The following is a 56,410-nucleotide window of genomic DNA, read 5'->3' as shown; positions in this document are numbered from 1 at the left end:
AAGTCGGTGATCTGAAAGCCGCGCGCGTAGTACGCCGGGCGCTGCGTGTCCCACATGGTCACGAACACCCCGGTGACCTTGCGCAGCACGGCGTCGACGCTGGTCAGTCCCTGCTGCTCGATCTGCTCGCGCGACACCGACGACATCGACTGCGGCGTCTCGCGCGGGGTCAGTGGCAGGCGGGTGCTGGCGCTTTCGCGTGCGCTGGTGATCGTCATGCCCGCCAGGGCCGGCGCGTTGCCGTCGCTGGCTTCTGCAGCCGGTGCGGCGGCGGCGTCGGCGGCCTGTGCCAGCGCCACGGCAGGCAGGAACAGCGCCGTGGCGGCGGCCAGGGCGAGGGGATGAATGGCATAGGCCATCCGGCTGCCAGAAACAGGCATGCAACAACTCCGCGAGATCCCGCAAGGGACAAGGTCAACGACAGGCTGGCTGGCAGCGCGACTCTCGCGGAGGGCACGGCGTGGCTAGGAAAAGAGCCGACGAGTATAAATGTGAATCACTCTCATTATACATACGAACGACAGGATGGCCAGTCGCTGGTCCGGACGGGCTGGGGCGTGCACCCGGGCGGCCACTCAGGCTGCCACCGATGTACGTGCGCCCCCGCTACAGCAACTCGACTCCCTTGAGCGTCACGAAACTCGTCTCCCGCGTCACGGCCACGAAGTCCTGCAGCCACGGCCGCGCCGACACCTGCGGCAGACACGCCGCATGCAGCTCGCCGCGCAGCCCCTGCGGCCCGATGGGGCGCGCCGCCACGTAGCCCCGGTCCAGGTAGCCCTGCACCGCCCACAACGGCAGCGCCGCCACGCCGCGGCCGCTGGCCACCAGCTGCAGCATGGCCACCGTCAGCTCGGTGGTGCGCCGCGCAGGGCGCACGCCGGCGGGCTCCAGCACCTGGCGCACCAGGTCCAGCATGTCGTCGGGCACCGGGTAGGTGATGAGCGTCTGGTCGGCGAAGTCCCCGGCCGCCAGCCACGCCTTGGCCAAGAGCGCGTGGCCGTGCGCCAGCAGCGCGCGGATCTCGAAGGCGAACAGCGGGTGGTGGTCCACGGCGGCGGCGTCGCCGGCGTCCACCTCGGAGACGATGGCCACGTCCGCCCGCCCCTGGTGCAGCAGGCCCACCGGGTCGGCGTGGAAGCCGCTGACGATGTCCAGTTCCACCTCGGGCCAGCGCGCGCGGAAGGCGTCCATGGCCGGCATCAGCCAGTCGAAGCAGGTGTGGCACTCCACGGCGATGCGCAGCTGCCCGCCCTGGCCCTGCAGCAGGCGCGCCACGTCGCGCTCGGCCGCCTCGACCTGGGGCAGCACGGCGTCGGCCAGTTGCAGCAGGCGGCTGCCCACGGCGCTGAACTGCGGCGGCACCGATTTGCGCTCGAACAGCGGCGCGCCGTAGCGCTCCTCCAGCAGCTTGACCTGGTGCGACAGGGCCGACTGCGTCAGGTTCAGCAGCTGCGCCGCACGCACCAAGCTGCCGCTGTCGCGCAGGGCCTGCAACGTACGCAGGTGGCGGATTTCCAAAACCGAGGCGCTCAACATCGAAATCATTCAAGTTGAAGTGTGAAAATTTTCGTTTGAATAATAAACCCAGGCCGGCGAGCATCGGCGCATCCGTTTTTTCGTTCGTGTTTTCAAGGACTGCGCCATGACCCCGACCGCCGCTGCGGCCCCCCGCCCCACTCTGACCCACACCCTGGGATTTCCGCGCATGGGCGCGGCGCGCGAGCTGAAGTTCGCCCTGGAGCGCCACTGGCGCGGCGAGATCGACGCTGCCGCGCTGGACGCCGTCGGCGCCACGCTGCGCGCGCGTCACTGGCAGGCGCAACAGGACGCGGGCCTGGCCTTCGTCACCGTGGGCGACTTCGCCTGCTACGACCATGTGGCCCACCACATCCAGTTGCTGGGCTGCGAGCCGGCGCGCTTCGGCTTCGGCGCCGATGCGCCCGAGCTGGCGCGCTATTTCGCCATGGCGCGCGGCGCGCAGGGCGGCGGGCACCACGTCTGCGACGCCGGCTGCACGCACGGCGCGGCCGCCGCCCCCACCGGCCACGCCGCGCTGGAAATGACCAAGTGGTTCGACACCAACTACCACTACCTGGTGCCCGAACTGCACGCCGATACGCAGTTCCACCTGGGCAGCCAGCGCCTGTTCGACGAGGTGGCCGAGGCGCAGGCGCTGGGCCACGCGGTGAAGGCGCAGCTGATCGGCCCGCTCACCTTCCTGTGGCTGTCCAAGGACAAAGGCGCCACGCTGTTCGACCGCTTGGCGCTGCTCGGGCGCCTGCTGCCCGTGTACGCCGAGATCCTGGCGCGCCTGAAAGCCCTGGGCGTGCAGTGGGTGCAGATCGACGAGCCCATCCTGGGCCTGGAGCTGCCGCCCGCGTGGACGCAGGCCTTCGAGCCCGCCTACTGGCAGCTTGGCAAGGCGGGGCCGCAGGTGCTGCTGGCGACCTACTTCTCGCCGCTGCAGGAGCACCTGCGCCTGGCCTGCCAGTTGCCCGTGGCCGGGCTGCACGTGGACGCCGTGCGCGCGCCCGAAGAGCTGACCGGCGTGGCCGACTGGCTGCCCGGCTACAAGGTGCTGTCGGTGGGCATCGTGGACGGGCGCAACGTCTGGCGCACCGACCCGGACGCGGCGCTGCAGCTGCTCGCGCCCATCGCCGCCAAGCACCCCGGCCCGCTGTGGCTGGCGCCGTCGTGCTCGCTGTTGCACGTGCCGGTGTCGCTGCAGGGCGAGGAGGCGCTGGACCCGCAAGTGCGCTCCTGGCTCGCCTTCGCCACGGAAAAGCTGGATGAATTGACGCTGCTGGCCGGCCTGCTGGACGGCCGCGTGGCGCCTGATGACGCGCGCCTCGCCGCCGCCCGCGCCGCCGTCGCCAGCCGCCGCGCCAGCGCACGCGTGCACCGCCCGGATGTGGCCCGCCGGCTGGCCGAAGCCCCGCCTGGCGCCGACCGGCGCGCCGCGCCGTTCGCCGCGCGCCAAGTGGTGCAGCGCACGCGCCTGGGCCTGCCGCTGCTGCCCACCACGACCATCGGCTCGTTCCCGCAGACGCCCGAGATCCGCGCTGCGCGCGCCGCGCACCGCCGGGGCGCGCTGGCGACGCAGGAATACGAAGCGCAGATGCGCGCCGAGATCGAACGCGTCGTGCGTCGCCAGGAGGCGCTGGGCCTGGACGTGCTGGTGCACGGCGAGGCCGAACGGAACGACATGGTGGAATATTTCGGCGAGCAGCTTGCGGGCTTTGCCTTCACCGCCAACGGCTGGGTGCAGAGCTACGGCTCGCGCTGCGTCAAGCCGCCCATCCTGTACGGCGACGTGGCGCGCGAGCAGCCCATGACGGTGGCCTGGACGCAGTACGCGCAGAGCCTCACGAACCGCCCCATGAAGGGCATGCTGACCGGGCCGGTGACCATCCTGCAGTGGTCCTTCGTGCGCGACGACCAGCCGCGCGCACTGACCTGCGAGCAGATCGCCTGGGCCATCCGCGACGAGGTGACAGACCTGGAGGCCGCCGGCATCGCCATCGTGCAGATCGACGAGCCGGCCCTGCGCGAGGGCCTGCCGCTGCGCCGCGGCCAGTGGCAGGCCTACCTGGACGGCGCCACGCGGGCTTTTCGCATCGCCGCCAGCGGCGTGGGCAACGCCACGCAGATCCACACCCACATGTGTTACAGCGAGTTCGGCGACATCCTGCCGGCGATCGCCGCCCTGGACGCGGACGTGATCACCATCGAGACCAGCCGCTCGCAGATGGAACTGCTGGAGGACTTCGGACGCTTCGCCTATCCGAACGAGATCGGGCCGGGGGTGTATGACATTCACTCGCCGCGCGTGCCGGGTGAGGGGGAGATGGTGGCGCTGCTGCGGCGGGCGGCGCGGGTGGTGCCGGTGCGGAACCTATGGGTGAACCCGGATTGCGGGTTGAAGACGCGGGGGTGGGGGGAGACGGAGGCAGCGTTGGCGGCGATGGTGCGGGCGGCGCGGGTGGTGCGGGGGGAGGTAGAGGGGGGTGATTTGCGGGAGGGAACGGTGGCGGAGGTTGTATGACTTGGCGCTGTATTTTTGATAGCTGATGACCCTTTGTTTGTATGGACGGTGGGCTGTTTTGGATGTTGTTTTTGATTTGACTGCGGGGGCCGGGACTCGCCCCGGCGGGCGACCTACTTTCTTGTCACACGACAAGAAAGTAGGCAAAGAAACGTGCCCCGCAGGCTGCGTCCCCCACGCGCTGACGCGCGTGGGGGCAACCTGTCTCGGGGCACTGGCGGGGTGGGCCGCATAACTCACTGCGCTGCTGCGCAGCTTCGTTCGGACAGATGCGGCCAGTCAGTTCACGAAGCATGGGCGCACCTGCGCCCATGCCACCCCGCCAGCGCCCCGAGACAGGCGCAGCCTTTGAAGGGGGGTGGGGAGAAGGAACAGCCAAACAGCCAATAGCCGGAGAGCATGTCTGGCCAACCCCGCCGCGTCGCATGGTCTTTACTCCCTCTCCCGCAGGGCGGGAGAGGGCGGGGGTGAGGGTGGGAGGGCTGGTACAGGCGCTGCGCCCGAACCATTGCCCCTTCACCCCTGCCCTCTCCCCCTGGCGGGGGCGAGGGAGCAAGAAGGGCCGCGCGCAGCGCCGGCCCCTCCCCGTCTTCGCCCCTTGAGGCTGCGCCTGGGGCGGGGCGCTGGCGGGGGGGCATGGGCGTCGCAGCGCCCATGCTTCGTCATCTGACTGGCCGCAGTTGTTTGAACGGAGCTGCGCAGCAGCGCAGTGAGTTCTGCGGCCCACCCCGCAAGCGTCCCGCCCCAGGTCTGCCCCTTCGCGCCAGCGAAGGGGTCGCAGCCGTGGGGCCGTGTTCTTTGCTTCCTTTCTTGCACGAGCAAGAAAGGAAGTCGCCCGCCGGGGCGAGTCCCGGCCCCCGCAATCAAAGCAAAACCAACAATCAAAACAGCCCCAATCCCACACAAACAAAAGGCCTCAAGCTATCAAAACCAAAGCACCCTTATCCTCCCACAGCCCCGCCCGCACGCCCCCCGCATGCTCCTGCACCTCTCCCCCCTCCTGCTGGTCCTGCTCCTCCTGCTCGCCCTGCGCCGCCCGCCCCTGCAGGCTGCGCAGTCCGGCTGCGCCCTGGCATTGACTCTGTGGGCACTCGGCCTGGCCGGACCCGTGCAGTCCGCCACCCTGCACGCCGCCGCCCTCGACACCGCCCTGCTCTTCGCCATCGCCGCCAGCGTCATCCTGCCTGGCCTGGCCTTCGTCATCGCCATCGAGCGCCTGGGCGTGAACCAGGCGCTGGGCAGCGCCGTGCAGTCGCTGCGGCTGCCGCGCGCGCAGCAGGTGCTGCTGCTGGTGCTGGGCCTGGGGCCGATGCTGGAGTCGCTCACCGGCTTCGGCGTGTCACTGGTGGCCACCGTGCCGCTGCTGCTGGCGCTGCTGCCCCGGCCCGTCGGCCTGCGGCTGGCGTTGGTGGGTATGGCCGTCATGCCGTGGGGCACGCTGGGGGTGGCCACCGCGGTGGGCGCGTCGCTGGCCGGGCTGGATACGCGTGCGCTGTCGGCGGCCAGTGCGGTGGCCAGCGCGCCGGTGTTCCTGCTGGGGGCGGCGCTGTCGCTGCGCTGGGCCGGCGCTAGCGGGCCTGCGGCCTGGCGCGCGCTGGCGGGGCTGGGTGCGCTGTTCCTGGCGGTGCTGTATGGGCTGGGCCGCGCCACGGGGCCGGAGCTGGCCGGCGTCGGCGCCGGCCTGGCGGTGGTACTGGCGGTGCTGGTGCCGGCCGGGCGTAGCGCCGGCATCGCGTGGCCGCGCGCGGCCTGGCCGTATGCGGCGCTGGTGGCCTGCGTGCTGGCACTCAAGGCCCTGGCGCTGCTGACACAGTGGGACGGCCACGGCGCGCTGCGCGGGCAGGCGGTGGTGTTCAAGCCGCTGGCCTCGCCCGGCATCGCCCTGCTGGCGGCGCTGGCCTGGGTGGCGTGGCGCGAGCACCGGGCGCTGGCCGCCGGGGGGCATCCACCCCTGCTGCCGGCCCTGCGGGCACGGGCGCAGCGGCCGCTGTGGACCATTCTGGCGTTCCTGGCGCTGTCGCAGATCCTGGTCAAGGGCGGGTTTCTGCAGGGGTTGGTGCAGTCGCTGGCCGGCCTGCCGCCGCCGGCCGCGGCGCCGCTGGTGGCGCTGCTGGGCGCGCTGTCGGGCTACCTGACGGGCTCGACGCTGGGCGGCAACGCGCTGTTCATGCCGGCCGTCGCGCTGCTGCCCGAAGGGCTGCGCCTGGCGCTGGCGGCGCTACATAACAGCGCCGCCGGGCACGCGGCGATGGGCTCGATTCCGATCGCCATGGTCGCGCTGGGCCTGGCGCGCGCCACGCGGGACGAGGAAGGCACGCTGGTGCGCTTCGGCTTCGCGCTGGCATGCCTGAACGCGGCGCTGCTGGCGCTGGCCGGGGCCGCCTGGGTGGCGTGGCTGCGCTGACCAGCCCTGCCGGCGCTGGGGCGGGCAGGCCATGCGCCCCGGCGAACACACCGGCACGGCCGCAGTAGGCACAAGCGCCGGGGGCCCAATGGCGGCTGGGCACAATGCGCGCCACCTTGGTCCTGATGCCCCGCGCTGCCCTCCCATGCTCTTCAACGCCCTGAAACTGCTGCACGTCCTGTCCATCATCGTCTGGGTCGGCGGCATGGCCTTCGCCCACTTCTTCCTGCGCCCCGCCGTGCAGCAGCTGGCACCGCCCGAGCGCGTGCGGCTGATGCACGCGGTGCTGCAGCGCTTCCTGGCCGCCGTGGGCGTCGCGGTGGTGGTGGCGCTGACCAGCGGGCTGGCGATGATCGGCATGGTCAGCATCGGCGGCGGCTTCTCCATGCCGCGCGACTGGCTGTTCATGTCTGCCGTGGGGCTGGTGATGATGGCGCTGTACGCCTACCTGTACCTGTCGCAGCTCTCGCGCCTGGATGCGGCTGTGGCCGCGGGCGACTGGCCCGCCGGCGGGCAGGCGCTGGCGCGCATCCGCGCGATAGTGGGCGTCAACCTGCTGCTGGGCACGGCCATCGTCGTGGTAGTGCTGCTGTGGTGAGCCCGGCAAGGCTGGGCGCAGTGGCGACGCCCGTCCGCGTCACCCTCCTCCCGGCCAGGCTGTGAAGACCCTGCTGATCGTCTGGCACAGCCAGACCGGCGGCACGCGCCAGATGGCCGAGGCGGCCGCCGCCGGCGCCGCCGCCGAGGACGGCTGCACGGTGCGCCTGCTGCACGCGGCGGACGCCACCCCGGCCGACGTGCTGGCCGCCGACGGCTATCTGTTCGCCACGCCCGAGAACCTGGCCGCCATGAGCGGGCTGCTCAAGGACTTCTTCGACCGGAGCTACTACGCCGCGCTGGAACGCATCGAGGGCCGGCCCTACGCCAGCCTGGTCTGCGCCGGCAGCGACGGCGCGGGGGCGGCGCGGCAGATCGCGCGCATCTGCACCGGCTGGCGTCTGAAAAGCGTGGCCGAGCCGCTGATCGTCTGCACCCATGCACAGACGCCCGAGGCCATCGCCGCGCCCAAGACCATCGGCGCGCCCGACCTGGAGCGCTGCCGCGCGCTGGGCGAGGCGCTGGCGGCCGGGCTGGTCCTGGGCATTTACTGAAGCGCTCCTCTTTCCATAGCTGCAAGCCCTTGCAGAATAAGGATTGGAGCCGTTTTTTGCATTATTTCCGGGTATAGATGCGGTCAAAGCTGGCGCCCTCGGCGAAGTGCGCCCGGTGCGCCTCGCTCCAGCCGCCGAAGGCTTCGTCCACCGTGGCCAGCGCCAGCGGGGCGAACTGCGCCCGGTAGCGGTCCGCCACCTGCGCGCTGCGCGGGCGGTAGAAGTGGCGCGCGGCGTTCTCCTGGCCTTCGCCCGCGTACAGGTGCTGCAGATACGCCTCGGCCACGGCGCGCGTGCCTTTCTTGTCCACCACCTTGTCGACCACCGCCACACTGGGCTCGGCCAGGATGGACAGGGCCGGCGTGACCAGCTCGAACTTCTCGCGCCCGGACTCGCGCAGCGCCAGGTGCGCCTCGTTCTCCCAGGCCAGCAGCACGTCGCCCAGGCCGCGCTGGGTGAAAGTGATGGTGGCGCCGCGCGCGCCGGTGTCCAGCACCGGCACATTGCGGTACAGCTGCGCGACGAACGCCTGCGCGCCCGCATCGCCGCCGTGGCGCCGGCGCGCGTGTTCCCACGCCGCCAGGTAATTCCAGCGCGCGCCGCCGCTGGTCTTGGGGTTGGGCGTGATGACCTGCACGCCCGGGCGCACCAAGTCGTCCCAGTCGCGGATCTGCTTCGGGTTGCCCCGGCGCACCAGGAACACGATGGTCGAGGTGTAGGGCGCCGCGTTGTGCGGCAGGCGCCGCTGCCAGTCGCCGGCCACCAGGCCGCGCCGGGCCAGCGCATCGATGTCGCCGGCCAGCGCCAGCGTGGCCACGTCGGCGTCCAGCCCGTCCAGGATCGAGCGCGCCTGCTTGCCCGAGCCGCCGTGCGACTGGCGCACACGCACCTCCTGCCCGCCGCGCGCCTTCCAGTGGCGCGCGAAGGCGACGTTGAACTCGGCATACAGCTCGCGCGTCGGGTCGTAGGAGACGTTGAGCAGCTCCACCTCCTGCGCCGCCCCGGCGGCCAGGGGCGCGGCGCCGATGCCCCCACTGGCGGCGGCTGCAACGGCCAGCTTGATAAAGTCGCGGCGATTCGTCATGAGAGGCGGTCTTTCTGCGTGGTTCTGCGGTGCGAAATGGCACTGCGGCGCATTCTGGAAGGCCGTCTTCAAAACCCGAACCAATAAGATTTCAGTTTCTTATTCCCGTTTCACGCGGGAATTTGCTTTTCCCCGGAAGGATATTCACGATGGCACGCACCGTTCACTGCATCAAGCTCGGCCAGGACGCCCCCGGCCTGGACTTTCCGCCCTACCCCGGTGAGCTGGGCAAGCGCATCTACGAGAACGTCAGCAAGCAGGCCTGGGGCGACTGGCTCAAGCACCAGACCATGCTGGTGAACGAGAACCGCCTGAACCTGGCCGACGCCCGCGCCCGCCAATACCTCGCCCGGCAGATGGAAAATCATTTCTTCGGCAGCGGCGCAGACGCTGCGGCGGGATATGTCCCGCCCAGTGCATGACCACCCCCTGACGCGCCGCCGCACGGCGCCCTGATTCGATTGCAGCCGCCCCCGCCGCCCCTCGCGTGGCCGGGGCGGCTTTCTCCATCCTCACGCCCCGGTTCCCATGCTGCCTTCGGTCTCGCTGCTGGACTCGTTCCAGCTCTCGCAGTTCAGCGCCTTGCTGGTGGTCTACCTGGTGGCGATCACGGCGGAGGCCATGTCCGGCGCGCTGGCGGCCGGGCGGCGCAACATGGACATCTTCGGCGTGGCGGTGATCGCCTTCGTCACCGCCTTGGGCGGCGGCACGCTGCGCGACATGGTGCTGGGGCACTACCCGATCGGCTGGACGCAGCACCCGGAGTACGTCTATCTGGTCATCGGCGCCGGCTTGCTGACCACGCTGGTGGCGCGCTACCTGCACCGGCTCAAGCAGGTCTTCCTGCTGCTGGACGCCATGGGCCTGATCGCGTTTTCGGTGATCGGCTGCAACGTGGCGCTGGAGCTGGGCTACCCGACGGTGGTGGTGGTGATGGCCGGCATGCTCACCGGCATCAGCGGCGGCATCCTGCGCGATGTGCTGTGCAACCAGGTGCCGGTGGTGTTCCGGCGCGAGCTGTATGCCAGCGTGTCGCTGGTGGTGTGCCTGCTGTTTTTGTCGCTGCGCGCCTGGGGGGTCGACCTGAACGTCGCCACCGGCGTGTGCTTCGGCATGGGGCTGGCGCTGCGGCTGCTGGCCATCCGCCTGGGCTGGCGGCTGCCGGTGTTTTCTTACCAGCAACGCTGGGAATGAAGCATGAGCGGCGGCATGCAACGGCCCGGTGACGCCCTGCCGAGCGGCTGGGCCGGCCTGGCGCAATGGCGCGTGCTGGATGTCGGCAGCGACTCCGGAGAGCGTTTCCTGGCGGCCTGGGCCGCTTGGCGGGCCGATCCACGGCGCCCGCGCCTGCTGCACTGGCTGGCCTGCCGCGAGGCGCCCCAGGACCCGGCCCGGCTGCTGCGCGCCATGCCGCAGGACTCGCCCCTGCAACCGCTGGCGCAGGCCCTGGCGGCCGGGATGCGCGGCCTGCTGCCCGGCGTGCATCGCTTCAGCTTCGACGACGGGCGGGTGCTGCTGACGCTGTACCTGGGCGCGCTGCAGCCGCTGCTGCGCCAGCAGCAGCCGGTGGCCGACGCCATCCATCTGCACGCCGGCGATGCCGGGTCGGCGCAGCAGCTGGCCGATCCACGGCTGTGCAAGGCCCTGGCACGCTGCGCCCGGCGCGGCACGCGACTGCTGGCCGAGGGACTGCCGGCGCAGGCGGCCGCGGCATTGCAGGGCAGCGGCTTTGCCCTAGCGCAGGCCGGGGCGGATGGCGCATGCGGCGTACCCGCGCTGCAGGCGGTGTTCGACCCGCCCTGGCAGCCGCGCGCCGGCCAGCCACCACTGCCCGACGTGGCCTTGCCGCCGGGCCGCGCGCCGGGCGAGTGCCTGGTTATCGGCGCCGGGCTGGCCGGCGCCGCCGTGGCCACCAGCCTGGCGCGGCGCGGCTGGCGCGTCACGGTGCTGGACGCGGCCGAGGCGCCGGCCGCTGGCGCCTCGGGCCTGCCGGCGGGGGTCTTCGCCTCGCACGTTTCGCCCGACGACAGCCTGCTGTCGCGCCTGTCGCGCGCCGGCGTGCGCTGCACGCTGCAGGCGCTGGCGCAGCTGCTGCCCGACGGGCGCGGCACGCTGTGGGACGACGGCGGCGTGCTGGAGCACGACCCCGATGCCCCGCCGCGCCTGGCGTGGACGCAAGGCCCCGGACTGGACTGGAGCCGACCGGCCAGCGCCGACGCGCTGCGCGCCAACGGCCTGGCGCCGGATGCGCCCGCCTGCTGGCACCCGCTGGGCGGCTGGGTGCGCCCAGCGCAGCTGGTGCGCCGGTTGCTGGCCGAGCCCGGCATCCGCTGGCAAGGCGGCGCGCGCGTGGAGCGGCTGCAGCGCGCCCGCAACGGCGCTTGGCAGGCGCTGGACACCGCTGGCGCCCTGCTGGCGCAGGGCGAACTGGCGGTGGTCTGCGCCGGCCCGGCCAGCGCCGGTGTGGCCGGCACGCCGCTGTCGCTGCAGCTGCTGCGCGGGCAGATCGCCTGGGGCCTGCATGGGCCGGCTCCGGCGCACCCGGTGGCGGCACTGCCCATCGAAGTGACCGCCAGCCGGCAGCACGCCGCAGCCCTACCCTGCCCACTTTTCCCGCCCCAGCCGGTCAACGGCCACGGCAACCTGGTGCCGCGCGTGCCGCTGGACCTGGCGCAAGGCGCGCCGGGCTGGGTGCTGGGCTCGACCTTCGAGCGCGACCAGGGTGTGCTGCCGGTCAGTGCCGCCGACCGGCAAGCGGGCCTGGCGCACAACCTGGACCAGCTGCGCATGCTGCTGCCGCCCCTGGCGCGGGCACTGGCGCCGGGTTTCGCGCAGGCGGGCACCGATGCCGGCGTCGACGCCCCGGCCGACCCTGCTGCGCCTTGCACCAGCCACACACAGCGCAGCGCCAGCGCCCCGGTACATACCTGGGCCGCGGTGCGCTGCACCGCGCCCGACCGCCTGCCCCTGGTGGGGCCGGTGGACGCGCAGGCACAACCCGGGCTATGGCTCAGCACCGCCATGGGCGCGCGCGGCCTGACCCTGGCACTGCTGTGCGGTGAACTGCTGGCGGCGCGGCTGCACGGTGAGCCGCTGCCACTGGAGGCGCGGCTGGCGCGCGCGCTGGGCAGCGAGCGCTTGGCTGAAATTCCTGCCAAGCAGCCCCGGGGCCCTGACAGAATATAGGCCAGCAGCTATGTTTTTTGCAGCAGCAGCCAGGCCGGCGATTTTTGCAGGAACTTCGCGCCTGCACCGGCCATCCACCCCTGCTGTCACATTTTTTCCATGTCCTTGACAGACCGTCAGAAAGGAGACCCGCCCCGTGTCGTTTGCCCTGCCCCGCTTCGCCACCACCCTGTCCACTGCCGCTGCCGCATTGGCCCTGGCCGCCCCGCTGTTTGCGGCCAGCGCCGCGCAGGCGCGCGACTTCGTCAGCATCAAGGGCAACGTGGTGAACGTGCGCGAGAAGCCCACCACCCGCTCCGACACGCTGTGGGAGCTGGCCGGCGGCTATCCGCTGCAGGTGCAGTCGAAAAACGGCAAGTGGCTCAAGGTGCGCGACCATGAGGGCCCGTTGGGCTGGGTATTCGCACCGCTGACCACCAAGACGCCGCACCGCGTGGTCACCTCCAGCAGCGCCAACCTGCGCGAAAAGCCCGGCACCAACCACCGCATCGTTGGCAAGCTGGAGCAGCACGAGATCGTCCGCACCCTGTCCAGCCAGGGCAGCTGGGCGCGTGTGCGCCGCGAGGGCGGCCAGACTGGCTGGGTCGCCAAGCGCCTGACCTGGGGCTGGTGAGCCGCCCGGCGTCCGCACCCGCGGCCGTTCGTGCGCGCAGGGGCCATGCCAATGGCCTTGGCCCCGCGCCCATGGCTTTTCAGTCGGTGATGGCGCGCTGCGCCAGCGGCGCATGGCCATGGTTCAGCGGCCCGTGGCCGTGGCCGGTACGCACGTTGGCGCCAGCGGCGATCGCGCCCAGGATGTAGCGCCGCGCCAGGCGCACCGCCTCGGGCAGCGGCTGGCCCAGCGCCAGCTGCGCGGCAATCGCCGAGGACAGCGTGCAGCCCGTGCCGTGCCCGTTGTGCGTGGCGATGCGCGCCGAGCCCAGGCGCTCGTGCACGCCGCCCGGCAGCGCCAGCAGGTCCACCACCTCGTCGCCCGGCAGGTGCCCGCCCTTGAGCAGCACCGCGCGCGCGCCTAGCGCCAGCAGCGCGTCAGCGGCGTCCGCCAGCTGGTCGATGCCGTCGATGTCGCGCCCCAGCAGCCAGCCACCCTCGTCCAGGTTGGGCGTGACCACGGCGGCCAGCGGAAACAGCTCCTGCACCAGCGCCGCCACGGTCTCCTGCGCGATCAGCCGGTCGCCGCTGGTGGCCACCATGACCGGATCCAGCACCACGTTGGCCAGGCCATGGCGCGCGATGGCGTCGGCCACCACGCGCACCACCTCGGGCGAGTGCAGCATGCCGATCTTCACCGCGTCGGTGCCGATGTCCTCGACCACGGCGTCGATCTGCGCGCGCAGGATGTCCGGCGGCACGCCGTGGATGGCGCGCACGCCCAGGGTGTTCTGCGCGGTGATGGCGGTGATCGCCGTCATTCCGTAGCAGCCCAGGGCGGCGAAGGTCTTCAGGTCGGCCTGAATGCCGGCGCCTCCGCCCGAATCCGAGCCGGCGATGGACAGCACGCGCGCGTAGCGCCCGGGTGCGGCCGACGCCCCCGAGGGCGTGCGAAGAGACTGGGAGTCGTGGTTCATAGCAAAAATTATCGGCCAGCGCGCAGTGGGCACCGCGCACCGCCCCGGCTCCACGTCAGGCCCAAGGCCAATGGCGCTGTGCTGTAATCGCGCCTTCGAACGAAACAGGGGTGCCACCGCTTCGGCGCGATGGCTGAGAAACACCCTCCAACCCGATCCAGGTCATGCTGGCGTGGGGAGCTTTCACGAAGGTGCGCCCTGCGCCTGTTTTGTTCCCGACGGCCCCGGCCAGACCACAAGACCGCGATGCACACCCTGCCCCATCTGCTTCCCTCCCTCGACACCCCGCGCTCCATCGCCATCCTCGGCGCCGGCCTGATGGGCCGGCTGCTGGCCGTGCAGCTGGCGCGGCGCGGCCACCGCGTCGCGGTGCACGGCATCGGCGGCCCTGACGCCGAAGGCAGCGCCGCGCGCGTGGCCGCCGCCATGCTGGCGCCGCTGGCCGAATCCGCCATCACCGAGCCGGGCGTGGTGCGCATGGGCCAGCATGGCCTGGCACGCTGGCCCGAACTGCTGGCCGAGCTACCCGAGCCGGTGTTCTTCCAGCAAAACGGCACGCTGATCCTGTGGCACCGCCAGGACGCCGCCGATGCCGCGCGCCTGCGCCAGACGCTGGCGCGCACGCAAGACAGCGTGGCCGGCCTGCCCGCCTTGCAGGTGCTGGACGGTGCCGGCGTGGCCGAACTGGAGCCCGGCGTCGCCGGCCGCTTCCACCAGGGCCTGTACCTGCCCGGCGAGGGCCAGCTGGACAACCGCCAATTGCTCACCGCGCTGGCCGCCGCCATGCAGCAGCTGAACGTGCAGCTGCACTGGCACCGCGCGCGCAACCTGCAGGACTTCGCCCCCGGCGAGCCGGGCCAGCCTGAGCTGCTGCTGGACTGCCGCGGCCTGGGCGCGCGCGCGCAGTGGCGCGAGCTGCGCGGCGTGCGCGGCGAGGTCATCCGGCTGCATGCGCCCGACGTGACGCTGGCGCGGCCGACGCGCCTGGTGCACCCGCGCTACCCGATCTACATCGCGCCCAAGCAGGACGGCGTGTTCGTCATCGGTGCCACCGAGATCGAGTCCGACGACCAGTCGCCGGCCAGCGTGCGCTCGACGCTGGAGCTGCTCTCGGCCGCCTACGCCGTGCACCCCGGCTTCGCCGAGGCGCGCATCCTGGAGCTGGCCACGCAGTGCCGCCCCACCCTGCCCGACAACCTGCCCGCCGTGCGCGTGCTGGCCCCGCGCGTGCTGGAGGTCAACGGCCTGTACCGCCATGGTTTCATGATCGCGCCGGCCATGCTGGACGCGGTGCTGGAGCTGCTGCACACCGGACAATCGCCGCTGGCGCAGCGCTTCGGGCTGCTCGTGCAGCTGTCCGGGCTGCCCCAGGAAATGACAGAGACATGAACGTATTGATCAACCAGACCCCTGCCGAACTGCCCGAGGGCGCGACCGTGGCCGACGCCGTCGCGCAGCTGGCGCCCAAGCCGCCATTCGCCGTCGCCGTGAACATGCAGTTCATCCCCAATACCCGCTACGCCGCCCAGCCCCTGGCCGAGGGCGACCAGGTGGAAATCATCGCCCCGGTGACCGGCGGCTGACGCTTCTTTCTTGCACGCTCCCATGACCGATTCCCACGACATCGCCACCCTGTCGGCCGAGGCCGACGCCCTGGTCCTGTACGGCCAGGCCTTCGAAAGCCGCCTGCTGCTGGGCACGGCGCGCTACCCGTCGCCCGCGGTGCTGGAGGCGGCCGTGCGCCGCGCCCGCCCGGCCATGCTCACCGCCTCGCTGCGCCGCCAAGGCGTGCAGCCCGGCAAGACGGGCGATGGTTTTTGGGACCTGCTCAAGCGCCTGGGCGTGCCAGTGCTGCCCAACACCGCCGGCTGCTACAGCGCCGAGGAGGCCATCACCACCGCGCACATGGCGCGCGAAGTGTTCGGTACGCCGTGGATCAAGCTGGAGGTCATCGGCGATGACTACACCCTGCAGCCCGACATCTTCGGCCTGGTGCAGGCCGCCGAGGAGCTGATCCGCGAGGGCTTTTACGTGCTGCCCTACGCCACCGACGACCTGCTGTTGTGCCAGCGCCTGGTGGACGTAGGCTGCCAGGCCGTCATGCCCTGGGCCGCGCCCATCGGCACCGGGCGCGGCCCGGTGAACCCCTACGCGCTGCAGCTGCTGCGCGAGCGCCTGGACGTGCCGCTGCTGGTCGACGCCGGGCTGGGCCTGCCCTCGCACGCCTGCCAGGTGCTGGAATGGGGCTTCGACGGCGTGCTGCTGAACACCGCCGTGGCCCAGGCCAGCGATCCGGTGGCCATGGCCGGCGCCTTTGCCGACGCGGTCGCCGCCGGCCGCGCCGCGCGCCTGGCCGGCGCCATGCAGCCGCAGGCCAGCGCCCAGGCCAGCACGCCGGTGCTGGGCACGCCTTTCTGGCACCACGCCTCGTGACGGCCGGCGCCATGGACACCTGCAGCACCGACATGCCCGAGGCACCCGAGGCCCTGGCGCGCGCCATCGTCGCCGCGCACGGCGCTGGCTTCACCGGCTTCGCGCCCGAGCCCGTGCCGGCGTCCACTGGGGACGAGCCGGCCTACCGCGCCGCGCTGATCGCCGCCAGCCAGCTGGGCTTCATCGCGCATGACGCCGAATGCATCGCCCGCGCCTGGGCCGCGCAGACCGCGCGCAACCGGCGCTTCGACGCCGCGCAGTGGCCCACCGAGCCGCAGGACTTCGGCCTGACGCCGCGCAGCGGCGGCGAAGCGTTCGCCGCCTGCCCGCAAGCGCTGGGCCTGTACGCCGTGCTGCCCGACGCGCAGTGGGTCGGCCGCATGGCACGCGCCGGCGTGCCCACCGTGCAGCTGCGCTTCAAGGAGGGCGACCGCGCCGCCGTGCAGCGCGAGGTGCGCGCCGCCGTTGCGGCCGTGCAGGACACGGGCGCGCTGCTGTTCATCAACGACCACTGGCGCGATGCGCTGGACGCCGGCGCCTATGGCGTGCACCTGGGCCAGGAAGACCTGGACGCGCTGCCCGCGCACGACCTGGACACGCTGCGCGCCAGCGGCGCGCGCCTAGGGGTGAGCACGCACGGCTACGCCGAGATGGTGCGCGCGTCGCGCGTGCGCCCCAGCTACATCGCCATGGGCGCCGTGTTCCCGACGACGCTCAAGAAAATGGCCACCGCCCCGCAGGGACTGGCGCGCCTGGCGGCCTATGCGCGCCTGACGCGCGACTACCCGCAGGTGGCCATCGGCGGCATCGCGTTGGAGCACTTCCCGCAGGTGCTGGCCACCGGCGTGGGCTCGATCGCCGTAGTGCGCGCGCTGGTCGCGGCCGCCGACCCGGAAGGCGCAGCGGCGCGGCTGATACAAGCGATGGAAAACGCCCCGGCCAGCTCCTGAAGCAGCGCTGGCCCCGCCCTGCCCTGCGCACAGACAGCTATGAAAACCATAGCTGCCTGCGATTATTCTCCGCAGGCTCACGCGGTATTTGACCCTGAAACCCGGGTCAGGATCCGGCGACTTTCATCCGGTTGACCAGCACCGACCCCACCGTCTTCGCACCATAGGTGTAGGCGTCCGCGCCCACGGCCTCGATGCCCAACAACATGTCGCGCAGATTGCCGGCGATGGTGATCTCGTGCACGGGATAAGCGATCTGGCCGTTCTCCACCCAGAAGCCGCTGGCACCGCGCGAATAGTCGCCGGTGACGTAGTTCACGCCCTGGCCCATCAGCTCGATGACGAACAGGCCCGTACCCAGTTTCTTCAGCATCGCATCCAGGTCGTCGCCGGCGCGCGTCAGGCGCGACGACAGCGTCAGGTTGTGCGAGCCGCCGGCATTGCCGGTGGTCTTCATGCCCAGCTTGCGCGCCGAGTAGGTGGACAGGAAATAGCCCTGCACCACGCCCTCGTGCACCACCTTGCGCGGGGCCACGCGCACGCCCTCGTCGTCGAACGGCGAACTGCCCTTGCCGCCGATGATGAACGGGTCCTCGTTGACCTCGATGTGCTGCGGGAAGACCGCCTTGCCCAGCGAATCGGCCAGGAAGGTGCTCTTGCGATACAGCGCCCCGCCGCTCACCGCCTGCACGAAGCCGCCCAGCAGCCCCGCGGCCAGGGGCGACTCGAACAGCACCGGGCATTCGCGCGTGCTGATCTTGCGGCTGCCCAGGCGCGACAGCGCGCGCTCGGCGGCGTAGCGGCCCACCGCCTCGGGCGAGGCCAGTTCGCGCGCATCGCGCATCGAGCTGTACCAGGCGTCGCGCTGCATTTCGCCGTGGCGGCCCGGCAGGCTGGCGATCGGCGCCACCGAGATCGTGTGGCGCGAACTGGCGTAGCCACCGCGAAAGCCATGCGTGTGCGCGCTGAAGAAATGCGACTGCTGCGCCGACACGCCCGCGCCCTCGCTGTTGGTGATGCGCCGGTGCGTGCCGAAGGCCGCGGCCTCGCACTCCAGCGCCAGGCGCGCGGCCTCGTCGCTGTCGATGGCCCAGGGGTGGAACAGCTGCAGGTCGCGATGGCTATCCTCGGGGGCGATGTCGGCCTCGTCGGGCAGGCCGGCCACCGGGTCCTCGGCGGTGAAGCGGGCGATGTCGTAGGCCGCCTGCACCGTGCGCTCGACGGCGGCGGGCGAGAAGTCCGAGGTGCTGGCGTTGCCGCGCTTCTTGCCCACGTACACGGTCACGCCCAGCGACTTGTCGCGGTTGCGCTCCACGGTCTCCAGCTCGCCCTTGCGCACATTCACCGACAGGCCGCAGCCTTCCGAGGCATCGGCGCCGGCATCGGTGGCGCCCAGCTTCCTGGCATGCGCCAGCGCATGGTCGACCAGCCCCTCGAAGAACTCGCGGGTGTAGGCAAAGCCGCTGGCGGGCGCGGCGGCAGGGGTGGCGGAGGCGGATGCGGCAGCGCGGGGCGCGCGGGGACGGGCAGTGGTCATAGCGGCGGCTATGATACTTGTCGCCCTGCGCCGGCGCTGGCAGGCGCCTCGGGTGTCCCGCCGCGCCGCCGGCGCTTTTCCCTCCGTTCCCGCTCCCGCCCGCACCCATGCCACGCAAACCCAAAAAAGGCTACTTCGTCCGGGGCCAGTTCGTCGCCGAGGGCAGCGAGATGGACCTGCAGCTCAAGGCCGAGCTCAAGGGCACGACCGGCTCGACCAAGACCGACCTGAAACGCGAAAGCGATGCCCTGCAGACGCTTGGCAGCGAGATGCTTACCCTGCGCGCCGATCTGCTGGAGCGCCTGCAGCTGCCCGACAAGCTGGTGGAGGCCCTGGCCGAGGCCAATCGCATCAGCAACTTCGAGGGCAAGCGCCGGCAGATGCAGTACGTGGGCAAGCTGATGCGCCAGCTGGATGAGAGCGCTGTGTCCGCCATCCAGGCCGCGCTGGCCGAGCAGCACACCGGCAGCGCCGCCGAGAAGGTGCTGCTGCACCAGGCCGAGCACTGGCGCGACCAGCTGATCGCCAGCGACGACGCGCTGGCCGACTGGCTGGCGCAGTTCCCGCGCACCGACAGCCAGCAGATCCGCGCGCTGGTGCGCCAGGCGCGCAAGGACGCGCCGACCGAGGGCCGCGCCGAGCAGTCGCAGGGCCTGGCACCGCGCAAGGGCCGCGCCTACCGCGACCTGTTCCAGCTGGTGCGCACGCACCTGGGCGAGGCCGCCGAGTACGCCGCCGAGGAGCAGCGCTCGCGCGACGCCTGACGCCTTGCACCTGCACGCCTGTCTTTCCAGTCCAGATGACCACCACGACCGACGCTTCTTCCCCTTCCGCTTGCCCGTTGCCCGCCCCCGAGCCGGTGCACATCGGCATCGTCTCCGTCAGCGATCGCGCCAGCCGCGGCGCCTACGAGGACAAGGGCCTGCCCGCGCTGCAGGACTGGCTGACGCGCGCGCTGCACAACCCCATCACGTTCGAGCCGCGCCTGATCCCCGACGAGCCCGAGGAGATCGCGCGCACGCTGATCGAGCTGGTCGATGCGCAGCGCTGCAGCCTGGTGCTGACCACCGGCGGCACCGGCCCGGCCCCGCGCGACGTGACGCCCGAGGCCACGCTGGCCGTGGGCGAGCGCGAGATGCCCGGCTTTGGCGAGCAGATGCGCCAGATCAGCCTGCGCTTCGTGCCCACCGCCATTCTGTCGCGCCAGACGGCGGTGATCCGCGGCCAGGCCCTGATCATCAACCTGCCCGGCCAGCCCAAGTCCATCGCCGAGACGCTGGAGGGCCTCAAAGGTGCGGACGGCGCACCGCTGGTGCCCGGCGTCTTCGCCGCCGTGCCGTACTGCATCGACCTGATCGGCGGGCCGTACCTGGAGACACGCGAGAGCGTATGTGCGGCGTTCCGGCCGAAAACGGCGGTGCGGCACGTGCGGCCTTGAGCGCGGGCGCGGCAGGCCCGTGCCGCGCTCCTGAACTACAGGCTGATGCTTGATCTCCTCGTCTTTCCTGGCGCACGGCGCTAACACCACCATGCAAAGAAGAACCTTTTTTCATTTGTCCGCACTGGCCCTCCTGGCTGGCTGCGGTGGGGGCGGCAGTTCCGCCGGCGATCCCCCGGTACCGGCCACACGGCTAATAGGCGAGGTATTCGGGACCCCCGAGCAGGTGGTCCAGGCCGAGCTGGTGACCAACGCCGGCTATGCCGGTAACGTGGGCGCACTGGAGACCTCGCGCGCCATTGCGCAGTCCGGCCGGACCAACATGCTGGACTTCCTGTTTCTGCTTCCCGTCCAGCCCGGCCTGGGCCCGCGCCTGGTCAGCGACGCGGCGCAGCAGCTGGACCGCTACATCGCACAGCACCGCGACCTGCTGCAGCCCGGCGCCTATGTCTATCTGATCGACGAGATGTTCCTGGTGGCCGTCCAGGCGGGTGCCGGCCAGACCGCGTGGCAGGCGGAGCTGGACGCCCTGCGAGCCGGCGTCGCCCTGGTGCGCGAGCGCCTGCCGCAGGCGCGGATCGGCATTTCGCTTAGCGCCTACGCCAGCTTCGACAATGACGCCGTGCTGCCGTACATGCGCCAGGCCATCGCGCTGGTGGATTGGGTGGCGACCACCGCCTATTGGCTGGGCGACGCCACCCGCATTCCGGCGCTGCACGCTTGGACGCAGGGCTTTCCCGCACTGACCAAGTCCGCCAATGCCCGGGTGCAGACCTGGTACATCGCCCAGGCCTTCCGCGACCCGGGATGGGACCGGCAGGTCTTTCGCGACTACATGGCCACCGAGCTGCGCCTGTCCGATCTGTACGATGCAGTGCTGTTCTTCGGCTGGGCCCACACCTCGGAGCTGCCGGAGCAGTGGGCGGGCCGGTTCTTCGAGCCAGAAACCCGCGCGTTGTATGCGCGGTTCCTGCCACAGCGGCCTGCCTGAGGCGCGGGGGGCACGCGCCCCTGGCACTGACCAAGGCCCACGCACTCGCATCCCGCCATGCCCATCTACCGCTGCAACCAGTGCGGCTTCGTCAGCGAAGACGCCACCACTCCCGTCCATACCCAGACCGCCTGCGGGCGCTGCGGCAAGCCCGCCACCGTGTTCGGCACGGTGTATTACGTCGAGGAGCTGGTCAAGCGCCTGGCCTCCGTCACGCGCGAACTCAACGGCCTGCGCCAGCAGGCTGCCAGCACCGTGGCCGACTCCGGCTTGCCTGCGGCTCCTGCGCAAACACTACCCGAACCCGCCACGCCCCAGGCCAACGTGCAGGGCCTGGCCACCGCGCAGCAGCACGCGCCGCTGCGGGCCTGGTTCGCAGCGCGCCAGATCGAGGCGCATATCGACCCGGCGCTGGTGGACACCAGCGGCTTCTTCGACGACGCGGCGCTGCTGCTGGCCGGCAACCATGCGCTGTTCGCCGAGCTGATCGACCGCGTGCGCTACGCCTACCGCAAGAGCCACACCGGACTGAACCTGGAGCTGGCCCAGCTGCCGCAGAAGGACGCGCAGGCCATCACCCAGCTGTGCCGCCAGCTGTACGAGCACACCTTTTTCGCGCGCTATCACTATCAGAAGCCCGAGAAGATCGTGCGCCTGACGCTGCAGAGTGCACCAGCGGTGCGGCAGTTCTTCGATGGGGGCTGGCTGGAGTGGTACGCGCTGATGGCCATGCTGGCCCAGCTGCAGGGCCACGCTGGCGGCACCTCGTGTGCGCGCGGCGTCAAGGTCGTGTTTCCGAACGAGGACCTGCACGAGCTGGACGTGGTGGCCCTGCCGGCCGGGCAGCCGCCCATCGTCATTGAATGCAAGGGCGGCGAATTCCGCCGTGACATCGACAAGTACCTGCGCCTGCGCAAGCGTCTGGGGCTGGAGCGCGAGCGCTTCGTTATCTGCTCGCCTGAACTGACCGACGAGCAGGCGGCGGGCCTGAGCGCCATGTACGACCTGAGCTTCGCCAACCTGCAGACTCTGGCACCGCACCTGCAGCGCCTGCTGGCTACGGCGCCGGCCTGACCGCAGGGCGGGCGCCGGCCGAGCGGTGCCGGCTCACTTGCCGATGATGTCGTTCAACCGCTGGGCTTCGAAATGCTCGCGCGTGGCGGCGTCGCCCGGCACGCAGTCCTCGGCGTGCTGCGCGGCCGAGAGCTGCTCGATGGCGCGCCACAGCAGGGCGATCTGGTGCTCCTGCGTCTGCGCCGAGTCGATCAGCCCGCGCATGGCCTGGGTCAGCGGGTCTTCCTGCTGCGCGGCCACGCCGTAGGCGCTGAAGGCCGGCGCCTCCTCCTGCGCCACGTCGGCGCTCTGCCCGGCCTTGCTGGGGATGATGCGCGCCGGGATGCCCACCGCCGTGGCGCCGGCCGGCACCGGCTTGATGACCACCGCGTTGCTGCCGATCTTCGCGCCGTCACCCACCTCGAAGCCGCCCAGCACCTTGGCGCCGGCCGCCACCACCACGTTGCGACCCAGCGTCGGATGGCGCTTGGCGCCCTTGTACAGCGAGGTGCCGCCCAGCGTCACGCCGTGGTAGATGGTGCAGCCGTCGCCCACCACCGCGGTCTCGCCGATCACCACGCCCATGCCGTGGTCGATGAAGACATGCCGGCCGATCTGCGCGCCGGGGTGGATCTCGATGCCGGTGAGCCAGCGCGAGACGTGCGAGATGAAACGCCCGGTCCAGCGCAGGCCGTGTGTCCAGCACCAGTGCGCCGGACGGTGCAGCCAGATGGCGTGCAGGCCGGGGTAGCAGGTGACCACCTCCCAGCGGCTGCGCGCGGCCGGGTCGCGCTCGAGGATGCACTGGATGTCGGAGCGCAGGCGGGACAGGATCGAGGACACAGGGAGGAACCGGGGGATGGGAAAACGGGCGGCTCAGTCTAGCCGCGGCGCCTGGGCGGCCTGGAGCATGGCCTTGGCGACACCGCGCAGGATATGGATTTCCTCCGGTGTCGGCTGCGCGCGGTTGAACAGCTGGTTCAGGCGCGGCATCAGTTTTTTCGGCGCGGCCGGGTCGAGAAAGCCGATGGCCGTGAGCGCCTGCTGCCAGTGCGCCAGCATGCCCGCCACCTGCGCCGCATCGGCCGCGTCGCCCTGCGGCGCGCTGGCCGGCGTGTCGAAGCCGCCTAGCGCCTGGCGCCATTCGTAGGCGATGAGCTGCACCGCCGCGCCCAGGTTCAACGAGCCGAACTGCGGGTTGGTGGGAATGCTGAGCGCGACGTGGCAGCGGTAGACGTCCTCGTTGGCCATGCCGAAGCGCTCGCTGCCGAACAGGAAGGCGATGCCGCGCGGCGCCGGCTTTTGGGTCAAATCGGGCTCCAACCCTTTGTTTGCATGGGCCTCCAGCTCATCTTTCAATAGCATCTCGAAGTGCTGGCGCGGGTTGCGCGTGGGCGGGCCGAAATCGCGCGGCGTCATGGCCGTGGCGCACAGGTGGTCCATGCCGTCCAGCGCCTCGTCCAGCGTGGCGACGATGCGCGCGCGCTCCAGCACATCCAGCGCCCCGCTGGCGCGCTGGATGGTCTCCTCGCGGCGCAGCACGTTGGCCCAGCGCGGCGCGACCAGCACCAGGTCGGTGAACCCCATGGTCTTCATGGCGCGGGCGGTGGCGCCCACGTTGCCGGCGTGGCTGGTGTGGATCAGGACGAAGCGGGTGTGCATGGCGGGGATTGTCGCCGCGCCGGCGGCGCGTGCCGGGCCGCGTCGGTAGAATCCGCCCCTTTGCCGCGCCGGCATCGCCCGGCGCGCACCCGATCCGCTCCTTTGTCACTTGCCAGCCCATGTCGACCAACCTGCACCCCATGCTCAACGTGGCCATCAAGGCCGCACGCGCCGCCGGCGCCCTCATCAACCGCGCGGCGCTGGACGTCGAGGCGGTGCGGATCTCGCAAAAACAGATCAACGACTTCGTCACCGAGGTCGACCATGCGGCCGAGGGCGCCATCATCGACACGCTGCTGACGGCCTACCCGCAGCACGGCATCCTGGCCGAGGAGTCGGGCCGCGAACGCGGCAACCCGCGCTCGGACTTCGTCTGGGTGATTGACCCGCTGGACGGCACGACCAACTTCATCCACGGCTTTCCCGTCTATTGCGTCAGCATCGCCCTGATGGTCAAGGGCCGCGTCGAGCACGCCGTGGTGTACGACCCCACGCGCAACGACCTGTTCACCGCCACGCGCGGGCGCGGTGCCTTCCTGAACGACCGGCGCATCCGCGTGTCCAAGCGCATCCGCCTGGGCGAATGCCTGGTCTCCACCGGCTTTCCGTTCCGCCCGGGTGACAACTTCAAGAGCTATCTCTTGATGATGGCCGACATCATGCCGCGCACCGCCGGCCTGCGCCGCCCTGGCGCCGCGGCGCTGGACCTGGCCTACGTGGCGGCTGGCTTCACCGACGCCTTCTTCGAGGCCGGCCTGTCGATCTGGGACGTGGCCGCCGGCAGCCTGCTGGTGACCGAGGCCGGCGGCCTGGTGGGCAATTTCACGGGCGAGGCCGATTTTCTCGAGCAGCGCGAATGCCTGGCCGGCAGCCCGCGCATCTATGGCCAGCTGGTGCCACTGTTGACCAAGTACAGCAAGTTCGCCGGCGCTGGCGACAAGGCGGCAGTGCGCCAGGCCATGGCCGACGCGGACGCCGAGGCGGGTGCTGGCGAGGCGGCCGATACGCAGCCGGCGGATGCCGACAGCGACGCAGCTGCCTCCACCGACCCCGCGCAGGCGCCCGCTGCCGACGCCGCGCCGGTCGCTCTGCAGCCGCAGCGCTCCGGCACCGATGCGGACGGCGACCTGGCCCCGGCACCCGAGCGTCAGCACCCGGCCGGGGACGACCGCGCGCCGTTCTGATCCTACCCAACCGGCCTGCGCCCGCGCGCCGGCCGGCGCGGCGGGTGCGCGCCAGGCTTGAAGCCCGCACACGCGCACCCATAGCGCAGGGCCATCAGGCGGCCAGCACCTCCTGAAGCGCCCACGCCGGCCTGGTCATTCGCCCGGCCGCCGCAGCAAGGCTGCAGAGGCCTGCCCTGCCATGGCCGCCCCTGCCTGGTGCACCCTCCTTTGCCCGCCCGGCGCTACCATGCCTGGCGACAGCCCACCATGGCAGAGAAGGAGACACCATGCACCACCACCGTCCCGTCCCGACGCGCAGTGCGCTCGCGTTCACGGCCGCCCTGGCCGCCGCCCTGCTGGCCGGCTGCGCCGGCGGCCCGTCCGGCCCTGGCATGTCCGCCGCCCCGCGCAGCATCGGCTACCAGGTGCCGGCGCAGCCTGAAGGCTCATCGGGCTATACCCCGAAGCCCGGTTGGGCCGCCGAGCGTTTTGCCGTCGCCGCCGCCAATCCGCTGGCCACCGACGCCGGCTACCAGGTGCTCAAGGCCGGCGGCTCGGCGCTGGATGCGGCGATCGCCGTGCAGATGGTGCTGGCCCTGGTCGAGCCGCAGTCCAGCGGCTTGGGCGGTGGCGCCTTCCTGTTGCATGCCGCCGGTGGCCGCGTCGAGGCCTGGGACGGGCGCGAGACAGCGCCGGCCGCGGCGACGGAGAACCTGTTCCTGAAACCCGACGGCAAGCCCATGGCGTTCCACGACGCGGTGGTCGGCGGGCGTTCGGTGGGCGTGCCGGGCACGGTGCGCATGCTGGAGCAGGCGCACCGCGAGCACGGCCGCCTGCCCTGGGCCGCGCTGTTCGAGCCGGCCATCACCCTGGCCGAGCAGGGCTTCCAGGTGAGCGCGCGGCTGAACGCGCTGCTGCAAAACGAGAAATACCTGGCGCAGGATGCCGAGGCGCGCGCCTACTTCTTCGACGCCGCCGGCCAGCCCTGGCCGGTCGGGCACACGCTGAAAAACCCCGAGCTGGCCAGCGTGCTGCGCGCCATCGCGCGCGATGGTTCGAAGGCGCTGCTGGAGGGCGAGGTGGCACAGGCCATCGTCGCCAAGGTGCGGGGCCATGCCAGCAATCCGGGCCAGCTCACCCTGGCCGATCTGGCCAGCTATCAGCCGAAGAAGCGCCAGGCGCTGTGCAGCGACTATGGCGTGGCCGCGCAGCAATACCGCATCTGCGGCTTTCCGCCGCCCAGCTCGGGCGCCATCGCCGTGGCGCAGATCCTGGGCATCCTGCACAACACCGAAGCCGCCACCTTCGCGCTGCAGGACGCCCCGCCCCCCGCGCCCAGCGCCCTGCAGCCCAAGGCGCCGCCGGCCGAGTGGCTGTACCTGTACGGCGAGGCCTCGCGCCTGGCGTTCGCCGACCGCGCGCTGTACGTGGCCGACCCGGACTTCGTGCAGCCGCCCGCCGGCAGCTGGATGAGCCTGCTCAATCCCGCCTACCTGGCCAGCCGTGCCAAATTGATCGGCCCGAGCAGCCTGGGCGTGGCGCCGCCCGGCCGCCCCGACGGCGTGGCCACCAGCTTCGCGCCGATGCCGGCGCAGCCTGAATACGGCACCAGCCACATCAGCGTCATCGACGGCCGGGGCAACGCCGTGGCCATGACCACCACCATCGAGGACCAGTTCGGCTCGCGCCAGATGGTCAAGGGCTTCTTGCTGAACAACGAACTGACCGACTTCAGCTTCGCGCCGCGCGATGCGAGCGGCCAGCCGATCGCCAACCGCGTCGAGCCCGGCAAGCGCCCGCGCTCGTCCATGGCGCCGACGCTGGTGTTCAATAAGGCCAATGGCGAGCTATTGATGAGCGGCGGCAGCCCCGGCGGCGCGCTCATCATCCATTACGTCGCCAAGACGCTGTACGGCATCTTCAACTGGGGTCTGACGCCGCAGCAGGCCATCGACCTGCCCAACTTCGGCAGCCTGAACGGCCCGACGTTGCTCGAGGAAAACCGCTTTTCGCCCGCCACGGTGCACGCGCTGCGTGCGCGCGGCGCCGAGGTGCGCGAGATGAACATGACCAGCGGCCTGCAGGCCATCACGCGTGGGGACGTGCATGGCAGGCACATGCTGCTGGGCGGGGCCGACCCACGCCGCGAGGGCGTGGTGCTGGGCGATTGAGCGCTTGCGGGACTGCAGCGAAGTACCGCCAAAGCGCAGCCGAGCCCGCGGCCCGCTGCCCACGAGCCCAGCCACCAAGACCTGCGCAAGCGGTCGCCGTCACCCCTTCCGGAAAAAGGAAGGGGTGCGGGGCTTCCCCGCCATCAAGATTTTCATCAAATCCGCCTCCAGCCCATGATTTATATGGGCTTTCAGCTATGAATACAGAAGCAAATTCAACGTTATCAGAGCCACGCGTTCGCATCCCCTTCGACACCCTGCGCGCCACCCTGGCGGCCATCTTCGAGCGCCACGGCACCAGCGCCGGGGTGGCGGCCGTGCTGGCCGACAACTGCGCCGCGGCCGAGCGCGACGGCGCGCACAGCCATGGTGTGTTCCGCATTCCCGGCTACCTGAGTACGCTGGCCAGCGGCTGGGTTGACGGCCGCGCCGTGCCGCAGGTGCACGACCTGGCGCCGGGCGCCATCGCCGTGGACGCGCGCAACGGCTTCGCCCAGCCGGCCTACATGGCGGCGCATGCGCAGCTGGTGGCCAAGGCGCGGGCCAACGGCATCGCGCTGCTGGCGATCCGCGACTCGCACCATTTCGCCGCGCTGTGGCCCGACGTCGAGCCGCTGGCCGAGCAGCATGGCCTGGTCGCGCTGGCGCTGGTCAACAGCATGGCCAGCGTGGTGCCGCACGGCGCGGCACGGCCGCTGTTCGGCACCAACCCCATTGCCTTCGCCGCGCCGCGCGCCGCGGGCTGGCCGCCGCTGGTGTTCGACCTGGCCACCAGCAGCATGGCGCACGGCGACGTGCAGATCGCCGCGCGCGAGGGCCGGCTGCTGCCCGAAGGCACCGGCGTGGACGCGCACGGCCAGCCCACGCGCGAGCCGCGCGCGGTGCTGGATGGCGGCGCGCTGCTGCCGTTCGGGGAGCACAAGGGTTCGGCGCTGTCGATGATGGTCGAGCTGCTGGCGGCGGCGCTGACCGGCGGCAACTTCTCCTTCGGCTTCGACTGGAGCGGCCACCCCGGCGCGCAGACGCCGCGCACCGGCGAGCTGGTCATCGCCATCGATCCGCAGCGCACCGGCGCGGCGGACTTCGCCGCGCGCTGCGAGGCGCTGGTCAGCGCCATGGCGGATGCCGGGCAGACACGCCAGCCTGGCGGGCAGCGCCACCGCCAGCGCGCCGACTCGCTGGCGCACGGCGTGCCGCTGGCGCAAGCCACCTGGGACGAGCTGCAGCGCCTGGCTGGCGGCGTCAGCGCCTGACGCCCGGCGCGCGGCTGCGCAGCAGCGCGAACTGCAGGCAGCCCTGGCCCAGCAGCGCGGCGCCGAACAGCACCACCGCCGCCGCCATCGCCGGGTTGCCGCCCCAGCCGACCAGCGCCGAGAACACCGCGCCCAGCGCCATCTGCACGAAGCCGTACAGCCCCACGGCCGAACCGACGCGCCGCGCATCCAGTGCCAGCACCTTGGCCAGCACCGCCGGGCTGGCCAGGCCGGCGCCGATGACGAAGCACACCATCAATCCCACCGCCGCCACCAGCGTCAGCCAGCCGGTCAGCTCCAGCAGCAGGAACAACGCGCCGCTGGCCACGCTGATGCCGTTGCCCCACAGTAGCAGCCGGCCCACGCCCACGCGCTGCGCCAGGCGGCTGGCCAGCAGGCTGCCGGCGGCCAGGCCCAGCATGATCACCGCCAGCGATACCCCGACGTCGCCCAGCGGCCGCCCCAGCTGGCCGGTGATGATGAACGGCGCCGCGGCGATGAAGGCATAGACCGACGTGGTGGCGCAGCCGCCACCCACGGCATAGGCCACGAAGCGCGGCGAGCGCAGCAGCACGGCGTAGTCGCGCGCCAGCCGACCCGGGCGCAGGCGCCCCGAGGCCTGGGCGGTCTCGGGCACGCGGCGCCAGACCAGCAGCAGCGTCGCCGCGCCCAGCAGCGTGAGCAAGGCGAACACCGCGCGCCAGCCGCCCAGTGCCACCAGCGTGGAGCCGACCAGCGGCGCCAGGCCCGGCCCGACCATCATCATCAGGTTCAGCAGCGCCAGCGCCCGCACCGCATCGGCCGGCGCATGGGTGTCGCGCACCATGGCCCGGCCCAGCGCCAGGCCGGCGCAGCCGCCCAGCGCCTGCAGCAGCCGCGCGCCCACCAGCAGCGGCACGCTGGGCGCCAGCATCGCCGCCAGCCCGCCCAGCACGTACAGCACCAGTCCGGCCAGCAGCATGGGCCGGCGGCCGAGCGCGTCAGACAGCGGGCCGTAGGCCAGCTGGCCCAGCGCCAGCCCGGCGATGTAGGCGGTGATGGCACCCTGCACCGCCGCGCTGTCCGCCTGGAAGTGGCGCGCCGCGTCCGGCAGCGCCGGCACGAACATGTGCATCGCCAGCGTGCCGCTGATGGTGACCAGGGCCAGCAGCCACAGCGGCACATACGTGCCGGTGGCGGCTGCGGGAGGGGAGGAAGCGGGCATGGACGGCGCGGCGGTGCAGGTGCCGCGCGAAGCACGACGCAAGGCAGGCCGCGATTATCCCGTGGCGGCGGGGCTCAGCCGTCGATGGCCGCGCCGGACCCGGCCCGCTGGCGCAGCTCGAACTTCTGGATCTTGCCGGTGCTGGTCTTGGGCAGCTCGCCGAAGACCACCGCGCGCGGCACCTTGAAGCCGGCCAGTTGCTGCCTGCAGTGCGCCACGATGTCGGCCTCGGTCACCTCGGCGCCAGCTTTCAGCTCGACGAAGGCGCAGGGCGTCTCGCCCCATTTCGGGTCGGGCCGGGCGACCACGGCGGCGGCCAGCACCGCCGGGTGGCGGTACAGCACGTCCTCGACCTCGATGGAGGAGATGTTCTCGCCGCCGGAGATGATGATGTCCTTGCTGCGGTCGCGGATCTTGATGTAGCCGTCCGGGTACTGCACGGCCAGGTCGCCCGAGTGGAACCAGCCGCCGGCGAAGGCTTCTTGGGTCGCCTGCGGGTTCTTCAGGTAGCCCTTCATGGCGATGTTGCCGCGGAACATGATCTCGCCCATGGTCTCGCCGTCGCGCGGCACGGGCTGCAGCGTCTCGGGGTCCAGAACCTCAGCGCTGCGCTGCAGGTGGTAGCGCACGCCCTGGCGCGCGTTCAGCCGGGCACGCTCGCCGATGTCCAGCTGGCTCCAGTCGTCTTGCTTGGCGCAGACCGTGGCCGGGCCATAGACCTCGGTCAGGCCGTACACATGGGTCAAATCGAAGCCCAGGCGCTCCATGCCCTCGATCATCGCCGCCGGCGGCGCGGCGCCGGCCACCATGGCTTTCACGCCGGCGGGCACGTTCTCCTTCATGGAGTCGGGCGCGTTGACCAGCAGGCTCTGCACGATAGGCGCGCCGCAGTAGTGCGTCACGCCGTGCTGGCGGATGGCGTCGAACACCGCCTGCGCCTCGACCCGGCGCAGGCAGACGTTGACGCCGGCGCGCGCCGCCAGCGTCCAGGGAAAGCACCAGCCGTTGCAGTGGAACATCGGCAGCGTCCACAGGTAGACGGCGTGCTTGGGCAGGTCCCACTCCAGGATGTTGCTGACGGCGTTCTGGTGCGCGCCGCGGTGGTGGTAGACGACGCCCTTGGGGTTGCCGGTGGTGCCCGAGGTGTAGTTCAGCGCGATGGCATCCCACTCGTCGCGGGGCAGCTCCCAAGCGAACTGCGGGTCGCCGGCGGAAATGAAATCCTCGTAGCGCGTGCTGCCCAGGGGCTGCGCGGGCGGGCCGTAGAGCGCGTCCTCGACCTCGATCACCAGCAACGGCGCAGTGCCGGTGCGCAGCGCCAGGGCGCGCGCCATGGTGGCGCTGAACTCGGGGTCGACGATGACCGCACGCGCCTCGCCGTGGTCGAGCATGAAGGCGATGGTTTCCGGGTCCAGCCGCGTGTTCAGCGTGTTGAGCACGGCGCCGGCCATCGGCACGCCGAAGTGCGCCTCGACCATCGGCGGGGTGTTGGGCAGCATCACCGCCACGGTGTCGTTCTTGCCGATGCCGGCGCGCCGCAGGCTGCTGGCCAGGCGGCGGCAGCGCGCATACGTCTCGCCCCAGCTCTGGCGCAGCCCGCCGTGCACGATCGCCAGGCGATCCGGATAGACCTCGGCCGTGCGCTCGATGAACGACAGTGGCGTGAGTGGCGCGAAGTTGGCCGGCGTGCGCGGCAGGTGCTGGTCGAAGATGCTGGCCATGGCGGTCCTCTCGATACGGGCAACAGACGGGTTGCACGCCATTACAGCAGAGCGGGCTGACGCGCGGCTGAAGGACGGGACGGGCGGCTGACGGACAATGCGCCGGTGTCCATCCCCCAGTCCTTCATCCAGGAATTGCTCGGCCGCGTCGACGTGGTCGAGGTCGTCGGCCGCCACGTGCAGCTGAAAAAAAGCGGCGCCAACTATATGGGGCTGTGCCCGTTCCACGGGGAGAAATCGCCGTCGTTTTCCGTCAGCCCGTCCAAGCAGTTCTATCACTGCTTCGGCTGCGGCAAGAACGGCAACGCCATCGGCTTTCTGATGGAGCACGCCGGCATGGGCTTCGTCGAGGCGGTGCAGGATCTGGCGCAGGGCGCGGGCCTGGCGGTGCCGGACGAGCGTGCCTCGCCGGCCGAGCGCGCGCGCGCCGCCGAGCAGCGCCGCCAGCTGGCCACCATCACCGACGTGCTGGAGCAGGCCGGCAAAGCCTGGCGTGCGCAACTGCGCAAGGCGCCGCGCGCCATCGCCTACTTCAAGGGTCGGGGAGTGTCCGGGCAGATCGCCAAGCGCTACGGCCTGGGCTACGCGCCCGAGGGCTGGCGCGGCCTGGCCAGCGTGTTCCCCGAGTACGACAGTCCGCTGCTCGAGCAGGCCGGCCTGGTCATCGTGGGCGAGGACGACGGCAAGCGCTACGACCGCTTCCGCGACCGGGTGATGTTCCCGATCCGCAACGTCAAGGGCGAGTGCATCGGCTTTGGCGGTCGGGTGCTGGGCGATGACAAGCCCAAGTACCTGAACTCGCCCGAGACCCCGGTGTTCCACAAGGGCCACGAGCTGTACGGCCTGTACGAGGCGCGCACCGCCATGCGCGCCATGGGCTATGCGCTGGTCACCGAGGGCTACATGGACGTGATCGCCCTGGCGCAGCATGGCTTCGCCAATGCCGTGGCCACGCTGGGCACGGCGTGCACGCCCGAGCACGTGCACAAGCTGTTTCGCTTCACCGACACGGTGGTCTTCGGCTTCGACGGCGACGCCGCCGGCCGGCGCGCAGCGCGCAAGGCGCTGGAGGGCGCCCTGCCCTACGCCAGCGACACGCGCACGGTGAAATTCCTGTTCCTGCCGCCCGAGCACGACCCGGACAGTTTCGTGCGCGAACACGGCGAGGACGGCTTCTCGCGTGCGGTGGAAGGTGCGCTGCCGCTGTCGCGCTTTTTGCTGCAGGCCGCGCGCGAGGACTGCGACCTGACCAGCGCCGAGGGACGCGCGCACATGCTGAGCAACGCCCGCGGCCTGTGGGAGGCGCTGCCCGACGGCGCGCTCAAGCGCCAGCTGCTGGGCGAGCTGGCGCAGCAGGGCCAGCTGCCGGTGGCGGACCTGACGGCGCTGTGGGCGCAGGCGGGCGGAGACGCGGCCGCGCCGGCGCAGCCCGGCCCGGCACCCGCACCCGGCCGGCAGCGCCGGCCGTGGCAGAAGGGCGAGCGCTCCGGCCGCTGGAGCGCGCCGGCCCAGCCGCCGCGCCCGCAGCCGGCGCGGCGCATCGACCACGCGGCGCGGCTGCTGCTGTCGCACATGCAGTTCCTGGAGGCGCTGAGCCACGAGGAGCTGGCAATGCTGCGCGAGCAGCCGCCGCCGCACGGCCGGCTGATGCTGTGGCTGGAGGCGCAGCTGCACGAGCACGGCCCCCAGCCCTGGGCGGTGCTGCGCGAGGCGTTGGCCGGGCAGGACTGCCAGGCGCTGGCCGAGCGGCTGATGACTGGCTCGCACGCCCAAACCGAGGGCGAAGAGGCCGAGCTGCGCTGGGAGCTGCGCGACCTGATGGGCCGCATGCTGGCCGAGGCCATCGCGCACGAGCAAAAGGCGCTGATCGCCCAGGCCGCGCACGAGCCCGAGACGCTGGAGCGCTACCGCCAACTGGAAAAGCGTCGCCTGGAGTTGTTACAGCCGCAACGCCGCCAGCCTTGACACAAATGGATTTTTACCCTCTTGATTTTGCTGCCATCGGTATAATGTAGGGTTTGTCGGCAAGAGCGACAGCAGCACCTCCGGGCCTGGGCAACTGTGACATACCGCGCACCACCGCCCTCCCTTACCGCAAGGACTGCACACCAAATGTTCGCCCGGACATCTTGCCCCTGAGGGCTTTGCCCCTCATCTCACAAGGCCCTGCCCTTGCCGCGCCGCATGGCGCTGGCAGCCGTGGCGCCGCTTGCGTTTCCTTCTGCAGTGTCTGTTTTTGACCTTGAGGTTGTCCATGCCCGCTCAAAAGTCCGCGAAGTCGCCCAAGTCCGCCCCCGCCAAGGCCATCGATACCCCTGCGACCCCTGCCGTCCGGGCCAACGCCAAGGCTGCCAAGCCCCAGGCCGCCGCCGAGATGGCCCCGTCCGCCTCCACTGCCAAGACCACCGTGCCCAACACACCCAAGACCGCCGCCGAACTGAAGAAAGCCGCCGATGAGCTGCTGAAGTCCCAGAAGCCTGCCCGGGCGCCCAAGGCCGCCAAGGCGCCGAGGGCCGCTGCCGCTCCGGCCGCCGACGAGGCCGCGGCCGACGAGCCCAAGAAGAAGACCACGCGCGCCAAGGCCGCCGGCGCCGCCGCCAAGGCCCCGGCCAAGACCGCCGCTGCCAAGGCCCCGGCCAAGCGCGGCCGCAAGGCCGGCGGCAAGGACAAGGGCGAGGACCTGGACGACGACGCCGACCTGTCGGACATTGAATCCGACCTGGAGGGCGAGCCCGAGGTCGAGGAAGCGCCTGCCGCCGCCGCCGACGCCGCCGCGCCGGTCGAGAAGGTCAAGCCGCTGCGCATGAAGATCAGCAAGGCCAAGGAACGCGCCTTGATGAAGGAATTCGGCTTGGACGAGACCGTCCTGTCCGAAGAGGACATGGCCAAGCGCCGCGCGCAGCTGAAGAAGCTCATCACCCTGGGCAAGACGCGCGGCTACCTGACGCAGGGCGAGATCTCCGACCACCTGCCCGACAAGCTGGTCGACGCCGAGACCATGGAAGTGGTGGTGGCCATGCTCAGCGACATGGGCATCGCCGTGTACGAGCAGACGCCCGATGCCGAGACGCTGTTCCAGAACAACGTCACGCCCACCGCCACCACGGTCGAGGAAGCCGAGGAAGAGGCCGAGGCCGCCCTGTCCACCGTGGACAGCGAGTTCGGCCGCACCACCGACCCGGTGCGCATGTACATGCGCGAGATGGGCACCGTGGAGCTGCTCACGCGCGAGGGCGAGATCGAGATCGCCAAGCGCATCGAGGGCGGCCTGATGGACATGATGGAGGCCATCAGCGCCTCGCCCGCGACCATCGCCGAGATCCTGAACATGGCCGAGGAGATCCGGGCCGGCAAGGTCGTGATCTCGGCCGTGGTGGACGGCTTCTCCGATCCCGACGAGGCCGACGACTACGTGGCCGAGGAAGACTTCGACGAGTACGACGAAGAGGATGACGACGACGGCAAGGGCGGCTCCAAGGCCATGACGCGCCTGCTGGAAAAGCTCAAGAACGATGCGCTGGCGCGCTTCGACGAGCTGCGCGCGCTGTTCGAGAAGATGCACCAGATCTACGACAAGGAAGGCTACGGCAGCCCGTCGTACATGAAGGTGCAGCACGAGATCTCGGCCAAGCTGATGACCATCCGCTTCACCGCCAAGACCATCGAGAAGCTGTGCGACATGGTGCGCGCACAGGTGGACGACGTGCGCAAAAAGGAGCGCGAGCTGCGCCGCATCATCGTGGACAAGTGCGGCATGCCGCAGGAGACCTTCATCAAGGAATTCCCGCCCAACCTGCTGAACCTGCAGTGGGTGGAAAAGCAGGCTGCGTCCGGCAAGCCCTGGAGCACGGTGATGGAACGCAACATCCCGCCGATCCAGGAACTGCAGCAGCGCCTGATGGACCTGCAGTCGCAGGTGGTGGTGCCGCTGACCGAGCTGAAGGCGATCAACAAGCGCATGAACGCCGGCGAGGCCAGCTCGCGCGACGCCAAGAAGGAGATGATCGAGGCCAACCTGCGCCTGGTGATCTCGATCGCCAAGAAGTACACCAACCGCGGCCTGCAGTTCCTGGACCTGATCCAGGAGGGCAACATCGGCCTGATGAAGGCGGTGGACAAGTTCGAATACCGCCGCGGCTACAAGTTCTCGACCTACGCCACGTGGTGGATCCGCCAGGCCATCACGCGCTCGATCGCCGACCAAGCGCGCACCATCCGCATCCCGGTGCACATGATCGAGACCATCAACAAGATGAACCGCATCTCGCGCCAGCACCTGCAGGAGTTCGGCTTCGAGCCCGACGCCAGCATCCTGGCCGCGAAGATGGAGATCCCCGAGGACAAGATCCGCAAGATCATGAAGATCGCCAAGGAGCCGATCTCCATGGAGACGCCGATCGGCGACGACGACGACAGCCACTTGGGCGACTTCATTGAGGACCAGAACAACACCGCGCCGGTGGACGCCGCCATGCAGGCCGGCCTGCGCGACGTGGTCAAGGACATCCTGGACGGCCTTACCCCGCGCGAGGCCAAGGTGCTGCGCATGCGCTTCGGCATCGAGATGAGCACCGACCACACGCTGGAGGAAGTCGGCAAGCAGTTCGACGTGACGCGCGAGCGCATCCGCCAGATCGAGGCCAAAGCGCTGCGCAAGTTGAAGCACCCCAGCCGCAGCGACAAGCTGCGCAGCTTCATCGACTCGCTGTAATTCCCGGCACGGCGCGCGCCCCGCGCGCCATCCGGCACCCCGCCCTGGCCTTGCCTGCCAGGGCTTTTTTGTGCCTGCGGCGCGCCGGCTCGGGCGTGCCTGCGCCCAGGCGTTTTCCGGCGCTGGCGCAATCCCCACGCCGGCCAGGAGCTACCAAACTTGTAGCACCAGGATTTCCGCGCTATATTGCTATCGTTTTTTTCGGACGGGCCGGATGTGCGGGTTTTCCCGGACATGGCGGGCCCGGCCATTCCTCAACCCGCGCCAGGAGAAGCGTTCATGAGCTCCAAGGAAAACGCCGCCGTCAACCAGCTCTTCGAGAAGCTCGAGTGCCGCTATGCGCTGCGCGTGCTGTGGGCACTGCGCGACGGCCACCCGCAGACCTTCCGGCTGCTGCAGGACAGCGTCGGCGGCATTACACCCAACACGCTCAACACCCGCATCAAGGAGCTGCGCGAGTGCGGCCTGCTGGACCACGGCAGCGACGGCTACACCGTCACCCCCACCGGCCAGGACCTGCTCAAGCGGTTGTCCGACGTGCAGGCTTTCGCCACCCGCTGGTCGGCGGCGCGCGCGCGCAAGTAACGCCTGCTGAGGCCAGCCTACGCCGGCCAGCAGCAGTTTTCAAGCGTTTTTGCCCTCCAGCCCTTGTAGAACAAGGGCCTCCAGCTATCATTTTCGATAAACAAGGACACACCATGGCATTCACCACCACCGCCTCGGGCCTGCAATACGAAGACGCCGCCGTGGGCGAAGGCGCCGAGGCGCGCGCCGGCCAGAACGTGCGCGTGCACTACACCGGCTGGCTCTACAACGATGGCCAGCAGGGCGCCAAGTTCGACTCCAGCCGCGACCGCAACGACCCGTTCGAATTCCCCCTGGGCGCGGGCATGGTCATCAAGGGCTGGGACGAGGGTGTGCAGGGCATGAAGGTCGGCGGCCGCCGCACGCTGGTGATTCCGGCGGCGCTGGGCTATGGCGCACGCGGCGCCGGCGGCGTGATTCCGCCCAACGCCACGCTGAAGTTCGATGTCGAGCTGCTGGACGCCGGCGCATAACCGCCTGCGCACTTCCCATCAGGCGGCCTTTACAGGCCGCCTTTTTCATTTATAGCCGTGGCGCGGCGCCGCCCGTCAGTCAGTCAGTCGAACAGCGCGCCGGCCAGCCGGGCATAGCGCGCCTCGCCCACGGCGTCGCGGATGCGCGGCGCCAGCTCGGCCAGCTGCCGGTAGCCGCTCGTGCCCTCCACCGCCAGGTTCAGCCGGAAGCCGCGCAGCCCCAGGCCGGCGGTGAGCTCGATGGCGATCGGATAGGCCGCCTGGTAGCGCTCCACGCTGCTGCGCTCGCCGGCCTCGGGCGCAGCGGGCGTCTCCTCCAACGCCACCACGGGCGCCAGCGCATCGGCATCCACGGGCGCCAGCAGGCCGCGTTCGAGCATGGCCTGCACGTCGTCCCGGGTGATGCCCATGGCGGCGGTGGCGGCCAGCACCTCGTCGGTGCTGCGCCGGCCGTCGAACAGGATGAAGGCCGGGCGCTGGCGCGGGGCCAGCGCGCCGCTCTGGCGCTCCTTCAGCGCCTGCTGGCCCGCGAGGGTCTTCACGAAAATCATCAGGTGGGCCCCTCCTGGCCGTCTCGGTCGGTGACGGCGGAAATTGGCATAGATGCCCCGGTTTGTGAATCGGCGCAAGCCCGCAGCCGGCCCCGTGGGTGTCGCCCAGGTGTCACAGCCCGTCGGGCACCACCCGCGGCACACGCCCGGGCCGGGTCGCCAGGCTGACCAGCCAGGCCACCGCCAGCCCGACCGGCACGCCGAACACCCCGGCCGAGATCGGCTGTATGCCCCACCACAGGCCGTTGACCAGCAGCGCCTGCGGCACCAGCTCGCGCACCAGATCCACCTGCGACAGCAGGTAGTGCAAGGTGACGCCCAGCCCGGCCAGCATGCCGGCCACGGCGCCGGCGCGCGTCGTGCCGCGCCAGAAGATGCCCAGCACCATCGCCGGCACGAAGGCCGCCGCGGCAATCGAGAACGACGCCGACACCATCGGCAGGATTTCCGAGGGTTTCAGCGATGCGACGAAGGCTGCCGACAGCGCCACCGTGAGCAGCGTGAATTTGGTCAGGATGACGCGCTGCTCGGGCGAGGCGCGCCGGCCCGATTCCTGCACATACAGGTCGCGCACCAGCGCGTTGCTGATGGTCAGCAGCAGCCCGTCGGCGGTGGACAGCGCCGCCGCCAGCCCGCCGGCCGCCACCAGCCCGGAGATGACGTAGGGCATGCCACCGATCTCGGGCGTGGCCAGCACGATCAGGTCGGCGCCGAAGCGGATCTCGCCGAACTGCACGATGCCGTCGCCGTTCACGTCCTCGAAGGACACCAGCGCCGCATCCACGTGCGCCCACTGCGCCAGCCAGTTCGGCAGCTGGTCGAAGCGGCTGCCGACCAGGTTGTTCATGACCTCGAACTTGACCAGCGCCGCCAGCGCCGGCGCGCTCAGGTACAGCAGCGCGATGAACACCAGCGACCAGGCCACCGAGGTGCGCGCCGCTGCCACCGAGGGCACGGTGTAGTAGCGCGTGAGCAGGTGCGGCAGCCCGGCGGTGCCGACCATCAGGCAGAACATCAGCGCCAGGAAGTTGCGCCGCGACAGTTCGGCCTCGGCACGGGCGCGGGCGCCGTCGGCGTTGGCCTCGCCGGCAAAGGCCTGGCCGTGGCGCGGCAGGCCGCCCAGCAGGTGCGCGCGTTCATTCAGCGATTGCAGCTCGCGCGTCCAGCGTTCGCGCGCGCTGGCCTCGTCGCGCGGCATGGTGGCCAGCTCGCGGCTGGCGGCGACGATCAGGCCGACATCGGCGTTGCGCTCGCGCAGGCGCTGGATGCGCTGGCTGGCGGCGCGCCGCTCGTGCTCCAGCGCGGCCGGAACGTCGGCCAGGCGGCGCTGCAGCTCGCGCGCGCGGTGGGCGTAGATGGCCACCACCTCGTGCTCGGCACGGTCGGCCAGCAGGCGCTCCTCCAGCTGCGCGATCTTGTCGATCTGCGCCCCGGCCACCAGCGGCGCCGCCGGGTTGCCCAGCTGTTTGTAGGCCAGCCACGACACCGGGATCAGGAACGCCAGCAGGATGACCATGTACTGCGCCACCTGCGTCCAGGTGATGGCGCGCATGCCGCCCAGGAACGAGCACAGCAGCACCCCGCCCAGGCCCAGCATGATGCCGATCTCGAACTGCACGCCGGTCAGGCGCGAGGCGATCAGGCCCACGGCGTAGATCTGCGCCACCACGTAGGTGAACGAGCACAGCACCGCCGACAGCGCGGCGATGACGCGCGGCCAGCGCCCGCCGAAGCGCACCTGGAAGAAGTCGGGGATGGTGTAGAGATTCATCGCCCGCAGGTGCGGCGCGATCAGCATCGCCACCAGCACGAAGCCCCCCGTCCAGCCCAGCAGGTAGGCCAGCCCACCCGGCTGGCCCGGCATGCCCGAGTAGCCCTGCAGGTACAGCGCGCCGGACAGGCTGATGAACGAGGCGGCGCTCATCCAGTCGGAGGCGGCGGCCATGCCGTTGTAGATCGGCGGGATGCGCCGGCCCGCGACGTAGTATTCGTCGGGGTCGGTGGTGCGGCCGTAGACGCCGATGCCGGCATAGGCCATCACCGTCAGGAACAGGAAGATCGGCCCGATCCACTGGCGCGACAGGCCGCGCTGCTCGGCCCAGGCCATGGCGCCGATGAAGGCCAGCAGGCCCAGCACGTACAGCGCCAGCGCGCGGTTCAGCCGGCTCAGATAGGCGCGGCGCTCCTGGCGCTCAGGCATCGGCGGCAGGGTGGTCGGCGGCGCGCGCGGCCGCGGCGTCCTGGCGCTCGAAGCGGTTCATGGCCAGGCAGTAGCCCCAGACCAGCGCGATGAAGATCAGCACCGCGCCCTGCGACGCCAGCCAGTAGCTGAACGACCAGCCGGCGATGCCGAATTGCAGTTCGCGCGCGAAGTACACCGCGACGAACGACACCAGCGCCCACACGGACAGCAGCGCCGCCTTCAACCACAGGTGGCGCACGTCGTGCAGGTCAGGCGCGAACAGCGCCTCGCCATGCTCGGGCTCCAGGGTCCAGGGGCGCTGCTCGGGCATGGCGCTGCGGCCGTCAGCCGGCCAGTTTCTGCCAGGTGTCGATCACGCTGTCCGGGTTCAGCGAGATCGAGGAAATGCCCTCGCCCGCCAGCCACTGGGCGAAGTCTGGGTGGTCGCTGGGGCCTTGGCCGCAGATGCCGACGTACTTGCCCTGCGCGCGGCAGGTGGCGATGACGCCTTTGAGCAGCTTGCGCACCGCCGGGTCGCGCTCGTCGAAGTCCTGCGCCAACAGTTCCAGGCCTGAGTCGCGGTCCAGCCCCAGGGTGAGCTGGGTCAGGTCGTTGGAGCCGACCGAGAAGCCGTCGAAGAACGCCAGGAACTCCTCGGCCAGCACTGCGTTGCTCGGCACCTCGCACATCATGATGAGCTTGAGGTCGTCCGCGCCGCGCTGCAGGCCGTGCTGCGCCAGCAGCTGCGTCACGCGCTCGGCCTGGCCCAGGGTACGCACGAAGGGCACCATGATCTGCACGTTGGTCAGGCCCATCTCGCCGCGCACGCGCTTCAGCGCCTCGCACTCCATGGCGAAGGCCTCGCCGAAGTCGCGGCTGATGTAGCGCGCCGCACCGCGAAAACCCAGCATCGGGTTTTCTTCCTCGGGCTCGTAGCGGCTGCCGCCGATCAGTTTGCGGTACTCGTTGCTCTTGAAGTCCGACAGGCGCACGATGACCGGCTTCGGCCAGAACGCCGCGGCGATGGTCGCCACACCCTCGGCCACCTTGTCGACGTAGAAGGCGCGCGGGCTGGCGTGGCCACGGGCCACGCTCTCGACGGCCTTTTTCAGGTCGGCGTCCACTTGGGGATAGTCCAGGATGGCCTTGGGGTGCACGCCGATATTGTTGTTGATGATGAACTCCAGCCGCGCCAGGCCCACGCCCTGGTTGGGCAGCTGGGCGAAGTCGAAGGCCAGCTGCGGATTGCCCACGTTCATCATGATCTTGGTGGTGATGGGCGGCATCTCGCCGCGCTGCACCTCAGTCACCTCGGTCTCGATCAGGCCGTCGTAGATGCGGCCGGTGTCGCCCTCGGCGCAGCTCACCGTGACCAGCGTGCCCTCGGTCAGCAGGCCGGTGGCGTTGCCGCAGCCGACCACCGCCGGGATGCCCAGCTCGCGCGCGATGATGGCCGCGTGGCAGGTGCGCCCGCCGCGGTTGGTGACGATGGCGCTGGCGCGCTTCATCACCGGCTCCCAGTTCGGGTCGGTCATGTCGGTGACCAGCACGTCGCCGGGCTGCACCTTGTCCATCTCGGCGATGTCGGAGACCAGGCGCACCGGACCGGTGCCGATCTTCTGGCCGATGGCGCGGCCTTCGGCCAGCACCGTGCCCGTCCCTTTCAGCTTGAAGCGCTGCTCGGCCTGGCCCTTGGCCTGGCTCTTCACGGTTTCGGGCCGGGCCTGCAGGATGTAGAGCTGGCCATCCATGCCGTCTTTGCCCCACTCGATGTCCATGGGCCGGCCGTAGTGCTGCTCGATGACCAGCGCGTAGTGCGCCAGCTGCTGCACTTCCTCATCGGTCAGGCTGTAGCGGTTGCGCTGCTCGGTGGGCACGTCGGTGGTCGTGACCAGCTTGCCGGAGGCGGCCTTTTCCTCGGCCGAGGCAAAGACCATCTGGATCAGCTTGCTGCCCAGGTTGCGCCGAATCACGGCCTTGTTGCCGGCCTGCAGCATGGGCTTGTGCACGTAGAACTCGTCCGGGTTCACCGCGCCCTGCACCACCGTCTCGCCCAGGCCGTAGCTGCTGGTGATGAACACGACATCCTCGAAGCCGCTCTCGGTATCGATGGTGAACATGACGCCGGCGGCGCCCAGGTCGGAGCGCACCATGCGCTGCACGCCCGCCGACAGCGCCACCACGTCGTGCGCAAAGCCCTTGTGCACGCGGTAGGAAATCGCCCGGTCGTTGTACAGCGACGCGAACACCTCCTTCATCTTGTGCAGGATGTCGTCGATGCCAACCACGTTCAAGAAGGTTTCCTGCTGGCCGGCGAACGAGGCATCAGGCAGGTCCTCGGCGGTGGCCGACGAGCGCACGGCGAAGCACGCCTGGTCGTTGCCGCCGCACAGCGTCTTGAACGCTTCGCGCACGGCAGCCTCCAGCTCAGCCGGGAAGGGCTGGGCCTCGACCCAGCCGCGGATCTCGGCGCCCGCCTGGGCCAGCGCGCGCACGTCCTCGGTGTCCAGGCTGGCCAGACGTTGGCTGATGCGCTGGGCCAGGCCCTCGTGCGCCAGGAACTGGCGGAAGGCGTGCGCCGTGGTGGCGAAGCCGGTCGGCACGCGCACCCCTTGGGGCAGCTGCGAGATCATCTCGCCAAGGCTGGCGTTCTTGCCGCCGACGGCCTCGACGTCCTCCATCCTCAGGTTTTCAAACGGTACGACCAAGGCGGTCGCCTCAAAGCGTGCGGACATGGGAATGCTCCAGAAGTTGAAACCGGTTCTGCGCCTGCCAGGCTGGAGCGATACGCAAGGAGAGAGGGCAGGCAAGCGCCCATGCAGCGGCTGCGGCTTGTGTGTTGTGCTTGTGGGCCAGCGCGGTGCATGGGGCGGGATGCGGGAATAATGCGCGCCATTGTAGTGGCCGGCCTTCCAGGCCCGCGCCGGCCCATCCGGCACCCGCCCGCCCGTTCTCCATCCCCCGCGCCGAAGCGCCACCGCCCTCCATGCTGCCTTCCCACACGCGCACCGCCTTCTATGTCTCCGACGGCACCGGCATCACCGCCGAGACGTTCGGCAACGCCATCCTGGCGCAGTTCGACATGCGCCCGCGCCATGTGCGCCTGCCCTTCATCGACACCGAGGACAAGGCGCACCAGGTGGTGCGCCAGATCAACCACACGGCCGAACTGGAGGGCGTCAAGCCGATCGTCTTCACCACGCTGGTGAACATGAGCGTGCTGCGCATCATCGAGGAAGGCTGCCGCGGCATGCTGCTGGACATGTTCGGCACCTTCATCCGGCCGCTGGAGGCCGAGCTGGGCACCAAGTCGCACCACCGCGTCGGGCGCTTTTCGGACATCAGCGTGTCGAAGGAATACAGCGACCGCATCGAGGCCATCAACTTCAGCCTGGACCACGACGACGGCCAGAGCCACCGCGACCTGGCCAGCGCCGACGTGATCCTGGTGGGCGTGTCGCGCAGCGGCAAGACCCCCACCAGCCTGTATCTGGCGATGCAGCACGGCCTGAAGATCGCCAACTACCCGCTGATCCCCGAGGACTTCGAGCGCCGCCAGCTGCCGCCGGCGCTGGTGCCGTATCGCAAGAAGATCTTCGGCCTGACCATCGACCCGCAGCGCCTGTCGCAGATCCGCAACGAGCGCCGGCCCGGCTCGAAGTACGCCGACCTGGCCAACTGCCGCTACGAGGTCAGCGAGGCCGAGGCCATGATGCGCCGCTCGGGCATCCGCTGGCTGTCCTCGACCACCAAGAGCATCGAGGAAATCGCCACCACGATCCTGCAGGAAGTGCGGCCCGAGCGGCTGCAGTACTGAGTCCGGCGGAGCCCGGCAGGTTAGCGCCCCGGCACTGGCACGGTCTGCCGTCTTTTAAGGCCAAAACAGCCTCTGGTCCTGACACCATATAGATCTTTAACTATCAAAATAGAAGCATGAGCGCAGCACCTAAAATGCGCCCTCCCCTTCCACCAGCCTGTGCGGCATCCCTCGGGATGCCGTTTTTGCATTGCCATGAGCGACGACAACACCCTCTCCCAGCCCGGCTTGAACAGCCTGTCCAAGTCCTTCGAGCCCGCCGCCATCGAGGCGCAGTGGGGCCCCGAGTGGGAGCGGCGCGGCTATGGCGCCGCCGGCGTGCGCGGCACGGGCGCCCCGGATGCCAGCCAGCCCTCGTTCGCCATCCAGCTGCCGCCGCCCAACGTGACCGGCACGCTGCACATGGGGCACGCGTTCAACCAGACCATCATGGACAGCCTGACGCGCTATCACCGCATGCTGGGCCACAACACGGTCTGGGTGCCGGGCACGGACCATGCCGGCATCGCCACGCAGATCGTCGTCGAGCGCCAGCTGCAGGGCGAAGGCAAGAGCCGCCACGACCTGGGGCGGCCCGACTTCATCGCCAAGGTCTGGGAGTGGAAGGAGCAGTCGGGCAACACCATCACCACACAGATGCGCCGCATGGGCGACAGCGTGGATTGGGGCCGCGAGTACTTCACCATGGACGAGAAGCTGTCCAAGGTGGTCACCGAGACCTTCGTGCGCCTGTACCAGCAGGGCCTGATCTACCGTGGCAAGCGCCTGGTGAACTGGGACCCGGTGCTGCAGTCCGCCGTGTCCGACCTGGAGGTGGAAAACGAGGAGCGCGACGGCTCGCTGTGGCACATCGCCTACCCGCTGTCGGACGGCAGCAGCCAGCTGGTCGTGGCCACCACGCGTCCCGAAACCATGCTGGGCGACGTGGCCGTCATGGTGCACCCCGAGGACGAGCGCTACGCGCACCTGATCGGCCGGACGGTGACGCTGCCGCTGGTCGGCCGGCAGATCCCGATCATCGCGGACGAGTACGTGGACCGCGCATTCGGCACCGGCGTGGTCAAGGTGACCCCTGCGCACGACAACAACGACTACGCCGTGGGCCAGCGCCACGGCCTGCCCCTGGAGGTGGTGCTGACCCTGGCGGCCACCATCAACGACAACGCGCCCGCGCAGTACCGCGGCCTGGACCGCTTCGTCGCCCGCAAGGCCATCGTCGCTGACCTGGAAGCGCAGGGCCTGCTGGTCGAGACGAAAAAACACAAGCTGATGGTGCCGGTGTGCACCCGCACCGGCCAGGTCATCGAGCCGATGCTGACCGACCAGTGGTTCGTGGCGATGTCGAAAGTGGGCGAAGGCGATGCCACTGGCAAATCCATCGCGCAAAAGGCGATCGACGCCGTGGTTTCGGGCCAGGTGCAGTTCGTGCCCGAGAACTGGGTCAACACCTACAACCAGTGGATGAACAACATCCAGGACTGGTGCATCTCGCGCCAGCTGTGGTGGGGCCACCAGATCCCGGCGTGGTACGACGAGGCCGGCAACGTGTACGTGGCGGCGAGCGAGGAGGAAGCCCAGGCGCAGGCCGGCGCGGGCGTCAAGCTGACGCGCGACGCCGACGTGCTGGACACCTGGTACTCGTCGGCGCTGGTGCCCTTCTCGACCATGGGCTGGCCCGAGCAGACGGATGGCGCCGAGAGCGACTACAACCTGTACCTGCCGTCGTCGGTGCTCGTCACCGGCTACGACATCATCTTCTTCTGGGTCGCCCGGATGATCATGATGACCACGCACTTCACCGGCCGCGTGCCGTTCCGGCACGTGTACATCCACGGCCTGGTGCGCGACGCGCAGGGCAAGAAGATGAGCAAGTCCGAGGGCAACGTGCTCGACCCGGTGGACCTGATCGACGGCATCGCGCTCGAGCCTTTGCTGGACAAGCGCACCACCGGCCTGCGCCGGCCGGAGACAGCGCCCACCGTTCGCAAGAACACGCAGAAGGAATTTTCCGAGGGCATTCCGGCCTACGGCGCCGACGCGCTGCGCTTCACCTTCGCGGCGCTGGCCAGCCTGGGCCGCAGCATCAACTTCGACAGCAAGCGCTGCGAGGGCTACCGCAACTTCTGCAACAAGCTCTGGAACGCCAGCCGCTTCGTGCTGATGAACTGCGAGGGCCACGACTGCGGTTTCGACGAAACGCAGGGCTGCCACGAGGGTTACCTGCATTTCAGCCAGCCCGACCGCTGGATCGTCTCGGCGCTGCAGCAGGTCGAGGCCGAGGTCGCCAAGGGCTTCGCCGACTACCGCCTGGACAACGTCGCCAACGCGATCTACGACTTCGTCTGGAACGAGTTCTGCGACTGGTACTTGGAGATTGCCAAGGTGCAGATCCAGACCGGCACGCCGCAGCAGCAGCGCGCCACGCGCCGCACGCTGATCCGCGTTCTCGAGGCCATCCTGCGCCTGGCGCACCCCATCATCCCGTTCGTGACCGAGGAACTGTGGCAAAAGGTCGCGCCGGTCGCCGCCCTGGCCGGCCCGTCGGTGGCGATCGCCGCCTACCCGCAGGCGCGGCCCGAGAAGATCGATGCAGCCGCCACCGAATACGTGCAGCGCATCAAGCAGGTCGTGGATGCCTGCCGCCAGCTGCGCGGCGAGATGGGCGTGTCGCCCGCGCAGCGCCTGCCGCTGCTGGTCACGGGCGACGCGGCCTTCATGCGCGCCATCGCCCCGGTGCTGCAGAACCTGGCCAAGCTCTCCGAAGTGCAAGTTTTCGACGACGAGGCCGCCTGGCAGCAGGCCGCGCAGGCCGCCCCGGTGGCCGTGGTGGGCGAGGCACGCCTGGCGCTGTTCGTACAGATCGACGTGGCGGCGGAAAAGGCCCGCCTGTCCAAGGAGGCGACGCGGCTGGACGGCGAGATCGCCAAGGCCAATGCCAAGCTGTCCAACGAGGCCTTCGTCGCCAAGGCGCCGCCGGCCGTGATCGAGCAGGAAAAGAAACGCATGTCGGACTACGGCGCGACCTTGCAGCGCCTGCGCGAGCAGCTCGCACGCCTGGGCTAACATGCCCCGTTGACCCCCGGCCGGCCCCGCCCTTCCTGGGCCGCGCGGCCTGTCCGGACCAACGAATTCCTTTCACCCCGAGGTACCGCTTTGAGCATCCCCGCCCGCATCCGCAAGGCTGTCTTTCCCGTCGCCGGTCTCGGCACGCGCTTCCTGCCCGCCACCAAGGCGTCTCCGAAGGAGATGCTGCCGGTGGTGGACAAACCGCTGATCCAGTACGCCGTGGAAGAGGCCTACGAAGCGGGCATCCGCGACATGGTCTTTGTCACCGGCCGCAGCAAGCGCGCCATCGAGGACCACTTCGACACCAGCTACGAGTTGGAGTCCGAGCTGGAAGCTGCCGGCAAGCAGGAAATGCTGCAGCTGGTGCGCAGCGTCAGCCCGTCGGACATGAACTGCCTGTTCGTGCGCCAGCCGCGCTCGCTCGGCCTGGGTCACGCCGTGTTGTGCGCCGAGCCGCTGGTGGGCAATGAGGCCTTTGCTGTCATCCTGGCCGACGACCTGATGGTGGGCGCGGGCGGCGGCCCCGGCGTGATGGCGCAGATGGCGGCGGCCTTCGGCAAGCAGGGACGCTCGCTGCTGGCGGTGCAGGAAGTACCCGCCGAGCACACGCGCCGCTACGGCATCGTCAAGGGCGACAGCGCCGGCGACGCGCTGCTGCGCGTCGACGAGATCGTGGAAAAGCCTGCGCCGGAGAAGGCCCCATCCCGCATGGGCGTGGCCGGGCGCTACGTGCTCACGCCGCGCATCTTCGACGAGATCCGCAACCAGCCGCGCGGCGTGGGCGGCGAGATCCAGCTGACCGACGCCATCGCCCGGCTGATGCAGCACGAAGCCGTGTATGCCTATCAATACAGCGGCAAGCGCTACGACTGCGGCAGCAAGGAAGGCTTCTTGGAAGCCACCGTGGAGCTGGCACTGCAACACCCGCAGGTGGGCGAGTATTTCCGCGACTACCTGAAGTCTCTTTCGCTCTGAAAAAGATAGCTGCACGCCCTTGATTCATATGGGCTTGCAGCGTTTTCCATTCAAAGAACGCAGGTTCAGCGCCGGCGCAGGACGTGGATGAACTCCTCGCCCTCGGTGCGCTGCTCGACCAGTTCGTTGCCGGTCTGCCGGGCGAATGCCTGGAAGTCGCGCAGCGATCCCGTGTCGGTGGCCACCACGCGCAGCAGCTGGCCGCTGACCATGCCGGCCAGGGCCTTCTTGGCGCGCAGGATGGGCAGCGGACAGTTCAGCCCGCGCGCGTCCACTTCGGTGTCGATGTCGTGCGAATCCATGCCAGTCAGTCCTTGGGGCTCTCGGCTGCCGGCAGCCCCAGGCCGCGCCGGCGCTCGGCGTTTTCTTCCTCGGTGAAGAACATCGGCTCGTGCCCGCGCGAGCGCAGCCAGTCGGCCAGCGCGTAGCCGGTGCCGGCGGGCCAGCACTTGAGCTCGTGCAATTCGTAGAGGCGGTAGTCCAGCAGTTCGGGCGACAGCCGCACCTGGCCGGCAGCCTGCACGTGGTAGGCGATGATGATCTGGTTCATGCGCAGGAACTCATACACCCCGACCAGATGGATGGCCTGCGCATCCAGGTTGGTTTCTTCCTTGACCTCGCGCGCTATACCCTGCTCGGGCGACTCGCCCGCCTCCATGAAGCCGGTGATCAGCGCAAACATGGTCGGCGGCCACTGCGCATTGCGTGCCAGCAGCACGCGGCCGCCCACCTCGACGATGGCCGCCAGCACCGGCGTCGGGTTGTTCCAGTGCGTCCAGTCGCAGGCCGGGCAGCGCAGGCGCTCCTTCGGCCCGCCGTCCTCGATCTCGGTGCGCGGCGCCAGCGGCGTGGCGCATTGCGGGCAGTAGCGGTACTGGTAGTCCATTGCTACGTTATTGATAGCTAGAAGTCATGGAAAAACAAGGGCCTGAAGCCCTTTTTTCTTTGAAGATCATGCCGGAAACACACCGGTGGACAGGTAGCGGTCACCGCGATCGCAGACCACGAAGACGATGGTCGCGTCCTGCTCGCGCGCGGCGATCTGCTGCGCCACCCAGCAAGCGCCCGCGGCGGAGATGCCGGCGAACAGCCCTTCCTCGCTGGCCATGCGCCGGGCCATGTCCTCGGCGTCGTCCTGGCTGACCAGCACCAGTTCGTCGACCATTTGCGGGCGGTAGATCTTCGGCTGGTACTCCTCGGGCCACTTGCGGATGCCGGGAATGCGCGATCCCTCGGCCGGCTGCGCGCCGATAATGCGCACGCCCGGGTTCTGCTCGCGCAGGAACCGCGACACCCCGGTGATGGTGCCGGTGGTGCCCATGGCGCTGACGAAATGCGTGATGCGCCCGCTGGTCTGCTCCCAGATCTCCGGGCCGGTGGTCTCGTAGTGGATGCGCGGGTTGTCCTCGTTGGCGAACTGGTCCAGCACCACGCCCCGGCCCTGCGCCACCATCTGCTCGGCCAAGTCGCGCGCGTACTCCATGCCGCCGCTGCGCGGGGTCAGGATGAGCTCGGCGCCATAGGCCTTCATGGTCTGGGCACGCTCGACCGACAGGTCCTCCGGCATGATCAGCAGCATGCGGTAGCCCTTGACCGCCGCGACCATCGCCAGCGCGATGCCGGTGTTGCCCGAGGTGGCCTCGATCAGCGTGTCGCCGGGGCGAATGGTGCCGCGCTCCTCGGCGCGGCGAATCATGGACAGGGCAGCCCGGTCCTTGACCGACCCGGCCGGGTTGTTGCCCTCCAGCTTGCCCAGCACGACGTTGCCGCGCGCCTGGTTGTCGGCCGCGCCGATGCGCTGCAAGGCCACGAGCGGCGTGCGCCCGATGGCGTCCTCGATGGTGGGATAAGTCTTCATACGCTTCTACTGTGCCATAATTTGCGACTTCGTTTTTGCGTCGCCCGAGTGGTGGAATTGGTAGACGCAGGGGACTCAAAAATAGGTGCTTGTACCTATGCTTAGCTTGAGTTCAATGTCTGCAAGTGACTGTCAGGCAAAGGTTTTATGGCTTTTACGGTTCCTGATCTGAAGAAAGATTTTTCTAGCCAGGAGCCAGGCAGGAGCCAGTGCAATGCAGACTGGCTCCAAGCGAGTAGTAGTAGCAGATAGTAAAGTAACATCGCGTCATGCCCGAGTGGTGAAATTGGTAGACGCAGGGGACTCAGACCAAATTTGAGCCCTCCGGGGGAAACCCCAGAGGTGAAGCCCGTCAAACTCGGCGAAGGCCCTGGACGCAAGTTCGAGCTAATACCGAGCCAAGCCTTGGAGCCGAAAGGTTCCTCGGAAGGTGTAGAGAGCAGACGGCGGGCACCTACGGCTGAAAAGCTATGGTGAAGGCGTGCTCCAGCCCACGAACGTCGTTTCCTCGGAAATGGCGGCGGCGAAAGCCGAAGTGGGAAGAAAATCCCCCGCCGCAAGGCGTGCCGGTTCGATTCCGGCCTCGGGCACCAATCAAAAAAAGCCGCCTCTACGAACAGAGGCGGCTTTTTCATTTCCGGCCTGCTCGCTTAAATCCCCGGTCCCCTGCCATGAACGCCTCCAACATGTGCGGAATCAGCGTCGCCGGATCGACGGTCTCGCCGTAAGTTTGCCCGTGCAGCGCGGCGTAGCGGTCAAGGTCAGCCCTCAAGCTGGCCGGGCATGCGAAGGTCAGCTTCGTTGATTCCAGCTTCGGCAGCGGCCCGAGCCGCAGCTTCTTGCTCGTAGTCATCGTATTGCTCCCTTCTTTAAAAAAAGCTGCTGGTAAGGCCGCAGCGCTAGATCGCGGTTGACGATGATCCGCACCGGCAGGCCGGGCCGCTCGGTCAACGTCGGCTGGATGTTCATGTTGCGCCGGGTCATCTCCTGACCCACCTGATTGATGCCGTCTTGCGCGCTGTCGCGCCCCGCGACCACGATGCGGTTGCCGCCCTGCCGGTTCTCCGGGGCGGCCAGCTCGGCGCCCACGCCCAGCAGCGTGGTTAGCGCCGCGCCGGCGACGATGCGGCCCCAGTGGTAGTCCACGCCGTCTTCCAGGCCGGAGTAGCCGGCCGGATCGGTGCCCGCAAGGTTGTCGAGCGTGAGCGAAGACGTGTCTGGGAGAATGATCCGATTCCAGACCACCTGCACGCGGCTCTGCCCATAGCTGACCTGGCTGTTGTACTTACCCAGGATGCGCGAGCCTTGCGGGATCAGCAGGAACTTGCCCGTGGCCGTGTCGTAGACCGGCTCCGTCACCGTGGCGATCACATCGCCCGGCAAGTCGGACTTAATGCCCGTCACCAGCGCTCCTGCAATCACCGTCCCGGCCATCACCTGATATGGCGAGGCCGGCATTTGCAAGTTGCCAGAATTGCGGGTTTCCGTAGAACCGCCTTTCAGGAACGCCTCCTTCTGGTTTTGCCGGTTCTGCGTGGCCGTCGGGTCGGCAGGCTGGGCTGCCGTCGAGGCAGGCCCAGCCGCCAGTGGATCAAAGCCCGCCAAGTCGCTGCCCGGCGCAGCCGCGGCGGCTTGGGACGTGGGTGGCGCCGCGCTCTTCCCCTGACCTAAGGAAAAAAACACCGCTGAGGCCGCCGCTGCTTCGGCCTCCTTGCGCAAGGCTTCCGCCGGGTCATGGCCCGGTGGCGCATAGCTGGGCGTTACCGGCTGCTGCGATGCGACGATGGCGGGACCAAGATCACCCGGCAGCGGTGGGCCGAGTTCCGGCACCTTCGGCAGCTTCGAGTAGTCAGAAGGCAGGCCGTCGAGCCCTTCGGACTTGCTCACGCGATCGACGTTGTAAAGCTCGGTCAGGTCGCCCGCGCCACGTCGATGCGGCTGCAACGACCAGATGGTCGTGCCCAGCACGGCGACCGACAAGCCGCCGACCAGTGCGGCCAACGCGCGCCGGTTCAGGCGCGTGACCGGGCGCGGCTGTGCGCGCAGCGCCACTGCCTCGGGCGCGACCTTGCCTGCCTGTGGCGCGGCATGGTCGGGGGTGTCGTCCTGGCTCATGCTCAGTTCCTCCGCACACCGTCCGTGCGCTCGATCCGCACCACATCGCCCTTTTCACCGCCCAGGCGCAACTCGGCCGCGCCGAAGAGCCGATCGACGATTAAGTACGGCGAACGGAAGCGGTAGTTGACCAATTGGCCGTCACCTTCTGGCCCGATCACAAACAGCGGCGGCAGTTCACCCTGCGCAATGCCCGCGGGGAACTGCACGTAGACCTTCTGCCCATCGTCGAAGGCGCGCTGCGGCTTCCAGGGCGGATTGCTGCCGCTGATCGCGTAGCGGAAGCGCAGCTTGTCCAGCGACAGGCCCGAATCCACGGGCGCGGCCGCCTGCGCGGCCTGGGCCTGGCGTTGCAACGCCAGCATCCTGTCCTTCGGGTACTCCCAGGACACCGACGCCATCCACGTCTTGTCGGTCGAGGTCAATTCCAGCAGGTACGTCCTGCGGCTGGTGGTGATGACGAGATTGGTCGTCAAGCCCGAGCGAATGGGCTTGACCATCACGTTGACGCGCAGCGCGTCCCCGCTGCCGCTCAATGTATCTCCGACGATCCAGCGCACGGTGTCGCCAGCAGCCACCGTCACCAGCTCCTCGCCGGGCTGCAGCGCAATCACGGTCACGCGGCCCACGGCCGCATAGACCTGATAAAGCGCGCCATCCGTGAAAGGCCACACCTGAATCGCATTGACATAGCCTTCGCGCGTGGGCGCGACGCGGGCCTCCGCATTGGCGCGTGAGACGCGCGCCTTCTCGTCGACCGACTCTGGCGCGGCCTTGGCGTCCTCGGCGCCTTCCACCGGCTTCAACTGCGCCGGCAGTGCCAGAGGCTCTGGCACGGTGACGACTTCGACCGGCGCAGGCGGCTCCGGCAGCGGCTGCGCCTGCACCGGCTCATCGAGCGCGATGGTCGGCGGCGGTGTGCTCTTCGTGGCGCAGCCCGTAAACAGGAAGGCCGAGGACAGAAGGACCGGCAAGGCGGATGTAGGGAAAGACGGTTTCATGGCTTTGCTCCTTCGGAGGAATCAAGTTCACGCGCCCAGGCCAAGCCGTTAACGTAGATGCCCAGGGGATTCTTGCGCACGCGCTGTTCGGTGCGCGGGGTCTGCTGAACGATGGAGACCACCGCGTTCCAGCGTTCCGTGCGGTCCAGCGCGCCGGTCACGAAGCGCTGCTCGGTCCAGCGCACGTTGAACGACGTCTCGCTGGCGCGGGTCACGCTGCTGATCTGAACCGTCACCGACTCTTTGCCGATGCGTGCGAACGGATCGTTGGTGCGGGCGTACTCGTTGAGCACCACGGCGCCCTTGTCGGTGGTGTAGTCGTAGGCATCGAGCCAGTTCTGGCGTACTACGATGGGGTCGATGGACAGCGAGCGCACCAGCGTGACGAAGCGCGCCAAGTGGTGCGCGATCTGCGCGTCGCTGGGCTTGTAGGGCGTGGCCGCTTCGCCGACGGCACGCACCTGTCCGGCCTGGTCCACCTCGATGACGTAGGGCGTCACGATGGACTGCGCCGAGCGCCAGACGAGGCCACCGGCCATCAACAGCGCAAGCGTGAGGCAGCCAAAGGCCATCCACCGCCAGTTCTTCGCCTGGGCGCGAGCCGAGCCGATGCGCTGGTCCCACACCTGGCCGGCCGCTTGATACGGCGTCTCCGGCTGCGGTGTCTCGCCATAGCGCACCAGGGGTCGTTTGAATCGCATGGGTGTACTCCTCGAAGATCAGGAATCGGAATCGCGCAGGCTTGGCCCCTGGCCGGCGCCGCCGCCATCGCCGCCGCGCAGCGTGTGGGCGGTAGTCGTTGCGGCATGGGCGATCTGCTGGCGGCGGTGCAGGCGCTTGGCCCATGCCGGCTGCGCTTGCGGCGGCGCAGATGCGCCCGCTGGGGCGGCGACCTCTGTTGCCGCCGGGTTTTCGGCTGCTGGGCCATTCCAGCCCTCGCGGAACGAATCGGCCATGCGCTGGCTGACGGCGGACACCCGGGACGCGGCAGCGCGACCAGCCGACTGCGTGCCCGACCTGACAACGTTGCCCGCGCCAGCGGCGGCGCCTTTAATCCCGCCGCCCGCCGCGGCCGACCCCGCCTCGAAGGCCGACCGGGTATTGCCGGCGGCCGACGCGGCGAGGCGTGCGCCACTTCCCGCAATGCGCGCCGCGCCGGGGGCCATGCGTGCGCCCGCGGCGATGGCGCTGCCGGCACCCACCGCCGCCGCGCCAGCGGCCACCGTCACGCTGGCCGCGCCTACGGCCGCGCCGGCCATCGCGCCCGCGCCGAGTTGCGGTGCGCCGGACACGAGGCCCGTGGCGATTCCCGGTCCGAAGATCCCCAGGGCCAGCATGGCCAGCGACGCCAGCATGATGACCAGCGCATGGTCGATGCTCGGGTCGGCGCCGGGCGGCACCGTGAACTCGCTGAACAGCGTCGAGCCGATACCCACGATCACCGCCAGCACCAGCACCTTGATGCCCGAGGACACCACGTTGCCCAGCACCTTCTCGGCCAGGAAGCTGGTCTTGCCCCACAGTGCGAACGGGATCAGCACGAAGCCCGCGAGCGTGGTTAGCTTGAACTCGATCAGCGTCACGAAGAGCTGCACCGCGAGCACGAAGAAACACACGATCAGCACCAACCAGGCCAGGAACAGCACCACGATGGTGTCCAGGTGCGCAAAGAACTCCGGGAAGCCGGCCAGGTCGCCGATCTGTTCCATGATCGGACGCCCTGCCTCGATGCCGACCTGCGCGAGCCGCCCCGGCTGCATCAGCTGCGCCTGGCTCATGCCTGAGCCCGAGGCCGTCAAGCCCAGCCCGGCGAGGGACCGGAACACGATGCCAGCCAGCCAGTTGAAGTTACCGATGATGTAAGCGAAGGTGCCCACGTAGAGCACCTTCCTGATGAGCCGGGTAATCACGTCTTCGCCCTGACCGGTGGCGTGCCCAAATGCCCAGAACAGCCCCGCGATCGTCATGTCGATGACGATCAGCGTGGCAGTCAGGAACGCCACCTCGCCCTGCAGCAGCCCGAAGCCTGAGTCGATGTAGCGCGAGAAGGTGTCGAGGAAGCGGTCGATGACCGATACATCATTCATGGTGCGGCTCTTGGCGGCGCGGGCGCCACCGGATCGTTCGCATAGGGCGAAGGCGTCGAGCGCATGAAGCGCTGCCGCGTGGCCTCGGCCACGGCGTTGCACTGTGCATTGCCGACCTTGGCATGGTCGGCCTTGCATTGCGCCCGAAGCGCCTTCAGGCGATCGGGGTTCTGCACCAGCGAGTCGACCGATTCGATGGATGCCGGTTTTCCGCAGCCAGTCAGCAACAGCGCCGATGCGGTAGCCACAATGAAGAGTGTTCTGCGCATGGCCGCCTTACGGGGTGCCGTAGAAGTTCACCGTCTGGGGCGTGTACGGTGTGCCGCTGCCCATGAAGCGCCGGCGCACCTCCCGCGCACGTTCCTGCACGGCCACGTGCCGCGCCTGCTCCAGCGCCACGGCGCGGTCCTGCGTGATTTGCAGGCGCTGCGCCTGGATCGACTGCTTGGCCTGCAGGGCCAGGAGCTGGTTGGTGGCCTGCATGGCCTGAAGCGCGCCCACGGCCGACTGGCTCTTGCCGACGAGATCGGCCAGCACGCTCTCGTCCTCTCCCAGGTTGCGGGACGCCTGGGCTTGCATCTGCATACTGGTCTGCAGACCGGTGAGCGTGTTCTTCCACCGCTCTTGGGCGTCGCGGTACATCTGATCACCGCTCACGGTGGCGGCGTACTGCTCGGGGTACAGGCGCCGGAAATTCTGATCCAGTCGTGCCATGTCGTAGGCCATGCCCTTGGCTTGGTCGATCAGCCGCTGCGTGGTCATCAGGTTGCTGCGCAGGCGGCCGACCACGCTGGACGGCAGGCTGGCGAGGTTGCGCGCCTGGTTCATCAGCATCTGCGCTTCGTTCTGGAGCTGGCGAACCTGGTTGTTGATCTGCTCCAGCGTGCGGATCGCGGTCAGCGTGTTCTGCACGAGGTTGGTGGGGTCGATCACGACCCATTGCGCATGAGCAGTGGCGGTGCAAAGCATGGCCGCGATGGCGGCGGCGACAAGGCGCTTCTTCATGGCAGGTTCTCCAGTCGTTGGTCAGCGAGGGAACCCGGCGCGAGGCCGGGGAACGAGGGCAGCAGGTCAGCCGCCCAATCGAGGCCGCGATGGCGCAGCCAGGCACCCGCGAAGCTGGGCGGGCCGGCTTCCGACGGCACGCGGCCAAGAACCTCGTCGATGGCGCGCTGGTCTTGCGGCGTGGAAGCGCCCGCGAAGGCCAGCGTCGCCGACCCCAGGTCGAGGTCAAACAGGCGGTTGCCGAGGCGGGATTGGTAGTAGTAGTCGCGCTTCGGAACTGCCGTGGCGACGATTTCGATCTGTCGCCTGTTGAGGCCGAAGCCCTCGTAGATCGTGCGAATCTGCGGCTCGGTCGCCTGCGGGTTGGCGAGGAAGATGCGGCTTGCGCAACTCTCGATGATCGCGGGCGCGATGCTCGAATCCTTGATGTCCGCAAGCGACTGTGTGGCGAAGATGACGCTGACGTTCTTCTTGCGCAGTGTCTTGAGCCATTGGCGGATGCGGGCGGCAAACACAGGGTCATCGAGGAACAGCCACGCTTCATCGAGGATCAGCAGCGTGGGCGCGCCGTCAAAGCGTTCGTCGAAGCGCGCAAAGAGGTACTGCAGCACGGCCATGACGGCGGCCTTGCTGTGCATCAACTCCTCCATCTCGAAGCACTGCACGTCGGCGCTGCCGAGCCGGTCGTGGTCGGCGTCCAGCAGCTTGCCGTGCGCGCCGCCGAGCACATACGGCGCGAGCGCCTGGCGCAGCGCATTGCTCTGCAACAGCACGGACAGCCCGGTCATCGTGCGCTGTTCCACCGGCGCTCCGGCGAGGCTGCCCAGCGCCGACCAGATGGCCGCCTTCTCGTCCGGGCCGACCGCCATGCCTTCGTGCAGCAGGCGGCCTTCGATCCATTCGGCCGCCCAGGTGCGGTAGCCCTTGCGGTCGATGCGCGCCAGTGGCTGGAAGGCAATCTCTC

At 69.7% G+C, this 56,410-nt stretch carries 50 protein-coding genes (1 of these 50 cut by a window edge); 26 read left to right on the top strand and 24 right to left on the bottom strand.

The genetic code is table 11. From position 1 onward, the window contains the following. A protein-coding gene (locus tag BLQ61_RS13905) for a TonB-dependent siderophore receptor (RefSeq protein WP_091571526.1) crosses the window boundary here: on the bottom strand, positions 1–380 show its 5' portion. 1,822 nt of this gene lie to the left of the window's left edge; 380 of the gene's 2,202 nt are visible here — the first part of the coding sequence; the start codon lies at positions 378–380; its stop codon lies off the left edge, out of view. A 226-nt stretch (positions 381–606) separates the two neighbouring features. Next, the gene (locus BLQ61_RS13900) at positions 607–1,536 is read right to left on the bottom strand and encodes a LysR family transcriptional regulator (RefSeq protein WP_091571750.1); all 930 of its coding nucleotides are present in this window, start codon (positions 1,534–1,536) and stop codon (positions 607–609) included. Positions 1,537–1,645: 109 nt separating this feature from the next. Between BLQ61_RS13900 and metE the strand changes: the two genes are divergently transcribed. The 4 genes from metE to BLQ61_RS13880 all read left to right on the top strand — a co-directional run bounded on the left by metE (position 1,646) and on the right by BLQ61_RS13880 (position 7,603). Continuing rightward, positions 1,646–4,048 (top strand): 5-methyltetrahydropteroyltriglutamate--homocysteine S-methyltransferase, encoded by a 2,403-nt coding sequence (gene metE / locus BLQ61_RS13895; protein ID WP_091571523.1) that lies wholly within the window; start codon positions 1,646–1,648, stop codon positions 4,046–4,048. Between the two features lie 1,108 nt (positions 4,049–5,156). Beyond that, positions 5,157–6,452: a transporter gene (locus BLQ61_RS13890; RefSeq protein ID WP_342672243.1), complete on the top strand. Its 1,296-nt coding sequence runs from the start codon at positions 5,157–5,159 to the stop codon at positions 6,450–6,452. Between the two features lie 145 nt (positions 6,453–6,597). Then, positions 6,598–7,050, top strand: coding sequence for a CopD family protein (locus tag BLQ61_RS13885; protein ID WP_091571518.1), 453 nt, complete (start codon positions 6,598–6,600; stop codon positions 7,048–7,050). A gap of 112 nt (positions 7,051–7,162) precedes the next feature. After that, on the top strand, positions 7,163–7,603 hold the full coding sequence (locus BLQ61_RS13880; protein ID WP_091571747.1) for a flavodoxin family protein: 441 nt from the start codon (positions 7,163–7,165) through the stop codon (positions 7,601–7,603). Positions 7,604–7,664: 61 nt separating this feature from the next. Here BLQ61_RS13880 and BLQ61_RS13875 read toward each other — a convergent pair whose 3' ends face one another. Further along, positions 7,665–8,687, bottom strand: a complete 1,023-nt coding sequence (locus BLQ61_RS13875; RefSeq protein WP_091571514.1) for a sulfate ABC transporter substrate-binding protein — start codon at positions 8,685–8,687, stop codon at positions 7,665–7,667. A 149-nt stretch (positions 8,688–8,836) separates the two neighbouring features. Between BLQ61_RS13875 and BLQ61_RS13870 the strand changes: the two genes are divergently transcribed. The 4 genes from BLQ61_RS13870 (at position 8,837) to BLQ61_RS13855 (ending at position 12,486) form a co-directional block, all read left to right on the top strand. Then, positions 8,837–9,109 (top strand): oxidative damage protection protein, encoded by a 273-nt coding sequence (locus BLQ61_RS13870; RefSeq protein WP_091571509.1) that lies wholly within the window; start codon positions 8,837–8,839, stop codon positions 9,107–9,109. A gap of 106 nt (positions 9,110–9,215) precedes the next feature. Beyond that, on the top strand, positions 9,216–9,881 hold the full coding sequence (locus tag BLQ61_RS13865; RefSeq protein ID WP_091571505.1) for a trimeric intracellular cation channel family protein: 666 nt from the start codon (positions 9,216–9,218) through the stop codon (positions 9,879–9,881). A gap of 15 nt (positions 9,882–9,896) precedes the next feature. Continuing rightward, the gene (locus tag BLQ61_RS13860) at positions 9,897–11,873 is read left to right on the top strand and encodes an FAD-dependent oxidoreductase (RefSeq protein WP_425415624.1); all 1,977 of its coding nucleotides are present in this window, start codon (positions 9,897–9,899) and stop codon (positions 11,871–11,873) included. Between the two features lie 136 nt (positions 11,874–12,009). After that, a complete protein-coding gene (locus tag BLQ61_RS13855) occupies positions 12,010–12,486 on the top strand; it encodes an SH3 domain-containing protein (RefSeq protein ID WP_091571496.1) in 477 nt (158 codons plus the stop codon). 79 nt (positions 12,487–12,565) lie between these two features. On the opposite strand, the gene thiD is transcribed toward BLQ61_RS13855, so the two are convergent. Then, entirely contained in the window at positions 12,566–13,441 is an 876-nt protein-coding gene (gene thiD / locus BLQ61_RS13850) for a bifunctional hydroxymethylpyrimidine kinase/phosphomethylpyrimidine kinase (RefSeq protein ID WP_091571490.1), read from the bottom strand. A 246-nt stretch (positions 13,442–13,687) separates the two neighbouring features. Here thiD and BLQ61_RS13845 point away from each other — a divergent pair, with 246 nt between their 5' ends. The 4 genes from BLQ61_RS13845 to thiE are packed head-to-tail and all read left to right on the top strand — an operon-like array spanning position 13,688 to position 16,824. Then, positions 13,688–14,830 (top strand): FAD-dependent oxidoreductase, encoded by a 1,143-nt coding sequence (locus BLQ61_RS13845; protein ID WP_091571484.1) that lies wholly within the window; start codon positions 13,688–13,690, stop codon positions 14,828–14,830. Next, the gene (gene thiS, locus BLQ61_RS13840) at positions 14,827–15,024 is read left to right on the top strand and encodes a sulfur carrier protein ThiS (RefSeq protein WP_091571479.1); all 198 of its coding nucleotides are present in this window, start codon (positions 14,827–14,829) and stop codon (positions 15,022–15,024) included. Before BLQ61_RS13845 ends, thiS begins: the two co-directional genes overlap by 4 nt. A gap of 22 nt (positions 15,025–15,046) precedes the next feature. Next, complete coding sequence (locus BLQ61_RS13835; protein ID WP_091571475.1) at positions 15,047–15,874, top strand: thiazole synthase; 828 nt, start codon at positions 15,047–15,049, stop codon at positions 15,872–15,874. A 32-nt stretch (positions 15,875–15,906) separates the two neighbouring features. Beyond that, positions 15,907–16,824: a thiamine phosphate synthase gene (gene thiE / locus BLQ61_RS13830; protein ID WP_091571744.1), complete on the top strand. Its 918-nt coding sequence runs from the start codon at positions 15,907–15,909 to the stop codon at positions 16,822–16,824. A 106-nt stretch (positions 16,825–16,930) separates the two neighbouring features. On the opposite strand, the gene pmbA is transcribed toward thiE, so the two are convergent. Continuing rightward, on the bottom strand, positions 16,931–18,361 hold the full coding sequence (gene pmbA / locus BLQ61_RS13825) for a metalloprotease PmbA (RefSeq protein ID WP_091571469.1): 1,431 nt from the start codon (positions 18,359–18,361) through the stop codon (positions 16,931–16,933). Between the two features lie 107 nt (positions 18,362–18,468). Here pmbA and yjgA point away from each other — a divergent pair, with 107 nt between their 5' ends. From yjgA to BLQ61_RS13805, 4 genes are all read left to right on the top strand, one after another. Beyond that, positions 18,469–19,125: a ribosome biogenesis factor YjgA gene (gene yjgA, locus BLQ61_RS13820; RefSeq protein ID WP_091571465.1), complete on the top strand. Its 657-nt coding sequence runs from the start codon at positions 18,469–18,471 to the stop codon at positions 19,123–19,125. Positions 19,126–19,160: 35 nt separating this feature from the next. Continuing rightward, positions 19,161–19,799 carry a molybdopterin adenylyltransferase gene (gene mog / locus BLQ61_RS13815; protein ID WP_091571463.1) on the top strand — a complete coding sequence of 213 codons (639 nt, stop codon included), beginning with the start codon at positions 19,161–19,163 and terminating at the stop codon, positions 19,797–19,799. A 226-nt stretch (positions 19,800–20,025) separates the two neighbouring features. Next, complete coding sequence (locus BLQ61_RS13810) at positions 20,026–20,790, top strand: hypothetical protein (protein ID WP_091571460.1); 765 nt, start codon at positions 20,026–20,028, stop codon at positions 20,788–20,790. A 57-nt stretch (positions 20,791–20,847) separates the two neighbouring features. Next, complete coding sequence (locus BLQ61_RS13805) at positions 20,848–21,864, top strand: PDDEXK family nuclease (RefSeq protein WP_091571457.1); 1,017 nt, start codon at positions 20,848–20,850, stop codon at positions 21,862–21,864. A 33-nt stretch (positions 21,865–21,897) separates the two neighbouring features. Here the strand turns inward: BLQ61_RS13805 and cysE are convergent, their stop codons facing one another. Beyond that, positions 21,898–22,677 (bottom strand): serine O-acetyltransferase, encoded by a 780-nt coding sequence (gene cysE / locus BLQ61_RS13800; RefSeq protein ID WP_091571742.1) that lies wholly within the window; start codon positions 22,675–22,677, stop codon positions 21,898–21,900. Between the two features lie 42 nt (positions 22,678–22,719). Next, positions 22,720–23,505 (bottom strand): RNA methyltransferase, encoded by a 786-nt coding sequence (locus BLQ61_RS13795; RefSeq protein WP_091571454.1) that lies wholly within the window; start codon positions 23,503–23,505, stop codon positions 22,720–22,722. 119 nt (positions 23,506–23,624) lie between these two features. Here BLQ61_RS13795 and BLQ61_RS13790 point away from each other — a divergent pair, with 119 nt between their 5' ends. From BLQ61_RS13790 to BLQ61_RS13780, 3 genes are all read left to right on the top strand, one after another. Next, positions 23,625–24,689, top strand: a complete 1,065-nt coding sequence (locus tag BLQ61_RS13790; protein WP_091571452.1) for an inositol monophosphatase family protein — start codon at positions 23,625–23,627, stop codon at positions 24,687–24,689. A 269-nt stretch (positions 24,690–24,958) separates the two neighbouring features. Then, complete coding sequence (locus BLQ61_RS13785) at positions 24,959–26,842, top strand: gamma-glutamyltransferase family protein (RefSeq protein ID WP_175488303.1); 1,884 nt, start codon at positions 24,959–24,961, stop codon at positions 26,840–26,842. A gap of 197 nt (positions 26,843–27,039) precedes the next feature. Continuing rightward, complete coding sequence (locus BLQ61_RS13780) at positions 27,040–28,095, top strand: Ldh family oxidoreductase (protein ID WP_091571449.1); 1,056 nt, start codon at positions 27,040–27,042, stop codon at positions 28,093–28,095. Here the strand turns inward: BLQ61_RS13780 and BLQ61_RS13775 are convergent. Further along, positions 28,085–29,299: a multidrug effflux MFS transporter gene (locus BLQ61_RS13775; protein WP_091571446.1), complete on the bottom strand. Its 1,215-nt coding sequence runs from the start codon at positions 29,297–29,299 to the stop codon at positions 28,085–28,087. The two genes, BLQ61_RS13780 and BLQ61_RS13775, sit on opposite strands and share 11 nt — an antisense overlap. Positions 29,300–29,373: 74 nt before the next feature. Continuing rightward, positions 29,374–31,020 carry an acyl-CoA synthetase gene (locus BLQ61_RS13770; RefSeq protein WP_091571443.1) on the bottom strand — a complete coding sequence of 549 codons (1,647 nt, stop codon included), beginning with the start codon at positions 31,018–31,020 and terminating at the stop codon, positions 29,374–29,376. Positions 31,021–31,125: 105 nt separating this feature from the next. On the opposite strand from BLQ61_RS13770, the gene dnaG reads away from it, so the two are divergent. The 4 genes from dnaG to BLQ61_RS13750 all read left to right on the top strand — a co-directional run bounded on the left by dnaG (position 31,126) and on the right by BLQ61_RS13750 (position 36,789). Then, complete coding sequence (gene dnaG, locus BLQ61_RS13765; protein WP_091571439.1) at positions 31,126–32,985, top strand: DNA primase; 1,860 nt, start codon at positions 31,126–31,128, stop codon at positions 32,983–32,985. A gap of 289 nt (positions 32,986–33,274) precedes the next feature. Then, on the top strand, positions 33,275–35,731 hold the full coding sequence (gene rpoD, locus BLQ61_RS13760; protein ID WP_091571436.1) for an RNA polymerase sigma factor RpoD: 2,457 nt from the start codon (positions 33,275–33,277) through the stop codon (positions 35,729–35,731). 279 nt (positions 35,732–36,010) lie between these two features. Then, complete coding sequence (locus tag BLQ61_RS13755; protein WP_091571432.1) at positions 36,011–36,316, top strand: winged helix-turn-helix transcriptional regulator; 306 nt, start codon at positions 36,011–36,013, stop codon at positions 36,314–36,316. A 113-nt stretch (positions 36,317–36,429) separates the two neighbouring features. Then, entirely contained in the window at positions 36,430–36,789 is a 360-nt protein-coding gene (locus tag BLQ61_RS13750) for an FKBP-type peptidyl-prolyl cis-trans isomerase (RefSeq protein WP_091571429.1), read from the top strand. An 83-nt stretch (positions 36,790–36,872) separates the two neighbouring features. Here BLQ61_RS13750 and BLQ61_RS13745 read toward each other — a convergent pair whose 3' ends face one another. From BLQ61_RS13745 to ppsA, 4 genes are all read right to left on the bottom strand, one after another. After that, positions 36,873–37,340 carry a hypothetical protein gene (locus BLQ61_RS13745; RefSeq protein WP_091571426.1) on the bottom strand — a complete coding sequence of 156 codons (468 nt, stop codon included), beginning with the start codon at positions 37,338–37,340 and terminating at the stop codon, positions 36,873–36,875. Positions 37,341–37,452: 112 nt separating this feature from the next. Further along, complete coding sequence (locus BLQ61_RS13740; protein ID WP_091571423.1) at positions 37,453–39,540, bottom strand: VC_2705 family sodium/solute symporter; 2,088 nt, start codon at positions 39,538–39,540, stop codon at positions 37,453–37,455. Next, positions 39,533–39,853 carry a DUF4212 domain-containing protein gene (locus BLQ61_RS13735; protein ID WP_091571421.1) on the bottom strand — a complete coding sequence of 107 codons (321 nt, stop codon included), beginning with the start codon at positions 39,851–39,853 and terminating at the stop codon, positions 39,533–39,535. Before BLQ61_RS13735 ends, BLQ61_RS13740 begins: the two co-directional genes overlap by 8 nt. Before the next feature lie 13 nt (positions 39,854–39,866). Beyond that, a complete protein-coding gene (gene ppsA, locus BLQ61_RS13730) occupies positions 39,867–42,257 on the bottom strand; it encodes a phosphoenolpyruvate synthase (protein WP_091571418.1) in 2,391 nt (796 codons plus the stop codon). A 251-nt stretch (positions 42,258–42,508) separates the two neighbouring features. On the opposite strand from ppsA, the gene ppsR reads away from it, so the two are divergent. The 3 genes from ppsR (at position 42,509) to galU (ending at position 47,380) form a co-directional block, all read left to right on the top strand. After that, positions 42,509–43,339 (top strand): posphoenolpyruvate synthetase regulatory kinase/phosphorylase PpsR, encoded by an 831-nt coding sequence (ppsR, locus tag BLQ61_RS13725; RefSeq protein ID WP_091571416.1) that lies wholly within the window; start codon positions 42,509–42,511, stop codon positions 43,337–43,339. 195 nt (positions 43,340–43,534) lie between these two features. Further along, positions 43,535–46,402 carry a valine--tRNA ligase gene (locus BLQ61_RS13720; protein WP_091571413.1) on the top strand — a complete coding sequence of 956 codons (2,868 nt, stop codon included), beginning with the start codon at positions 43,535–43,537 and terminating at the stop codon, positions 46,400–46,402. A gap of 90 nt (positions 46,403–46,492) precedes the next feature. Continuing rightward, positions 46,493–47,380, top strand: coding sequence for a UTP--glucose-1-phosphate uridylyltransferase GalU (gene galU, locus BLQ61_RS13715; RefSeq protein ID WP_091571410.1), 888 nt, complete (start codon positions 46,493–46,495; stop codon positions 47,378–47,380). Positions 47,381–47,445: 65 nt separating this feature from the next. On the opposite strand, the gene BLQ61_RS13710 is transcribed toward galU, so the two are convergent. The 11 genes from BLQ61_RS13710 to BLQ61_RS13660 form a co-directional block, all read right to left on the bottom strand. Next, the gene (locus BLQ61_RS13710; RefSeq protein ID WP_091571407.1) at positions 47,446–47,682 is read right to left on the bottom strand and encodes a sulfurtransferase TusA family protein; all 237 of its coding nucleotides are present in this window, start codon (positions 47,680–47,682) and stop codon (positions 47,446–47,448) included. Positions 47,683–47,687: 5 nt separating this feature from the next. Beyond that, positions 47,688–48,266: an NUDIX hydrolase gene (locus BLQ61_RS13705; protein ID WP_091571405.1), complete on the bottom strand. Its 579-nt coding sequence runs from the start codon at positions 48,264–48,266 to the stop codon at positions 47,688–47,690. A 66-nt stretch (positions 48,267–48,332) separates the two neighbouring features. Further along, a complete protein-coding gene (gene cysM / locus BLQ61_RS13700; protein WP_091571402.1) occupies positions 48,333–49,238 on the bottom strand; it encodes a cysteine synthase CysM in 906 nt (301 codons plus the stop codon). 631 nt (positions 49,239–49,869) lie between these two features. After that, positions 49,870–50,091 (bottom strand): DUF2274 domain-containing protein, encoded by a 222-nt coding sequence (locus BLQ61_RS13695; protein ID WP_091571400.1) that lies wholly within the window; start codon positions 50,089–50,091, stop codon positions 49,870–49,872. Continuing rightward, positions 50,088–51,353 carry a TraB/TrbI/VirB10 family type IV secretion system protein gene (locus BLQ61_RS13690; RefSeq protein ID WP_091571397.1) on the bottom strand — a complete coding sequence of 422 codons (1,266 nt, stop codon included), beginning with the start codon at positions 51,351–51,353 and terminating at the stop codon, positions 50,088–50,090. Before BLQ61_RS13690 ends, BLQ61_RS13695 begins: the two co-directional genes overlap by 4 nt. Positions 51,354–51,355: 2 nt before the next feature. Then, positions 51,356–52,354 carry a P-type conjugative transfer protein TrbG gene (gene trbG / locus BLQ61_RS13685; RefSeq protein WP_091571394.1) on the bottom strand — a complete coding sequence of 333 codons (999 nt, stop codon included), beginning with the start codon at positions 52,352–52,354 and terminating at the stop codon, positions 51,356–51,358. Then, complete coding sequence (gene trbF, locus BLQ61_RS13680) at positions 52,351–53,055, bottom strand: conjugal transfer protein TrbF (RefSeq protein WP_091571390.1); 705 nt, start codon at positions 53,053–53,055, stop codon at positions 52,351–52,353. Before trbF ends, trbG begins: the two co-directional genes overlap by 4 nt. A gap of 18 nt (positions 53,056–53,073) precedes the next feature. Beyond that, entirely contained in the window at positions 53,074–54,441 is a 1,368-nt protein-coding gene (gene trbL, locus BLQ61_RS13675) for a P-type conjugative transfer protein TrbL (RefSeq protein WP_091571387.1), read from the bottom strand. Continuing rightward, a complete protein-coding gene (locus BLQ61_RS13670; RefSeq protein ID WP_091571384.1) occupies positions 54,438–54,710 on the bottom strand; it encodes an EexN family lipoprotein in 273 nt (90 codons plus the stop codon). The genes trbL and BLQ61_RS13670 overlap by 4 nt, the downstream gene beginning before the upstream one ends. A 7-nt stretch (positions 54,711–54,717) precedes the next feature. Then, entirely contained in the window at positions 54,718–55,446 is a 729-nt protein-coding gene (gene trbJ, locus BLQ61_RS13665; protein WP_091571381.1) for a P-type conjugative transfer protein TrbJ, read from the bottom strand. After that, positions 55,443–56,410 (bottom strand): TraG/VirB4 family ATPase (locus BLQ61_RS13660; RefSeq protein WP_483823610.1); only part of this gene is annotated, 968 nt, incomplete at its 5' end. The genes BLQ61_RS13660 and trbJ, both read right to left, overlap by 4 nt.

This window comes from Oryzisolibacter propanilivorax (assembly GCF_900103645.1).
In the GTDB taxonomy this organism is placed as follows: domain Bacteria; phylum Pseudomonadota; class Gammaproteobacteria; order Burkholderiales; family Burkholderiaceae_C; genus Melaminivora; species Melaminivora propanilivorax.
Note: the sequence above shows the minus strand (reverse complement) of the source record. Positions and strands in the feature narration are given on the sequence as shown.

Excerpts from the sequence above, each read along its gene's own strand:
- BLQ61_RS13805 (WP_091571457.1), top strand. The coding sequence starts at position 20,848 with ATGCCCATCTACCGCTGCAACCAGTGCGGCTTCGTCAGCGAAGACGCC.
- BLQ61_RS13755 (WP_091571432.1), top strand. The coding sequence starts at position 36,011 with ATGAGCTCCAAGGAAAACGCCGCCGTCAACCAGCTCTTCGAGAAGCTC.
- BLQ61_RS13875 (WP_091571514.1), bottom strand. The coding sequence starts at position 8,687 with ATGACGAATCGCCGCGACTTTATCAAGCTGGCCGTTGCAGCCGCCGCC.
- trbJ (WP_091571381.1), bottom strand. The coding sequence starts at position 55,446 with ATGAAGAAGCGCCTTGTCGCCGCCGCCATCGCGGCCATGCTTTGCACC.
- BLQ61_RS13870 (WP_091571509.1), top strand. The coding sequence starts at position 8,837 with ATGGCACGCACCGTTCACTGCATCAAGCTCGGCCAGGACGCCCCCGGC.
- metE (WP_091571523.1), top strand. The coding sequence starts at position 1,646 with ATGACCCCGACCGCCGCTGCGGCCCCCCGCCCCACTCTGACCCACACC.
- mog (WP_091571463.1), top strand. The coding sequence starts at position 19,161 with ATGACCACCACGACCGACGCTTCTTCCCCTTCCGCTTGCCCGTTGCCC.
- BLQ61_RS13780 (WP_091571449.1), top strand. The coding sequence starts at position 27,040 with ATGAATACAGAAGCAAATTCAACGTTATCAGAGCCACGCGTTCGCATC.
- cysM (WP_091571402.1), bottom strand. The coding sequence starts at position 49,238 with ATGAAGACTTATCCCACCATCGAGGACGCCATCGGGCGCACGCCGCTC.
- BLQ61_RS13710 (WP_091571407.1), bottom strand. The coding sequence starts at position 47,682 with ATGGATTCGCACGACATCGACACCGAAGTGGACGCGCGCGGGCTGAAC.
- BLQ61_RS13695 (WP_091571400.1), bottom strand. The coding sequence starts at position 50,091 with ATGACTACGAGCAAGAAGCTGCGGCTCGGGCCGCTGCCGAAGCTGGAA.
- BLQ61_RS13720 (WP_091571413.1), top strand. The coding sequence starts at position 43,535 with ATGAGCGACGACAACACCCTCTCCCAGCCCGGCTTGAACAGCCTGTCC.
- BLQ61_RS13670 (WP_091571384.1), bottom strand. The coding sequence starts at position 54,710 with ATGCGCAGAACACTCTTCATTGTGGCTACCGCATCGGCGCTGTTGCTG.
- BLQ61_RS13860 (WP_425415624.1), top strand. The coding sequence starts at position 9,897 with ATGCAACGGCCCGGTGACGCCCTGCCGAGCGGCTGGGCCGGCCTGGCG.
- BLQ61_RS13750 (WP_091571429.1), top strand. The coding sequence starts at position 36,430 with ATGGCATTCACCACCACCGCCTCGGGCCTGCAATACGAAGACGCCGCC.
- thiD (WP_091571490.1), bottom strand. The coding sequence starts at position 13,441 with ATGAACCACGACTCCCAGTCTCTTCGCACGCCCTCGGGGGCGTCGGCC.
- yjgA (WP_091571465.1), top strand. The coding sequence starts at position 18,469 with ATGCCACGCAAACCCAAAAAAGGCTACTTCGTCCGGGGCCAGTTCGTC.
- pmbA (WP_091571469.1), bottom strand. The coding sequence starts at position 18,361 with ATGACCACTGCCCGTCCCCGCGCGCCCCGCGCTGCCGCATCCGCCTCC.
- BLQ61_RS13740 (WP_091571423.1), bottom strand. The coding sequence starts at position 39,540 with ATGCCTGAGCGCCAGGAGCGCCGCGCCTATCTGAGCCGGCTGAACCGC.
- thiS (WP_091571479.1), top strand. The coding sequence starts at position 14,827 with ATGAACGTATTGATCAACCAGACCCCTGCCGAACTGCCCGAGGGCGCG.
- rpoD (WP_091571436.1), top strand. The coding sequence starts at position 33,275 with ATGCCCGCTCAAAAGTCCGCGAAGTCGCCCAAGTCCGCCCCCGCCAAG.
- BLQ61_RS13790 (WP_091571452.1), top strand. The coding sequence starts at position 23,625 with ATGTCGACCAACCTGCACCCCATGCTCAACGTGGCCATCAAGGCCGCA.
- BLQ61_RS13845 (WP_091571484.1), top strand. The coding sequence starts at position 13,688 with ATGCACACCCTGCCCCATCTGCTTCCCTCCCTCGACACCCCGCGCTCC.
- BLQ61_RS13835 (WP_091571475.1), top strand. The coding sequence starts at position 15,047 with ATGACCGATTCCCACGACATCGCCACCCTGTCGGCCGAGGCCGACGCC.
- BLQ61_RS13885 (WP_091571518.1), top strand. The coding sequence starts at position 6,598 with ATGCTCTTCAACGCCCTGAAACTGCTGCACGTCCTGTCCATCATCGTC.
- ppsA (WP_091571418.1), bottom strand. The coding sequence starts at position 42,257 with ATGTCCGCACGCTTTGAGGCGACCGCCTTGGTCGTACCGTTTGAAAAC.
- BLQ61_RS13865 (WP_091571505.1), top strand. The coding sequence starts at position 9,216 with ATGCTGCCTTCGGTCTCGCTGCTGGACTCGTTCCAGCTCTCGCAGTTC.
- BLQ61_RS13690 (WP_091571397.1), bottom strand. The coding sequence starts at position 51,353 with ATGAGCCAGGACGACACCCCCGACCATGCCGCGCCACAGGCAGGCAAG.
- BLQ61_RS13745 (WP_091571426.1), bottom strand. The coding sequence starts at position 37,340 with ATGATTTTCGTGAAGACCCTCGCGGGCCAGCAGGCGCTGAAGGAGCGC.
- ppsR (WP_091571416.1), top strand. The coding sequence starts at position 42,509 with ATGCTGCCTTCCCACACGCGCACCGCCTTCTATGTCTCCGACGGCACC.
- BLQ61_RS13775 (WP_091571446.1), bottom strand. The coding sequence starts at position 29,299 with ATGCCCGCTTCCTCCCCTCCCGCAGCCGCCACCGGCACGTATGTGCCG.
- BLQ61_RS13735 (WP_091571421.1), bottom strand. The coding sequence starts at position 39,853 with ATGCCCGAGCAGCGCCCCTGGACCCTGGAGCCCGAGCATGGCGAGGCG.
- BLQ61_RS13795 (WP_091571454.1), bottom strand. The coding sequence starts at position 23,505 with ATGCACACCCGCTTCGTCCTGATCCACACCAGCCACGCCGGCAACGTG.
- thiE (WP_091571744.1), top strand. The coding sequence starts at position 15,907 with ATGCCCGAGGCACCCGAGGCCCTGGCGCGCGCCATCGTCGCCGCGCAC.
- trbG (WP_091571394.1), bottom strand. The coding sequence starts at position 52,354 with ATGAAACCGTCTTTCCCTACATCCGCCTTGCCGGTCCTTCTGTCCTCG.
- BLQ61_RS13785 (WP_175488303.1), top strand. The coding sequence starts at position 24,959 with ATGCACCACCACCGTCCCGTCCCGACGCGCAGTGCGCTCGCGTTCACG.
- BLQ61_RS13880 (WP_091571747.1), top strand. The coding sequence starts at position 7,163 with ATGGCCGAGGCGGCCGCCGCCGGCGCCGCCGCCGAGGACGGCTGCACG.
- BLQ61_RS13705 (WP_091571405.1), bottom strand. The coding sequence starts at position 48,266 with ATGGACTACCAGTACCGCTACTGCCCGCAATGCGCCACGCCGCTGGCG.
- trbL (WP_091571387.1), bottom strand. The coding sequence starts at position 54,441 with ATGAATGATGTATCGGTCATCGACCGCTTCCTCGACACCTTCTCGCGC.
- trbF (WP_091571390.1), bottom strand. The coding sequence starts at position 53,055 with ATGCGATTCAAACGACCCCTGGTGCGCTATGGCGAGACACCGCAGCCG.
- BLQ61_RS13770 (WP_091571443.1), bottom strand. The coding sequence starts at position 31,020 with ATGGCCAGCATCTTCGACCAGCACCTGCCGCGCACGCCGGCCAACTTC.